We start from the raw sequence: 57,671 nt of genomic DNA on the forward strand, positions 1-57,671 counted from the left end.
CCCGCCACACCCCTCCCCCCGACCAGCACCACACCCCGGAACCAGAAGGAGCAACCCATGGCAGAACGCACCGCGACCATCGGCTCACGCGTCGGCCTCCACGCCCGCCCCGCCGCCATCTTCGCCGAAGCCGCCGGACAGGCAGGCCTCGAAGTCACCATCGCCAAGCCCGGCGAGCCCGCCGAGGAGGCCATGGACGCCTCCAGCATCCTCTCCCTCATGTCCCTCGGCGCCGAATACGGCCAACAGGTCATCCTCCGCGCCGACGGACCCGGCGCCGACCAGGCCCTCGACCACCTCGTCACCGTCCTCGAAACCGACCACGACGCCGAATAGGACACCGAATAGACAGCCGAAGAGCTGGGGCGCGCCGGATGTCCACAGACATCCGTCGCGCCCCAGCAGTATCTCAGCGGGCGCTGTCTCGGCCCGGGTTCTGGCATTCTCAGAAGGGAGAGGCCGTGTTTGGTCTGGGGCGCCGCAAGGATGGCCCGCTCGAGGGACTGACGGCGGTCATCGGCGGCGCGGCGGGCCGCGATGGGCACCTGAGCGGCACCGCCGCCGGACGGACGGTCGAGGTCTGGCTCGAGCGGCTCGACCCGACGCCGCGCACCGGGGCACAGTTTCAACCCGACGTACGCAGACGTCCTCCGGATCCGCCTGTCGGCGCGTGGCGCGACGCCGTGGCACGTCCGCTCGGAGGCGCGCCTCGGGCTTGGCGGCGGCCATGTCTATGAGTTCGTCCGCGAGGCGGCCCCTGAGGCGCTGCGCCGCTTCAGCCCGTTCCCCGACCTCGTGCCAGTCCAGGACCGGGGAGTCGAGACCCAACTGCGGGACGCCGGCCTGCTGGAGGCGATCACGCGCGTCGCACCGCCGTCGCGGCTGTGGCTGCCGAGGGTGCGGTTCATTCCAGACCCGCGCGCCGCGATGCGGGAACGCATGCGCGGCGTGCCGATACCCGCGGGAGTTCCCAGTGGGCCCAGCACCACAGCGGAGGTCGGGCTCGAGATCGACGTCGAGCGCGCCGGCGACGCGGACCCGACACCCGAGAGGTTCGCCGAGATGCTCGAGGCTGCGATCGGAGTGGCCGAGCTGAACGAAAGGGTCAGCCCAGGAGCCTAACGGCGCCGCATCCTCTCTGGCTGCGCGGCCGACAGACTGAGCGGACAGGGTCGCCCCAAGCCTTGAGCGCCGGAGGGACCTGCTCCGCCTCGGCCGCAATCAACGGCTCCCCGAACCTCGAGGAAACAGCCGTCCGCGGAACACGACCTGGACGGTTCACGTTCCACAGACATAGCCACTTGTGCATATATGCATTAGCCGAGCTACTATAGATCCACCGAGATCACCGAAAGGACCGCGTCGTGGACAACCTCAAGATCACCCCCGCACCCGACGGAGTGAAGATCCAGCTCATCGGCGAAGGCCCTGAGAAGGCCGCACTCCTCAAGACCTTCAATGACTGTGCCGCAGGCTCCTGTGGGTGCTCGCGCGACGAGTACGAGAAGGTGGCATCGATGGCCGTGGAGTCCGATGACGAGGGGATCACCGTCAACGTCCGCACCAAGGATGGGGAGACCATCGACCCGTCATGCATCACCGAGTGTCTCGACGAGGCCGGCGCCGCCGGTCAGAACTAGGCGAAGCGAGCCGCAAGGCGAACTTCAGAGCGGAAGAGTCGTCAGGGTCAGCTGGGCCCGATGGTGGCGGTAGTGCTTGGGCGCCCATTCGAGCACATCGCGCCGGCTCATCCACGGCTCGAAGTACGGATCCCAGGACCTCGGCATCGACATCCCGCGGGTCAGGGCCTCATCCTCGGCCCGGTCGTACCAGGAGAGAATCGCCCGCGTCGTGCGGTCCATCATGCCCCGCATCATGGCCGGGGTCAGAAGCTGGCCGGCGGCTGCACTCCCTGCCCAATTGATCCAGTTGTAGGGCCGCGAGCCGGCCCCCAAGAGCCGACTCCAGGATCGTGACACGCCCGGGGGCATCCGCGCGAACGTGCCGATCAACGGGATGGACGCGCGCGCGATCTTCTGACCGAGCACCAGATGGAACAGGAGTTGACGGTTGGTCCATCGCGTTCCCCGCGTGGGCGAGCCGAGCTCCGCCGGATCCAGGCCGTCGACGATGCGGGTGAAGTCATCCGCGATCCACAGCAGGCCGTCACGGACGGCATCGCGAGACGACCTCGATTCCATGTGGTGACCACTGCCAGACTCTTGGGCTCTCTTCTGAACTAAACCAAGAATCCGCCCGCGCCCTCCGAAGCGCAACCGACCGCTCGCCCCCATCCGATGCGGCTCCGCACGGCCGTCAAGGTCACAAATCGATAACCATCCGAGCCGCTGGACCCGCGCGGGAGAACGAGCTCCGCGCCCGCCCGCCCGGACAGGCGTCGCGCTCTTCCCGATCCGCATGACGGCGGCGATCGCTGGGGACCCGCCGTCGTGCGCCACGGGCGCGGAGCGCAGGGCCAGCGAGGACTCCGCGACGTGATCCGGAGCACACGCAAAAACGATATTCGTCTCTCATATCATTTCTTGCGGCAGTAAACTCGATTCCCATGTCACGAGACCACCGTCAGATGACCAAGCCACAGCGCTCACAACGCGTGGTATTCCGCAAACGCAGACTGAGGATCGACGACGTCAATGTCGTGGACCAGCCGATGCTCAAGAGAGCCATCGGAGGAACCGTCGTGGGCAACACGATGGAGTGGTTCGACGTCGGCGTGTTCGGTTATCTCATCACCACGATGGGGCCCGTCTTCCTGCCTGAGGCAGACCGCACTGTGCAGACCCTGTTCCTGCTCGGCACGTTCGCCGCGACGTTCATCGCCCGCCCAGCCGGCGGGGTGTTCTTCGGGTGGCTCGGGGACAAGATCGGCCGCCAGCGTGTCCTCGCGATGACGCTCATCATGATGGCCGCCTCGACCTTCGCGCTCGGCCTCCTCCCCAGTCACGCGGCGATCGGCATCTGGGCCGCGATCTTGCTCGTGGCGATCAAGCTCGTCCAGGGATTCTCGACCGGCGGCGAATACGCCGGTGCCACGACGTTCGTCAGCGAGCACGCCGCGGACAGGCGCCGCGGCTTCCTTGCGAGCTTCCTCGACATGGGCTCCTACCTCGGATTCGCGCTCGGCGCCGCGCTCGTCTCGGCGCTCCAGCTCACGCTCGGGTCCGCCGCGATGGAGGCCTACGGCTGGCGCATCCCGTTCCTCATCGCCGGCCCGCTCGGCGCGATCGCGATCTGGTTCCGCCTCCGCATCGAGGAGAGCCCCGCGTTCCAGGCCGCCCTCGAGGCGCAGGAGAGCGCCACACAGGAGCTCGCCCAGAACGACGACGCCGCAGCGAAGGGCCCGCTCGGGATCGTGCGTGCCTACTGGCGCCAGATCCTCGTCGCGATGGTCGTCGTGGCCGCTGCAAACACCGTGGGCTACGCCCTCACGTCCTACATGCCCACCTATCTGACCGAGTCGAAGGGCTATGACCCGATCAACGGCACCCTTCTGACCATCCCAGTGCTGGTGGCCATGAGCCTGTGCATCCCGCTCACGGGCAGGCTCTCGGACCGGATTGGCCGCCGCCCGGTGCTGTGGATCGGCGCCGTGAGCACGATCGTGCTGTCCGTCCCCGCGTTCGCGCTCATCGGCGTGGGCAACGTCTGGACGACGCTCGGGGGCCTCGCGCTCGTCGCCTTCCCCGTGACGTTCTACGTGGCCAACCTCGCCTCCGCGCTCCCGGCGCAGTTCCCGACGGCGAGCCGCTACGGCGCGATGGGGATCGCGTACAACTTCGCCGTGGCGATCTTCGGCGGCACGACGCCGTTCATCATCGACGCGCTCATCCAGTCCAGCCACAACGACATGATGCCCGCGTACTACCTCATGGCCACCTCGGCCGTGGGCGCCGCGGCCATCTGGTTCTTGCAGGAATCCGCGCAGCGCCCGCTGCCTGGCTCGCTCCCGAGCGTGGACACGGCTGCGGAGGCCCGTGCGGTCGTGGCGCAGCAGGAGGAGGATCCGCGCATCGACCTCGAGCACATGCCGCTCACCGAGGTTCCGGTGGCTGTGGCGGACGACGGCGTGGCGCTGCAGCTCCCGCTCGACCACCCGGCTGCGCTCGAGGCGGCCGAGATCGCGGGCGTGGATCTGGAGGCGACTGCACTGGAAGCGCAGGCCTCCGGCGAGGCGCCCGTGGCCTCGGGACCGATTTCGGGGCAGGTGCCGGTGGTCGCGATGCCTGTCTCGTCTGGCGCGAGCTGAGCCAGCGCGTTCCCCGTATCAGTCCCGCACGTCGATCCCCAGCCGTTCGGCCATGAGCTCCGCGAGCTCGACGGTCTGGACGCTGCTCAGCGTGGCGCCGCGGAGCCCGTCGACACCGGCGACCCGGTGGAGGCGTGCTCCGCGCAGGTCCACGTGCTCGAGAGTGGCACCGGTGGTGTCCAGGGCGTCGACCCGGGTTCCCTCGAACGCGACGCGGGTGGCGGTCGCGCCGCCGAGGTCGAGCTCGTCGATGACACAGTCCACGAACTTCACGTCCTGCAGCTTGGCCCCGCGCAGGTTCACGTACCCGAGCTTGCATCCGGTCACGAGGACGCCCGAGAGATCGCCGTCGTAGAGTTCCGCGGAACCGATGCGGGAGGCCTCGATTTCGACCCCGCGCCACCGGGACCTCGGGGCTGGCAGGCTCGGCGCGCTGAGCCGCACGAAGCGGCAGTCCACGAACGAGACCGAGCGGAGGCCGGCGTCGTGCGCCGTGACGTCCTGGAACAGGCACTCGGAGAACGTGGAGGCCTCGAGCTGCCGGCCGGCGAGATCCACGTCCTCGAACGCGAGGCCCTCGGTGCGGCGCCCCGGCTCGATGTCCCCGCCGAAGCCCTGAACCAGGTCGGCGAGATCGAGCGGGTCGAGGCGGGGGGCGCCCTGATCACGGGCGGTACGGGAGCTGCGGGCCATGAGACGAGAGTAGCGGCCCCGCCGGTGAACCCGGCGGGGTCGCTACCTGAATCCCCTGACTACGAGATCCTGCTGCGGTAGACGCGCATCGAGACGGCGTACGCAAGCACGAGGATCCCAACGCACCAGGCCAGGGCGACCCAGATGCTGGAACCCACCGGTTGGTCCGTGAACAGGTCGCGGATGGTGTTCACGATCGACGTGACCGGCTGGTTCTCGGCGAACCAGCGCACGGGGCCGGGCATCGTCGCGGTCGGCACGAACGCCGAGCTGATGAACGGGAGCAGGATCAGCGGATAGGAGAACGCGCCTGCGCCGTCTACGGTCTTCGCGGTGAGGCCCGGAATCACGGCGAGCCACGTCAGCGCGAGCGTGAACAGTGCCACGATGCCGGCCACGCCGAGCCAGGCCAGCACGCTCGCCCCTGAGCGGAAGCCCATCGCCAGTGCCACGAGCACGACCACCACGACGGCGACCATGTTGGCCACGAGCGACGTCAGCACGTGCGCCCACAGGACCGACGAGCGGGCGATCGGCATGGACTGGAACCGCTCGAAGATGCCGCCCTTCATGTCCAGGAACAGCCGGTACGCGGTGTACGAGATGCCGGAGGCGACGGTGATGAGCAGGATCCCCGGGAGCAGGTACTGGACGTACGAGTCCGAGCCGGAGTTGATCGCCCCGCCGAGAACGTAGACGAAGAGCAGCATGAAGGCGATCGGCATGAGCGCGGTGGTGATGATCGTGTCGGGGCTGCGCAGGATGTGGCGCAACGAGCGGCCCGTCAGCACGGCAGTGTCGCCGAAGAAGTGCGTGGTCATGGGAGTTCCTTAGTCGCGTCACTGGTCAGGGCGAGGAAAACGTCCTCGAGGGTCGGCTGCTTCTCGACGTACTCGACCTTGGCGGGCGGCAGCAGCCGCTTGAGCTCGTCGAGAGTGCCGTTGACCACGATCCGGCCCTCGTTCAGGATCGCGATCCGGTCCGCGAGGTGCTCCGCCTCGTCGAGGGTCTGGGTGGTGAGCAGCACAGTGGTGCCGTTGCGGGCAAGCTCCCTTACGGCCGCCCAGACTTCGAGGCGGGCCTGCGGGTCGAGGCCGGCGGTGGGCTCGTCCAGGAAGATGACCGGCGGCCGGCCGATCAGGCTCATGGCGATATCGAGGCGGCGGCGCATGCCGCCGGAGTAGGTCGCGACCTTGCGGGAGCCGGCATCCGTGAGCGAGAACCGTTCGAGGAGGCCGTCCGCGATGCCGCCCGGGTCCGGCTGGTGTCGCAATCGGGCCACGAGGATGAGGTTCTCGCGTCCCGTGAGGATCTCGTCGACGGCGGCGAACTGTCCCGTGAGGCTGATGGACTCGCGTACGTGTGCCGCATCGGAGGCGACATCGAAGCCGTTGACGGCGGCAGCACCGGCGTCGGCCTTGAGCAGCGTGGAGAGGATGTTCACGATCGTGGTCTTGCCGGCACCGTTCGGGCCGAGCAGGGCGAAGATGCTGCCCCGGTCCACGTCGAAGTCGACGCCGCGCAGCACTGAGAGCTTCTTGTACGACTTCTCGAGGGCCCGGATGCTGATGGCGGGCGCTGGGGTGGTGGTTGAAGGCATGACGGTACTCCTTCCTGAGTACGTGCCTGGAGGAATTGGCGGATGACGGCGCGCGGATGGCTTCTCGCTGAAGTCAGGCCCGCCGGATGGTCACCGACCCGTAGCTGGAGCGGGCGGTGAGCTCGAGCCGCTGGATGGCCTCGGGCGGGGTCTCCGAACGGGTGAGTTCATTGCGGATGCGGCCGTAGCTGGTGGAGACATCGAGGCGAGCGGCCGTTCCCTCGGCGATGCCGACGATGAGGTCGGAGTAGGTGGAGGTCAGTTTCAGGCTGCCCGAGACGGCCTCCCGGACCCTGACGCTCCCGTAGGGGCACGTAACCTGGGCGGTACCGGCAACGCGGCCGAGGGACACCTCGCCCGTCCCGCACTTGATCTGCACGGTGCCGGTCACGTCCTCGACCCGGACAGCTCCGGCCGACGCCGCGAGTGTGCCGTCCACACGCACGCGACCCGCCTCGACGTCCCCCGCCCAGCTCTTGAGGTCCACCGAGGCGCCATCCTCGACGCGGACGGTTCCGGCGCGCGTCTTGGCGACGACGCGCCCGAGCTGCCCGGAGGCGATGACGTCGCCGTAGGCCAGCACGGCCTCGAGGTCCGAGCCGGCGGGCAGGTCCACGGTGACCACGACGGATCCGAGCCTGCCGAGGACGCCGAGGCCGTGCTGCTTCGGCGCGCTGATCTGGAGCCGTCCGTCCGCGAAGCTGACGGTCGTCCCCGCTGCTGCCTCCTGGTCCGCCTTCCGGCCGGAGCGCATGGGTGAGACCTGCACCGTGGTAATAAGCGTCGCCGAACCCCGCACGACGACGTCCCCATAGGCGACGTCGACGACGGCGCGGATGGGCTCCGGCGTCTCGAACTCGTTCATCAGTAGACCCACCCTTCGAGACGCGAACCGTCGCGGCCTTCAGGCACGCCCGGATCGACCTTGAGAGGCCGCTGGGGTGCCGGGCGGAGCGCTGCCGTGAGCGTGCGCACGAGGAAGGTGTTGACCGACAGGCCCTCGCGCTCCGCGGCCGCCTCGATCTGCGCCTTGAGCGGCTCCGGCGGGCGGAAGCTGATGCGGGCGGTGCCGGTCTCGGCGGACGGCTCCTGACCGGCGTCGTCCTTCGAGATTTTCAGTGGCATCACTGTGACGTCATCGTTTCCGGAAACTTCGCCAACCGGCGACGACGGCCGGTTGACCACGAAGTCGATGTCCCGGCCGCGCAGCCGCATCTCCGCAGATCCGGGCGCGAGCTCAAGAGTGACCTCCTGCATAGCCTCCGAGAGCGCATCCTGAAGGATGAGCCGCGCAGACGCCTGAAGCGGTGCCGCAAGCCTCTCTGCGAGCTCGGCCATCTCATCCCCGCCGAGCGCGGCGGCGTCGGCGAGCTGCCTCGACAGGTTCAGAAGGTGTGGGTCAAGATTCATGACTCCATGATGACGTCATGATGGCGTCACAGTCAAGACCCCTTGGGGCGGCAGGCGGTGACTTACGCTTGCCGCATGACTCCCACGGAACTCCACGGCCTCAGGATCGCTGTCCTCGACGACTATCAGGGCGTGGCCCGCGAGCTCGCCGACTGGTCTGGCCTCGAATCGGGCGGCGCCGAGGTGACCATGTTCCGCGAGCATCTCGGGCACGACGACGACGCCGTGGTCGCCGCGCTGACACCCTTCGACGTGATCGTGGCGATGCGCGAGCGCACCCCGCTGACCGCAAACCGGCTCGAGCGCCTGCCCAACCTCAGGCTCATCGTCACGACCGGACGGCGCAACGCCTCGATCGACCTCAAGGCGACCGCCGCGCGGGGCATCCTCGTGAGCCACACGGAGTACCTGCCCTCCCCCGCGGCCGAGCACACGTGGGCGCTCATCCACGCGGCCGCGCGGCGTCTCGACGCTGAGCTCGGCGCGGGCGGGTCAGGCTGGACGCACGACGGCGGGTGGCAGACCACCGTGGGCCGCGGCCTCGATGGCCGGCGGCTGGGACTCCTCGGGCTGGGCAACCTCGGTGCTCGGGTGGCGAAGGTGGGGCTCGCCTTCGGCATGGACGTCGTGGCGTGGAGCCAGAACCTCACCGACGAGCGGGCAGCGGAGGTGGGCGTGCGCCGGGTCGAGAAGGACGAGCTCTTCGCCAGCTCCGACATCCTCTCGGTGCATCTTGTGCTGTCCAAGCGCTCACGCGGCCTCGTCGGCGCTGCGGAGCTGGCGCTCATGAAGCCGGACGCCGTACTCGTCAACACCTCCCGCGGGCCGATCATCGACGAGGCCGCGCTGCTCGATGCAGTGGCCGCCGGCCAGATCGGGTGCGCGGCACTGGACGTGTACGACGTCGAGCCCCTCCCCGCCGACCACCCGCTCCGGACCGCACCGCGCACCGTCCTCACCCCGCACATCGGCTACGTGACGCGCGAGCAGTATGAGATCTTCTACCGTGACGCAGTCGAGGACATCGAGGCGTGGGCGGCCGGCGCTCCCTTGCGGATCCTGGAGCTGGCAGTCCCGGTTGTTCGCACCGGCGACCTGAAGGAAGACGCCGCGAATCCCCCTCGGCTGAGCGGCCCGCCCACCACCGAAACCGCGACAGAGCCGAAAGTCTGACAGGAGCACGAGGCCAGCTTCGGCGGCGCGCGCCCAGGGAATAGGCGAGCGCGCTACTCGGGCTTCTCGAGGGAGAGCGCCACGATCCAGTCCGGCGTCGCGATGCCGCGCCGCTCGTCCACAGTGATGCGGGCCTTCGCCGCCGCAATCTGCACGCGGCGATCCTCGGGCGAGACTGAGGCGGGCCGGTTCGAGGGCTGTATGCCCGCGTCGGTACGTGCCGACTTCCGCCCGGTCGTGCGTTCCATGGCCATCGCTTCTGCGTGGCGCGCAGCGTCCGCGTCCTCGAGCGCGTCCTCGGTGCCGATCTCCAGGAAGTCCAGGTCCTCGGGGCTGGCGAGTGGGCTCTGTCCCAGCCGGTCGATAGCCTGCTGGCCCATCTCGCGGCGCCTGGGCTCCGCTGACATGGAGGCGTCCAGGGCCCACTGTGCCCGCCGCCACCATTCGGCGCGGTTGTCCGCCAGGCTCCGCTGTTTCAGCGCCCTCCAGGCGATCCAGCCCGCGATGATGGCGGCGAGCAGGGGAGCGTACGGCGCCAGCATCTGCCACCAGGCGGCGGGGTCGGAGTGGACGATGACGTCGATCGGGCTCGGGCTGGGAGACGGCGGCACGGTGCCAGCCTACTGAGCCGTTGCCTTGATCTCGGCGATCGCTCCGGGCGGGCCGCACGGCGAGCCGGAGCTCAAAGGTGGTGCGGGGCGCCGAGGTAGGGGAAGCGTGGCAGCAAGTCTGAGTGCGCCGGGATCCTGGCGGAGGCCAGCAGCGGCGCTCGGGTGAGGATCTCGACGGCGGTCGCAACGACGTCGTCGGTGGGCCGCCGGCCGTTCGGGAAGCCCGCGGACTCCGTGCAGTCATAGGAGAGAACGTCCGGCACCCAATCCTTCGCCAGGCCCATGGCCTCGGCCTCGGTGTAGCCCATGGCCCGGAAGTTCTGCGCATACCGGTCGAGGTAGTGCTCGCGCTGTTGGGCCGGCCCGACCGTCTGGAAGACCTCCGGCTCGGGCCGGAACACGTTGTTCCCCGGGCGTCCTGCTTGGTTCAGGACGTGCTGGCTGCTCAGCCCGACCGTCCTGGCCCAGACCGCGATCCGGCTCTCACCGGCGAGGGAGTCGTTCGGGATCTCGAGCGCAATCGAGAACACGTCCTTGTCGGCGAAGTAGTCCCGGCCCGTCCATTGCATACCGTTGGCGAAGCCGTCCCGGTCGGCGAAGAAGGGGTCGCTCCGCGGCCCGGCGAAGAGCCTGTGGCCCTGCTCCTCGGCAATATCCGCCAAGTGGCCGTCCGAGACAGCCACGCCGTGGAAGAACGAAGCCCCGATGCGCCCGGTGCCTCGCGCGTCGGGTCCGGTAGACCTGAGCACGGAGGCGCCCCAGCGGCCGTCTCCGGCGCGATTGAACAGGATGTGGAATGCGAGGTCTGCCTCGAGGTCGCCGTCGAGGTCGAACTTGAGCTCGTAGCTGACACGTGCGTCGACGGGGTCGGCGGCGGGCGTGAGCTCGGGGTGCACGTTCAGGATGACGGCCGTGCGGGCCCGGTCCTCGCTGGACTGGAACACGAACAGGTCGGTGATGTCGTGGCGGGGATCGCCCTCGGGGAGGTCGTTGTGGTGCACTGAGCAGCCCCTTTCCTCCCGGACAGTGAACCACCGGGCCCCAGGAGCCGCAATCCCCCCGCGCGACACCTTCTCTTGGGGCCGCCCGGTCGTGGGACTCCTCGGCCGGGCGGGTAGCGTCCTCCCATGGCGCTTGATGGAGCCAGCCGGGCATTCCTCGCCGCACTGGCGGAGGCCGCCGATCCGCCCGCACAGGTCGCGAGGATGAGCTAGGTGACTGTGAACGTCGTCTGGCTCACGGTGTGGGGTCGGTCGATCTGTTTGGGGATCTGCAGGTACGCGACGCACGTGCTGCCCGACGGCGGGTAGATGGGCGGCGTCCTGCCGGTGCCGTCCGCGCCGATGACGACCGTCAGCGTGGTTCCGTATACAACCACGCCGTTGACGCTGCACACGACCATGACCTGGTAGAAGTCCCGGTTGTTCGCGCCCGTGACCCGGAAGTACACGCCACCCGTCGACGTGATGGCGCTGCCGCCGGAGGCGGAGACCGCCGTGATGGTCGCCCCGCTCGTGGTGCTCGCGGCAGTGCTCGTGGTCGAGGCCGTGCCCGTTGTCGACGTCGAACTGGTCGCGCTGGTCGTGCTCGCCGACGTCGTGTTCGCGGCCGGGTAGAGTGCGGGAGCCCAGCTCGCCGAGCTCGCGGCGACCACCGGTGTTGCCGTCGTAGTGGTCGCGCCGGCCGGGGGCGCGATCGCGCTCGTGATGGTCACGGCCGCGAACCCGCGGGCGAGGTTGTAGCCGGCGACCGGGAGAATCTGGATCCAGAAGAACTCGGTGGGCTCGTAGACGCTGCTCCCGTTCACGGTGACCTTGATGGTCGCGCTCGTGGCACCGGCAGCCACGGTGACCGTCCCGGACTGGGCAGGGTAGTCCCCCGCCGCGATCGTGGCCACGGGTCCATCGAGCGTCGTCCAGCTCAGGGTGAGCAGGCTGGTCGGCGCGGCCGAGAGCGTGATGGTGAGGGTCGCCGTCGTGCTTCCGCTGGCGGGCGCGGTCACGGACACGTCCGCGATCGAGATCGTGGGCAGCGGAGCGGGCGCCCCGGCGAAGACCTGGTCGTCGGTCATGAAGCGGAACGAGTCGAATGAGGCCGTTCCGGTCGCGGCCAGCGTGCCGACCCGGCCGTCGGTCACGGCTGCGTTGAAGATGTAGCTGCCGAGGAAGCTTCCGTTGAGCGTCACGGAGGCGACGGTGCCCTTGAGGACGAGGTCGAGCGTGTAGTCCTTCCCCGCTACGAGCGTCGCGGCAAAGGCCTGCTGGACCTGCCAGCCGCGCCGTGGATCCACGTGGCCCACTATCACGCGCTGGCCCGCGACATCGAGCGCGGCGAACTTGAAGTCGTTAGGCGCATACTCGTCGAACACGATGCCGGCGGTGCCGCTCGTGTTCAGGACCCCGACGACCTCGACGTAGGAGGTCGGGTCGATGAGCTGGCTCTGCGGGGTGTACGACGTGATGGAGACGGCGGGCGCGGCGCCCGCGCTCACGGCCGTGCCGTACCGGCCGTAGGCAGTGTTCCAGATGCCCGTCTGGTCTGCGGTGAACCAGTCCGCGGCGCCGCTGTCGAAGAAGCTCGTGCGGTCGAGCGAGACCTGCGGCGGGAGGACTTGGAGGGCGATGTTGTCGATCATGCCCTGAGAATTGTTCGACCCGAAGCCGAGGAAGCCCTTGTTGAGGCCCACCTGCGTTCCGTCGGACAGGGTCCTGGGCGCGAACGTGTAGCTGAACGCCTTGGTCCCGTTGATCGTCACGGTCACCGCTGTGCCGTTCACGGCCACCAGGAGGTCGTAGAACGTGCCCGGCGTGAGGGAGCCGGTGACTGCGCCCTGCGAGTCGTACCACCAGCCGCCGGCGTCCCGGTGCCCGATGACCATCTTGTTGATCGAGTCGTCGATGCCGGCGAACTTGAAGTCCGTGGGGCTCCAGTAGTCGAAGATGACAAACGAGTTCGCCTTCCACCCGGCGGTCGGCTTCTGGACGGAGATCTGCGCCCGGACCTCGTAGTAGGTCGGCAAGTACGCGTCGTTGTACCACACCGCCGCAGCATCCTGGCCGAGCGAGGTTGCGGCCACTTGGAGTGCGCCGTTGGCCACCACGAACGAGCCCGAGTCGACGGCGAAGCCCTGCGTGGTGCCTCCGTTGAAGTCGGCCGAGCGGAGCACGTCACGCTTGCCGCCGGGCAGGTTGCCGGCCTGCGGGTCCGTGGGCCCGCCGGTCTGCTGCTGCCAGAGGCCGTGGTCGTGCTGCGTGATGAGGCCGAGCTCGCCGTCGGGCTCGCCGTTGCGTGCCGGATCGTCGCCCGTGTCGGTCGCCCGTGTCGGGTCCGCGCCCTGGGCGCGCGAGAGGGCGTAGAGGAACTCGGGCAGCTGCGGCTCGACCTGGCGGGACACGGTCGCGATGCCGAACGGCGCGAACGGGACGATGTACGAGTTGAACTCGCCGACCCAGTCGATGAGGCGGTCGCCGCCGGTGTTGCCGATCAGGATGTCGAGGCCGCCGCCGCCGAACGCACGGTCCTCGAAGCTCGAGTTCGGGCCGTCCGGGACGTCGTTGAGGCCGTAGCTCGTACCGCTCGTCAGGTCGTCGTCTGCCTGGAGGAGGTCGTTGCCGAGGCCGCCGTAGAGCGTGTCGTTGCCTGTGCCGCCCACGAGCCAGTCGTTGCCGAGGTCTCCGAAGAGGACGTCGTTGCCGTCCGAGGCCACGGTTCCGGTCTTGATGCAGTTGCCCTGGTTGTCGACGCCGAGGCACGCGGTGACGGGATCGCCGAGAGTCGGATCGTTGTTGAGGAAGAACTGCATGTCCTTCGGCGGCGGGCCGCCCTTCCACACGGATCCGTCCGGGTTGAACAGGATGATGCGGCGCGGATCGTACTCGTCGTAGAGGAGGAACTCGCCCAGCCGGCTGGCAACGTGGTGGTTGGAGTGCCACGCGTTCGTGTCCGCGCCGAAGTGGAGGACGTCGCCCGGGTTCCACGGGTGGTTGAAGTCGGTCCGGGTCACGCCCACGGGGTTGCCATTGGCGTCGAAGGCCTGGACGTAGCTCGTGGCGAGGGCCTCGGAGCCGCTCATCGCGTCGTCGCCGGCCCCGCCGTGCAGCTGGTCGTTGCCGAGGCCGCCGAAGATCACGTCGTCGGAGTTGTTCGGGTCGTAGTTGGGGTTTGTGGAGCCGGCCGAGCGCGGGGTGAGGTCGAACGGCGTCTCGTCCACGGCGGTCGCCAGCGCGCCCGCCCGGTTGATGATGGCCTGCTGGACCTGGCCCGGCGTGTAGATGTACTCGTCGAGCACGTTGCCGTTCGAGATGCGCGTATTCGGGTCCGTGGGCAGGAGGGTCAGGGCGCCGTAGAGGGGCTCGGAGTAACAGCCGGCGCTGTTCGGGGCGCAGCCGTTCGCGACCCATGCGGATCCATTCCAGGTGACGCCGGTGGCGCTGTTGCGGCTCGTGAAGATCCGCCCGTCGTCGCCGAGTACGGTGTCGTCCCCGGAGCCGCCAGAGATCCAGTCGTTGCCCCAGCCGCCGATGATCTGGTCGTTCTGCGCGTCGCCGAACGCGATGTCGCTGCCCGGGCCCGAGTAGATCGTGTCGTCGCCGGACTCGCCGTGGGTCTCGTTGACGCCGCCGATGTCGTAGATGCGGCACGCCGGGTTGTAGACGGGGTTGCCGTTGGCGTCGAGGGACGGGGCGCACGCGGCGAGGTACTGGGCGAACAGGTCGCTGTGGGCGCCGTTGGCCAAGACGGGGCTGCAGACGGGCTGGGTGGGCGAGGTGTTGCACGTCGCCGCAGAGAGCGACGCTGCGCTGAAGAACAGGTCCGGCCGGAAGTCGGGGCCGCCGGGGGTGTAGTCCAGCAGGCTGACCCCGCGGACCACCTGCTGCCCGTCGGCGTTGTACTTGCAGGAGACCGGCCGCCCGGTCGCATCAACGGTGCAGCGCGACGTGTCGTACGTGTCCCAGTTGTACGTCACATACCGCATCGTGTCGGGGTTGCTCAGCTGCACGTGGCAGTCTCCGGCCTTGCCGATGGCTGTCGCGGCCATGCAACCGGCCGTGTCCGTGCCGTTAATGCCCACGATCCGCACGATGTCCCCGTTCGCGCCCACGACGGTGTCCGCGTCGCGCGAGTGGATGTCGCGGGCGAGCGTGCCGTCCGCGAGCTGCCGGTTCGCGGTCGCGTTGAGCCCGCCGACCTCGCCGACCTCGTTGTTGAGGTCGATCTGCGTGCCGGCTCCGCCGAAGATGAGGTTCTTGCCGAGGTCGCCGACGACGGCGCTCGAGGCAGTGTAGATCGGGTTGCCGTAAGCGTCGGGCGTCACCGTGTAAGAGCCGCCGTCCGGCCGCTGGTACGGGTTCGTCAGGCTGTAGAAGTCGGAGTTGCCGCCGACGAGGTCGTCCTGGCCGAGACCGCCGAAGATCACATCGTTGCCCGCGTTGCCCTCGATGTAGTCGGAGCCGTCCGTGGCGCGCTCGACCGAGGGGTAGACCGTGAGCGGGCCGACGGGATCGCAGATGACCGTGCCGGGGGCACCGGTGCAGCCGGTCGGAGTGCGGAAGGCGGAGACGCGCTGGAGGATAGACGTCGGGCTTCCGGGAGCAATCCAGTCGATAGAGCCGTCGCCCTGGATCGTGTCGTCGCCCATCTGGCCGAGGATCACGTCGTTGGCGGCGCCGCCGGCCATGTAGTCGTTGCCCCAGCTGCCAAGCCACTTCTGGCCGTCGTCGGCGCCGAAGTCCTGCCAGAGGTTGGAGACCTTGTACTCGGCCCACCACGGGACGTCATTGGCGGTGCGGTAGTTCTGGGCGATGCCGTTGGTCAGGAGCGCGCCGGAGTTGTAGGCGTCCACATTTCCGCCGCAGGGGTTCACGCGGTCGGAGCGGCTGTACAGGAGCGTGCCGCACAGCGACTGGAAGCGCCCGTTGGTCCAGTCGCGGTAAGAGCGCTGGATCGAGACGTTGTCGCCGAAGAGCATGTCGTTCTGGCCGCCGCCGTCGATCGCGTCGTTGCCCGGGCCGCCGATGAGCATGTCGCGTCCCGAGCCGCCGTAGACCCAGTCGTCGTCGCCGTTCTGGAGGGCCTTCGAGTCGACGCTCAGGACGCCGATGCCACCGTCGAGCGGACTGCCGGCCACACCCAAACCTCCGGTAAGGAGGGTCGTCTGGATCTTCTGGAGCTTGCCAGGTACGGGCTTGGTCGTGTCGCGAGCGCCGGAGACGTCCTGGGTGATGACGCCGAGGTCGCCGAAGACGATGTTGTCGTCCTGGCCGATCGTGATGCCGTTCACGCCCGGGAGCGTGCCGGCCCCCGCGCCGTACAGGAGGTCGGGTGCGGCCTTGAGGAGGTCGCGGTCGGGGTACTGGGCGGCCGGGTAGCCCGCGGGGCCGTTGCCGACCGTCGCGACGGTGAGGACGCGCGTGATGAGGTCCACGTTGAAGCCAGAGTCGCCGTAGACCATGTTCTGGCCCCGCTCGCCGAAGACCGAGTCCGACCCGGAGCCGCCCGCGATCTGGTCGCCGGTCTGCGAGCCGATGAGCACGTCGTCGCCGGCCCCGCCGTACATCGTGACGCCGATCGAGAGGAGGTTCCCAGACCCGTCCGTGCCCGTGAGCGCGTGCGCGTCGATCACGTCGTTGCCGCTGAACTGGAAGGGGTTCGCCAGCGGGAAGATGAAGAACGGGGCGCTGTTTCCGACCCGGTTGAGCACGACGACGCTGTACACGCCCGTGATGGGGGTGGTCGAGGACGTGACGGGGAACGCGGGGCCGGCCGGGAAGTCAGCAAGTGTGAGGGCCAGGTTCAGGCTGATCACGGTCGCGGTGACGGCCCTGACGATGCCCACGTACTGGGAGACGGCCGTGACAGTAAGCGTCTGCCACGGCATCGGGGCGATGACCGGGCCGTTGAGGAGCATGGTCGTGCGGGTCGCGTCGAACCCGGTGACGGTCCAGACGCCCTGGACGCCGGAAACCGTGACCTGCATGCCGGTGCCGAAGTGCAGGTCCCACGTGCCGGAGGCGAGCGTGAGCCGGTCGGTGCCGCGCAGGATCGCGGCCGTCTGCGCGAACGGGCTCGCGAGGCTCAGCGCGAGCTCCTGGCCCACGGCGAAGCCGTCGTGGAGGAACGAGCCGCTGCCCGTGCCGCTGGCGGCAGGGTTGAGCGTGACCGTGCCCGTGTGGCCGTCCGGCGTGAGGGCGAGCGTGACGTTCGCGCCCTCGATGTGCGGCATCGGCTTCGGCCCGAAGTTGTGCAGCGTGAGGTGCGTCGGGTCGCCACCGTACCAGACGCCGTCCTGGGACGTGTCGCCGTAGAGGACGAGCGGCGAGGCCGGGCCGCCGCCGCCCGTGACGTTGATCGAGTCTCCGCCGATCCGGACCGCGCTCACGGTGCCGCTCCACGGCACCGACGTTGCGGAGGCCGTGAGGGCTCCGCCGTTGACCGTGATCGTGCCGGCCACGGGGTCGATCGCCGTGATGATGCGGTACCCGTCGACCCCGTCGATCCGCACGAGCATGCCGACCGTGAGTCCCGAGCCGGCCAGCGCACCGGCGGGCAGGCCCGCGAAGGCGACCGTGCCGCCGTCGGCCGTCGGGGTGATCGAACCGGTGACCGCACCGCCCGTAGCAGCCCAGAGGCCGCTCACGCGGCTCACGACGCCGGCCAGTGCACCCGGGGTGAGCGCCGCGCCGTCGACGATCATCACCGCGCCGTCGGACGGGTTGCCGTCCGCGTTGGGCGAGGCGCTGTTGGCGAACTGGACGATCGTGCGGACACCGACCCCCGGGATGAAGACCTGCTGGCCGGCGCGGAAGCCGAGGGCCTGCCACGCTTGGCCGTTGGAAAGGAGGATGCCGTTTCCTGGGACCACGCTCAGCATGCACAGGACCGTAGTGCCGACCGTGCCGCAGCCCGTCGCCGGGCTCCAGCCCGCCGGGAGCTGGGTGCGGGGTACGCCGAGGCCTGCCGAGAGGTCGTCGACCACCGAGACCGAGCCCGTGTACGGGCCGCCGGTGAGTGCGGCGCCGCCGGCCGTGGCCGGGGCGAGGAGCATGACGTCGCCGGGCAGGGTGCCCGGGTTGCCGCTGCTCGCGAAGCCGGTGACCGTGTAGAGGCGGCCGTCGGGGCCCTCAACGAGCTGGCCCGCGTGGAAGGCGAGGTCAGTCCAGGCCAGGCCGTCCTGGCGGATCAGTCCGCTGCCGCCCGCGCCCGAGTACACGGCGAACGTGCCCTTGACGATGAGCGGGCTGTTGCCGCCCCCGTGGACGGCCGTGATGCCGCCGTGGTGCGCGAGCTCGCCGCGCATTCCGGTGATCGGGTTGATGTCGCCGCCCTGGACGAGCGTGGACTGGATGTTGAACGTGTCGTTGCCGGCGCCGAGCATGATGTTGAGGATCTCGATGGTCGAGAGCGCGCCGTCGGTTGAGTACTGGCCGGTGTTCGGATCGAACGTGAGCGAGCCGTAGCTGATGCCGCCCGGGAAGACGAGGGGCTCGCCCCAGGGCAGGCGGTGCGTGACCGGGTCGGCGAGGTTGGAGAAGTCCAGGCCCGGGCCCATGTTGAGCCCGGTGACGGCCGTCGAGGTCAGGTTGCCGGTGAGGTTCTGGCGGCTGCCGTCGTCGTAGATGTTCAGGGTGTCGATCTGCTGCCACTCCGGCGCCTGGGCCGCGACGCGGAACGGCGGCATGTTGCCCTCGCCGGGCAGGAGGATCGCGGCCTTGAGCGAGCGGTCGGAGGCTGTGGTGCCGCCCTCGACCGAGAGGGGTCCGCGGATCTGGTCGAGCCGATGGGCCTGCTTCGGGAACGTCATGATGTTCCCGCGGCCGGCGGGGACCACCCAGTTGACGTCCGCTACCAGGTTGACGGCCTGCGGGATCCACCAGTTCGACGTCGTGAAGGTCACGGACGCGGCCCACTGGGTGAGCGTGGCGAGCGGGTCCACGGCTGCGGGCTTCGCGGTGGAGGTGAAGTACAGGACGTTGAGGGTGCCGCCGTTGGCCGAGGCGAAGCGCTGGATCTTGTAGAACGCCGGGTCTCCGGAGACCTTGACGACCATGCCCTCGGTGAAGCCGGAGTCGAGCCAGCTCGAGCCGTCGGTGCGCGTCAGGGCGCCCGCGACCGGATCGTAGGAGAGCGTGTGGCCTGTTGTGCCGGTGAAGACGCCCGCGTCGGCCAGCTGGCTGATGATGACGTTCTTGAACGGGTTGGCCCTGAGGGAGCGGTCCACAGGGAGTACCCGGTCGAGGGTCAGCGTCGACGTGGTGAGGTTGACGATCTGGTAGTCGGCGTCGTCGGCCGTTCCCGTGCCGGAGATGCGGATCTTCTGCCCGATCCGGAAGCCCTCGTCGAGGAAGCTGCCCAGGTCCGAGCCGTTGCCGCGGGTCACCGTGCTGGCGGAGACGTTGATGACGCCGATGAACGCCTGGGCCGCGCGCTGGCCGCCGTAGGCCGCATAGTTCGCACCGCCGAACGTCGTCACGTCGACCTGGCCGTCGGTGAGGGCGAAGACGGTCACGTTCGCGGTCGGGGCGGAGTTGAGGCGGAGCGTGTACGAGTCGCCGGGGCCGGGGACCGTGCAGGCGGTGTTGCCACAGGCCTGGACGAGGGTCGAGCCGTCGGACTGCTGCACGTACACGCCGGGAGCCTTGTCGCTGATGACCTGGACGTCGACGCGGGAGCTGATGCGGGACCGCGCGGCGAGGTAGGAGCCGTCCGTGGTGGAGGGGTCGACCGTCATGATGATCGCGGTGTTGTGGGGGTCCATCGGGGCGATGATCGTGCGCGCGTGGACGCTGACGACGACCGGCAGGTACCAGTTGGTGCTGTCGAACGTCGCGGTGTAGACATACGGGGTCGCGCCGCACGCGGTCGGGTCGGTGAACGCCGCACCGGACTGGAGGCCGAAGCGGCCGTCGGCGCTCGTGAGGCACACCATATTGTCACTGGGCACGATCCGGACCACCACGGTCTTGCCCAGCGCCGGGGCCATCGCGAGCTGGACGGTCATCTGGTCGGCGGCCTCGGTAACTACCGGTGAGACAGTGCCTGCCAGGACCGTCGTGTCGTTGTCGAGGTGGCCGGTCGTCGGGTCGGTCTGGCCGATGAGGATGTCGGCCTGGTCGTTGTCGTAGACCGTCGCCTCGACGTTGCGGACGATCGCGCCGTCGAAGTGCGGGTCCGCGCTGACCACCGTGTGGTTGACTGTGACGACGCGCGTGCCCTCGGCCCTCAGGTCGTCCACCGCGTAGAGGTAGACAGTTTGGTCCGTGTTCCAGTTGGTGCCGTCGAAGACGAGCACCAGAGAGCGGTTGGAGACGTTCTTCGACGCGCCGCCGAGCATGATCTGGCGGTAGAAGTCGGCCAGCGCACTGCCACTGAGGTTCGCCGCGACAAGGATCGTGTCGCCGACCGGGGTGCCGTCGGGCATGGTGCCGGTGGGGGCGCCGTCGGGCAGGCTGCCCGCGGTGAGCTGGGGGTGGGTGGTCGACGGCGGGTACGCGGCGGAGACGGTCACGTACACCTTGCACGTCGCGTCGGAGACGCCGTTGCACACCGGTGCCGCGGCGAGGTGGACCGTGTAGGAGTCGAGCGAGGGCAGCGGAGGCGCGGTGCCGCACGTGGACGAGGTCGGGGCAAGCGAGTAGCAGCCGCCCTCGTAGAGGGCCGTGAAGCCGCCGCTCTCGGTGATGACCACCTGGCCCTGGCCCGGCCGCGCCACGGTGACCGGCACGCCGTCGGCCACGATCCCGTTGTAGTTCGGGTCGGTCGAGACGACGCCGTGGTTCACTGTGCTGGAGGTGCCGTCGATGTTGAGGGCGAACACGTCCCCGGCAACGTCGCCGGCGACGTTGATCGTGTCGGAGCCCAGACCGCCGATCACGCGCGTGACCATGCCGGGGGCCGTGGACAGGACATCGATGGTGTCGTCTCCCTCGAGCCCGTCGATCTCGAGGACCTGGACGTTGGTGTACTTCACGCTCAGCCCGGCGCCGTAGATCGCCTTGGCCGTGACGACGAGGTGGTCCGCGAACTCGGTGCCCAGAATCACGACCTTGTTGAAGCCGGTGCCACCGTCGATCGAGACGGGCGCGTTCATGTTGTACATGACCTGGTTCTGGCCCGCGCCCGTGCGGATGTCGCTCTCGGCCGCCGTCGAGAAGCCGCTCGTGAGGCGCGGCATCGCGATCTGATCCTGCGCGTTGATCCACACGATGTCGCATGTGGCCCGCTGCACGTCGGTCAGCGTGACGCTCGGGTCGGTGCACGACAGTCCGCCCATCGAGGCGGGCAGGCCGTGGCCGGTACGGACCTCGGCGAGGGCGAACGCGCGGACCACGAACAGGTCGTTGCCGTCGTCGCCCTCGAGGCGCAGCGGCGCCTGGTTCGAGTAGACGGTGAACGTGTCGTCGCCCGCGTCGCCCACGGCGACGAGCGGGGCCGACGCGCCCGCGGAGACCCAGCCGCGCGTCGTCGCGACCGTGCCGAACACGTCCTGCGGGTTGAGGTCACCGCCGGAGGTGTCCCGCGTGATGCCGTCGGCGGAGACGCCGAGGTTGGACGAGAAGGCGTTGGCGTCCCGCTGGCGGCCGTAGATCTGGCCGATCTGGAACGAGTCGTTGCCAGCGCCGCCGTCGAGCGTGGTGGTGACGGTGACGTCGTCGGAGGCGAAGACGTCGTTGCCGCCGAGGCCGTTGACGATCAGGCGCCCGCGGATGCCCGTGTCGTAGTTGATGCGCTCGTAGGCCTGGGTGCGGATGGCGGCGCTACCGGTCGGGTCCGACGTCGTGACGTCGTTCGCGAGCAGGCTCACGGTCACGTTGGGCAGCGCGACGTTCGACGTCGGGACCTGCTCCGTGGTGGGCGAGACGCCGATCGGCAGGGTCTCGGCGAACGTGATCCACGTGCCCAGTGGATCGACGCTCGCGACCGTGTAGTCGCCAGCCCAGACGCCCGCAGTCGGGCCGCCCAGATGCACCCGCAGGCCCGCGAGGCCCTGCGCGAAGGTGCCCGCGGGGGCGCCCATGAGCGTACGTCCGGGGGCCGTGCCGGCCCCGCAGCCCGTCGCGGTGAAGCAAAGGCTCAGGTTGCCCGTGAACAGCGGCGTGCGGGCGCCGAGCTGGCCGTGCAGCAGGGCGACGAAGCCCGGGTCGTCCGCGCGCTCCCCCGGCGTGTTCGACGTCGGCGTCGAGGCGATGAAGCGCGAGCGGCGCAGGAGGAAGATGTCGTCGGTGGGGTACTGGTTGCCCTGGGCGTCATAGCCGGACAGCGGGCTGTCGTAGCCGTTGACGGTCAGGACGCTCGAGCCGTCCGTCGGGGCGCCCGTGTCCAGGACGTTGATGACGTAGTTGTGGCACGTCGAGCCCGCCGGGTCGCCCGCGAAGCACGGCTGGCTACCCGTCGTGTTGATGACGTAGCTGTTGTACCCGGACTGGCCGTCGAGCGTCAGCGTCATGCCGTCGGCGACGTCCATCGTCTGGAGCTGGTTGACGAACATGAAGTCTTCGCCGTCGCCGGACGGGGCGTAGGAGCCGAACGGCGTCGGAGTGTTCGATCCGTAGGCCCGAGTGATGTTGCGCAGGTACGTCTGGTCGAAGCTGATGATGTCCGAATCGGTGTTCCCGAAGATGCGCGTGAGGCTGCACGCGTGGCCGTCCTTGTCGATCTGGCTCACGCATGGGTTGGTCTGGGTGCCGCCGAACAGGGCGGTGCCGTTGGTGGTCTGGGTTGTGCCGCTCCACAGCTCGCCGTGCAGGTGCATGATGGTGCCCCAGCCGAGGTCCGCGCCGCCCATCGCGGAGCCGGGCCCGCTGTTGGAGAAGTCACCGTAGATGTCGATCCACTGCGCGGCCCGGATGCTCGCCACGAGTGCGGGGTTCGCGTCGGTCGCGACCGAGCCTCCGCCTGCGGCGTTGTAGCCGTCGGTCGTCACGTTGTCGCCGACCCGCAGGAGCACCCAGCCGGCGTCCGCCTGGATGAGGCCGCGCTGGATCTGGCCATTCGCCGTCGTGCGCGGCGCGTTCTCGACGAAGAGGAGGCTGCAGGACTGGCGTCCGCCCGTGGTCACGGCTGCGCATGGGAGCAGGTTGAGGTCCTCGCCCTGCGCCTTCGTCTCGGTGACCGTGAGGCGGACATTGCCTGCGAAGGTCCGGGCGAGGACGACGTTCATCGGCGCAGGCTTGCCGAGGTCGAGCGGATCGTACGAATCGGGTATCTCGGTGACGAAGATGCCCTGGTCGGCTTCGAACGCCACGGTCGACGACGGCGTTGTCGACGACGGGCTCCACGGGATCGTGAAGCGTCCCGAGGAGATGTCCAGATCGTTGCTGCCGTCGGCCGCGCCGATCGATCCGCCCACAGCCTTGATGTCGACCGTGTTGCCGATGACCTCGGCGGCCGTCTGCCCGGTGGGGCCGTTCGCGTCGATGACCGATCCCTTGACCGTGGCGAGCGAGACGTCGCCGCGCGTCCTGACGAGGTGGATGCGCAGGTCGTCGGTCGTGGCCGGGTTGCTGTCGCCGATCTCGGTGACGAAGACGCCGAGGGTGCTGGTCGAGGCCGTGTCGATCGCGGTGAGGACGCCCGTGTTGGTCCGCAGCGCGTCGACGTTGATCTCGAGGAAGTCGGTCGGCAGGCCGATGCCGCCCAGGACCCCGCCGGTTCCGGCGGTCATGGTGATGTTGACACCCGTGACGTCGATCGAAGTCTGGCTGTTCGCGTCGAGGATGCGCTGCGGCGAGGACAGGACCACGTCGCTCTGCGTGGAGTCGATGTGGCCGACGAGCATATCGCCGGCGAGCTCGGTCGCGGTGATCTTGCCGTTCGTGGTGAGGAAGATCTGGGCGACGTCCCCTGCGAGGTAGCCGCCGGACATGCTCGGATCATCCACCGGGGTGGGGGTCGGCGAACCGCCGGTCCACGCGACGTCGGTGTTGATCGTGAAGGTCACCGTCGTGGTCGGCGTCGCCGCTCCCACGAGGTGCGTCGCGTCATTGATCGCCGTTGTTGCGCAGTACTTGGGCTCTTGGGCCGCGTAGGCGGACAACGTCGAGACGTGGCAGATATCCAGGTCATCGCCGGAACGGGCCTCGGTGAAGACGTAGGCCGAGTCGAGCACCGTCGTCGTGGTACCGAAGGCGCGCAGGATCCGCTCCAGGTTCGGATCTGCGGTGTCCGGCTCGTAGTGGGTCTGGTACTGCCCACTGCCGGGGTTGGTCGACGTCGAGCCGTAGGGGCTGCCGTCCGCGCCGAGGGCAGGGTCGTAGCCCGTCGGGAAGACATAGTGGTAGTTGCTCGTCGCGGCGTGGTAAGCGTTGACGGTCACGAGGACGTTGGTCGCGAGGTCGTTGCCGTTCTTGCTGTCGTTGACGACGACGTCAAGGTCGTCACCTGCGGTGAGCCGGGTGACCGTGACAGTGAGCGCGGAGCCGATGACCTCGTCGGTGCGGCGGTTCGCGGTGAGGTCGAGCACAAGGTCGCCACCGGCGTCGGCGGTGATGGCGAAGTCGTGGTACGCACCGTCTACGCTCTGGTAGCGGACCATCTCGACGGCGATCGGGTTGCGCTCCGGGTCCGGCGTCCCTGGCACAGGGTGCTGGGCGGCCTGGTGGCCGATGTTCCCGTGCGGGGCGGACAGCGTGAGCACGTTCGTGCGGATGACCTTGATGTTGGGGTTCAGGGCCCCCAGCGGTCCGGCGAGGATGTCTCCGCTCGCGTTGTCCACCTCGGTGGTGCCGATGGGGTTCTCGATGAAGTTGTCGAGCCGGATGAACGGGTTCTGGCCGGTGCACGTGTACGCGCACGTGTTCTGGATGAGGACCAGCGTCGGCGGGAACGTGTACTTGATGTCGAAGTCGAAGCTGCCGCCGACGGTCGGTGGGCTCAGACCGGTCGTGGCAAACCCGGTCCCCGGCTTAATCGTCTGGACGCGGATGTCGATGACCGGGGAGTTGACCGTGTTCACCACGTTGATCCTGTTCACGATCATGTTCAGGTTCGACGCGTTGAGGAGCTTGACGTAGTTCCACGTCTGCTGGAACTGGAACTGGCCCAGGCCACCCCAGATCACGCCGGCGGGGGCATTGCCACCCGTGATGTTGACGGGGACGTTGGCGAGGAACCGCGCGTTCGCCCCATGGTCGTAGATGATGTCATCCACACTGAACCTCGGGCCAGTGAGCTGGCCGACCGTGTGGATGTTGTTGAACGGGTCATCGGTGAAGACGTGGCCCATGGTGTCGCGCACAGTGGCGTTGACGAGCTTGGTGACGTTGCCCGCGGCGTCCACCTCGACCCACGGGTTCGGCTCGCCGAGCATGATCACAGTGGATTCCCAGAAGATCCAGCGGTTGAAGTTCTGGCTGCCTCCGTCCGAGCTCGAACCGCCGAAGTCGAGGAAGCCGCCGCTGCGGTCGGTGTGGCGGAGGTAGTGGTCCACAAGCTGGTTGACGGTGACCGAAAGGTCGGAGGTCGTGATGGTCGAGCCGCTCATGCCGGCCACCTGTGCGGTCGTGCTGACGTCCGCGCTCGCGGTCGGTGACGTGCGCCCGCCGAAGCAATGGCACGTCGCAGACGCGTAGCTGTCGATGCTGATGCCGCGGTACTCCGCGTTGAGCGCCGTCGAGACGTTGCCGGTGAGGACCGCGCCGCTCGCGAGGACAGTCTGGGTGAGGCCGTATGCGTTCACGGCGGTTGTCGCCTCGGAGTTCGCGCCGAAGGCCGTGGCCCGGGTCCGGGACGTGCCGGTGAGCTGGAGCGCGTCGACGTAGGATCCGACGGCCACCGTGCGGCCCGCGACCGCGCCGGCGATCGCAGTGCGGGTCAGCGCCGTATTCGCCGATCCGGGCACCCAGCCAGCGTCCCCGCCGCCGACGCTCACGAGGAGGTTCGTCGTTCCGCTCACGCCGAGGCCTCCGACGTCGGCTGTGCCCTGGCCATACGCGTAGACCGCAGTGTGCGACTCGACAGCGGCAGCCGTCCCGGCATTCACCGTTCCCTTGACGTCCACGGTGGTGGAGTAGTCAGTCAGGATCGTCTCGCCGCTCGAGCCGCCGGCGAACAGGCCGCCCGAGCTCGACGAGGCGATCATCGTCGGCACCAGCACGGAGTACGCCGCGACGGTGACCGTCTGAGCCGCGGAAAGGACGGCCTTCGTGTCCACGAGGATCGCGTTGCCCATGTACAGGTGTGTGTCCGCGCTCGCCGAGTTGACCGAGATGAGGCCGCCGCTGTCGTTCGAGGAGACGGTCTTGCCCGAGACGATGCCGTGGGTCGTGACCGAAACGGTGCCACCGTCGAGCATCGCGCCGTTGCCCACGGTCGCGCTGAGGGTCGAGAGGACCTCGGCGAGGGAGACCGCCGTCGAGACGGAGATCGCTCCCCCGCCACCGCCCGTGGCCGAGGCGGAGACGATCTGGTCGCCACTCGTGGCACCGAACGGGATGTTCTCGCCGATGCCGTGCAGCTTCTGGGTCCCGCTGGCCGGCGCGATGTCCTCGATGAGCGTGTAGACGAGGTTGCCCGCACTCGTGACGCCCGCAGGGAGCGTCGGTACGGACAGGTTGATGCCGTCACGGGCGAACGTGTGGAGGCCGCCGGTCTGGCCCGAGACGATCGAGTACGTCTTCGCGGCACCGCCGAGGGTGTCGGAGAGCTTGAACGACGACGTGCATGCCCCGCCGCAGCCGACCACGTAGTACCCGTGACCGTCCTGAAGGCCGCCGATCGGCGCGTTGGGGGCACGCCACAGCTGCTGCACCACGGCCTTGCCGGCCGTCGACGTGTCCGGGGTGAGCGTGAGTGCGACCTGGGCCTGATTGGTCGAGGTGCCGCAGTCTCCGGCGAGGCCCGTCGCGTGGCAGAGCGAGTCGGCGAACTTGTACTCCTGGCCGTTGACCCGGATCAGGTAGTAGTAGCCGGCGGAGATGCCGATCGTGCTGCCCGAATGCGGGGCGTAGTAGACGCGTGTCCCGGTCGAGAAGCCCATGTCGAGGAAGTTCCCCGGGTTGCTCGGGTCCTCGGCCGCGAAGTAGACGTCATTGGCGTCGTTGCCCGTCGCGGTGACCCACTTCTTCGCGCCGCCGTCCCAGACCACGTTGACCTGGCCCGAGCTGAATGTCGCCGCGGTGTTCGGCTGGTAGTACGTGACGAAGTCGCCGTCATGGAAGCCGTTCGAGACCGTGATCGCACCCGTGCTGGCATTGATGCTCGTCGCGTTGACCGAGACGCTGGCTTGGGTGAACCCGATCGGCTGGAGCTTGATCCGGTAGGCGTCAAGCACGTGGACCCGGTACCGCGTGTTGTTCGTCAGGCCGCCCACGTCCGAGGTCACGCCCGAGGCACCGAGCGGAACGGCCGAGTACCAGACGATGTCGCCCTCGTGGAGGTGGTGCTCGCGGACGCCGAAGTCGATCACATCCGTGTCGGCCTGCACGTTCGCGCCTGTGAACACGGCGCCGAGCTGCAGGCTCTGCGCGCCAGTGACGATCACCGAGTACTGCTGCCCGTCGAGAAGGCCTGGGATCACGAGGTTGCCCTGGGCGTCGTACGTGACCACGTCGCCTGTGGTGGCGTTGTGGTTCGCCGTGAACGTGATCGTGTTCGCGGCATCGGAGACCCCCGTGGCTGCGTTGAACGTGCCGTCCGAGGCCGGCGGGAGCGGCGGGTTCGCGGACGCGTCGAGGCTGATCGCGCCGGTCGCCTTGATGCTGGCCCCACCCGTGACGGACGCTGTCGAGTTGGGGGACAGGGTCGCGGTCGCGCTGAACTTGGTCACGTTGATCGCGCCGCCGGTCGCGCTCGACGTGCTCGCGTCCGAATCGCTCAGGCCCACGGACTGGGCGCTGATGTCGCCGCTGACCCGGATGACCGACGTCGAGCCGCCCAGGATCACGCCGACGCTCGGTATGCCGTGGCTCGTGGACGTCGAGTTCGTCACCGACAGGAGGCCGCCGCCGCTCTCGTCCATGCCCGCGACCGCCGTGTCGTTGCCCTTGGCGAGAACCTTCAGCGACGACGCGCCCGGGGTGCTGTTCACGCCGTCGAACACGCGCACGTTGCCGAGCACGGAGGCGGTCGTGGTACCCGAGGCCTCGGCGTCCGGGTTCGAGTCGACAGACACGTTCAGGATCGCGCCGTTGGCGTTCTTGAGCTTGGACTTGGCGAAGTTTCCGCTCACCGCCCGGATGTCGATCACGCCGCCCGGCGCAGCGAGCGTGCCGCCCGAGGCGAGGGTCGCCGTCGTGCTCGAAGCGGCCTTCGCGTAGAGGTTGTTGCTCGAGATCGCGAGGCCGATCGCCACCGTGAGCGCGCTGCCCGACGCGTCGACGAGGTGGTCGGTGAGGAAGTTGCTGCCGTCGAAGTTGTGGTACGCGAGGAGGGAGAGGGTTCCGCCGCTCGTGATGCTGCCGGTGACTCCCGCGGCGACCGAGGACGAGTCGGTGGCCCTGACGGTCGAGATGCCCGCGGCGCCGAAGCCTCCGAACGCGACCGCACTGTAGTCCGCGATCGTGGAGTTCCGCTCCACGGACTGGACGGTCACGTCGCCCAAGGCGCTCACCGCGCCGCCGACGCCTGTGGAGACGCCCATGTCCGTCGTCGCCTGGTACGTTCCCGCGACGATGCCGGCGCCGAGGCCGCCCGCGGCAGCCCGACCGTGCACGATGGCCGAGGAGTCGACGGTCGAGCCGATCGTGACGGCCGTGACGCTGGAGGCTGTTCCGTTGAAGTCGGTCTTGACGTGGCCGCCCGCCTCCGCGGTCGGCTGGGCGAGGCCGATGCCGGCGACGATGCCGGCCGAGAGCGAGCGGGCCTCCGCCGTTGCGGCGTTGAAGGCGACACTGGTGACATTGACCCAGCCCGGCCCGGTCAGTTGGGTGCCGGACCCGACGGTCGTGGCGACCTCGGGTGTGCTGGTCGCCGTCGAGCTCGCGGCCGTCACGGCCGCGCCTACCGCGATGCCGGTCAGGCGGACCCTGGCGAAGGCCGGGTCGACGGTCGACGGCGTGGAGTCGCCGGCGAGCGTCACGGACGGCCGGATCGGTGCACCGGTCGAGTCGACGTTGAGCCGTGCGGTCACGGTCACGCCGGTACCGTGGAGCTCGCCGCCGCCGACCGTGTAGGCCGTCAGCGTCGGACGGAAGTCGGAGGTCGCCGACGTGGCGCCCGCGCTGAAGCCGCCGGCGATGCCGATGCCTCGGCCGTCGGCGATCGCGGTCGCGTTCGCGGAGGAGACGAACTCGACGGCACCCGCGCTCGCGATGACCCTGGCTGAGCCGCCAAGGAAGGCCTTGACTGTCGGGGCCGACGTGGTCGTCTCGGTGACGATCACGAGGTTGAAGCCGAGGCCCACGCTGACCATGTCGGTGACTGCCCGGGGAGCGGAGGTGAGGCTCGCGATGACCGACGCCGCGGTTCCGGTGCCGCTGACTGTCACGGTTGCGGGGTGGCTCGCGTCGGCGGCCGCGCCGTCCGGCCCGACGTAGGCTGCCACCGTGGTCGAGTCGGTCGCGTGGGTCGTGATGAAAGCACCCGAGGCCAGACCGACAGTGATGTTCGAGCCGGACGGCGGGGCGTTCGTGGCCGTCGGTGTGCTCGTGCCGCCCGCGTGGAGGATGAGGGTGCCGGCGGTGAGGGCCGCGCCGTCGTCGACGTGCGCGGCGATCGTGCCCGCTGTGGTTGCCTCGAGGTCGACAAAGGCGATCGAGACGGCCGCGATCGCGATGTCGATGTTCGTCACCGTCGCGGACCCGTTCCGTGTCGCCTCAAGGTCCGCCGCGCCCGTGCCGAGCGAGACGGTGCTGCCGCCGCCGATGTAGACCTCGGTCGTGCCGTCGACGTTCGCGACCGGCGTCGCTCCCGTTCCGCTGAGGAGGGCCAGGCCGAGCATCTTGGCTGTGCCCGTGGCCTTGGGGGTAGCGTTCGCGAGGGCTGTGAGTGAGCCGGCCACGACGGTGCTTCCCGCGGCGACGTAGGCCCGCGTGGAGCCGTGGATCTGGGCCTCGGGGGTGAAGACCTGGACCGACAGGCCCGCGCCGGAGGCCCCGCCGGACTCGGCCGTCGCGGTGTCGAAGGAGGTCGCGTTGAGCGTGACGGCACCTGCCCCGACGTTCACCGAGCCGATGCCCGCCTCGGTGGTCGCGTTGGCCCCGATCTCGGCCTTCGCCGAGGCGATCTGCGCCGCGATAGCACCCATCGTGATGGCCTTGGTGGTCGCCTCGGCCAGGTTCGTGCTCTTGGTCGTCGCGGTCAGCGCCGTGCCCGTGATCGAGGTGCCGCCGAGGCGGATGTTCGTTCCGCCGTCGACCTTGGCTGTCGGGACCGAGACGCCCAGGGCTGCAAAGCCGCCAGCCCCAAGGACCGTGCTTGCTTCGGCGTGGTTGTTCGAGGTCGCCGTGACCTCGACGAGGCCACCCGCATGGAGCTCGCCTCCGGACTGGCCGACGACCTCAACCTTGCCGGAGGAGCCGATCTCGGCGAAGGCCATGCTGCCGTTGCCGGCGAAGCCCAGGCTTCCGGTCACCACGAAGATGTCTGCGGTGGCCAGATTGGTGCCGTTGGCGTGGACGCCGATGGCCGCAGTACCGGGGGTGGATGCGGTCGAGGTGGTGGTGACGGAGCCGTTGACGCGCACGCGCGCGGCGGAGTTGTCGTGCGCGGCGGCCGCCATGACGCTCAGGGCCGCGATGCCGCCGAGGCTGCCGAGGGTCGCCGCCGCGGTGGCCTTGTTCCCAGCGTTGCGGGTGCCTGCCTCGATGAGGACGGCGCCGCTGCCGCTGAGGGAGGCACCCGCACCGATCGTCGCCTCGATCTTCGCGTCCGAGGTGATGTCCGCGGTCGCGACGCCGCCGGAGAGGCCGACGACGGAGACGCCGATCGTGGTGGAGGACGCTGTGGCCGTGTTGTCTGCGAACGCCTGGACGGTGACCGTGGTGGCGTTCGACGCCGATCCGTCGGCTTCCGCGGTGGTGTGTCCCGAGACGGTGGCGAACGCGAGGAGTGCCGTGACCTGGACGCCGCCTGCGCCGCCGCCGGGTGCCGTGGCTGTCGCGGAGTTGCTCGCGGTGGCCTTGACCAGGAACGGGGCCGGGGCGCTGAAGGTGATCGCTGACGTCGGGCCGACGAGGGCCTCGGTCGAGCGGGAGTTGACCACGCGGGCGACCGTCACGGAGACGGCGAGCACGCCGGTCGCGACATTGAGAGTCCTGGCCGCGGCCGTGTGGACACCGTCCGCCGTGACGCTCAGGCCGCCCGCACCGATCGTCCCGTGCGCGCCGCTGGATGCCGTCGCGGTGCCGCCGAGGGTGACGAACGCGAGGTCACCGGCGAAGCCGCCCGCCACACCGGCCTGGAATGCGATGGCCAGGAGATCGTTCGTCGCGTTGTCGCTCACCGAGACGTTGAGGTGGTCGACGGGCCCGAAGGCTCCGACGGCGATGTTGCCCACTGTCGCGCTGGCCCCGCCCGTGACGTTGACGACGGCGGCGGAGACGCCCACGGCCACGGCGCCGAGGCCGATGCCGATCGCGTAGCTGTTCGCCGTCCGCTTGGCGTCGGCCGCGACGTCGATGCCAGCGCCAGCCTGCGTGACGCCCTGGCCCGTGACGGTGCCGATGAGGGTCACCGCGCTCGTGCTCGAGTCGATGTGCGCGTTCTGGGTGCTCGAGTCATTGATGACCACGACCTGGGCGCCGATCGCCACCGCGCCGGCGGCGCCGACGAATCCGACGCCGGTGACCGTCTCGTCGTCCATCCGGGCCTTGACGCTCACGTTGCCGCCGGCGCCGGACCCCGCCTGGATGGTCGCCGTCCCGCCGATCCCAGCGTTGGTCGCGCTGTTGACGTTGAGTACGAGGATCGAAACGCCCAGGCCTCCGAGGCCGGCCGCTCCGGCGCCGGCGACGCCGAGCACATGCAGCCGGTCGATGGCCCACACATTGACGTGTCCGCCCGCGATCACGGTCGCGTCGATCGTCGCGGCAGTGCCTCCGGTCGGGGACGTGCTCAGCGCCGCGGTGCCGAGGTTCGTCGTAGGTGCTGCGGCGGCAATCTTGGCGTTCGCAGCCGAGAGCCGCGCGGACAGGCGTGCGTTCGTCGACGACTCCGTACCAGCGTTGAGGCGCCATGCAGAGTTGTGGGCGGGGTCGAGTCCGCCGGACGCGATGTCCGCGGTGGCGGAGTAGGTGCTGCCGTTGTAGCTGACGAGCTGACCGCTGTTGTAGTTCACGGCGCTGCTCCACGCGTTCGCGGAGCCCGCTGTCGTGCCGTCGAGCGTGTGGTTCTGGAAGCCGCCCGCGCCGCCGCCCTGGGCCGTGCTGCCCGCTGATGTGACGCTGTTGCCGGCGTCGCCGCTCGTCGCATTGGACGGGCCACGCCAGTGGGCTGTGTCGATCGTCGGGTTGCTGCCGCCCGCAGAGATGTCGTCGGTGGCCGTGTACTGGTTGGTGCCGAAGGTGACCACGTCGCCCTTCGCGTAGGACTTCGTGCCGTCCCATGGTCCGCGGTTGTTGCCGCCGTTGCTGTCCTGGTAGGCCGTGACCGGGGTTGTGCCGATGCTCCAGACGGACACCGACGCAGCGACGCCGACCGCGCCGATGCTCAGGCTCACAGCGAACGTGCTGACCTCCTTGGTCGAGAGCGCGTAGACCTCCACGCTTCCCATGGCCTTGACGGTCGACGGACCGTCGATGTGGGCCAGGACCGAGCTGTTGGCTGTGCCGATGTCGACACCGCCGGACACTCCGACGAATCCGCCGGCAGCGCCGCCGGCGATGGTGAGCGACTTGAAGTCGTCCGTCGCCGTGACGCTCACACCCTGCGAAGCCGACGCGCCCGGAGCGGTGTTGATCTGGCTGTACCCACCGACGGAGGCAACAGTCGAGGTCGTCAGGAGGGTGACCTGGACTCCGCCGGCCACGCCGACGAACCCGCCGCCGATCGCCGGGACGAGACCGAAGACGTTCTCACTCGAGCCCGCGTGGACGATGACGCCGGAGAAGGACTGCGATCCGCCGAGCGTGCCGTTCGGAACGCCGGGCACCGGGGTGCCCTGGGCCAACGCGTCGACCACGCTGCCCGCTCCGAGGTAGGCCCGCACCTGCTTGTCGAGGGTCGCGACGCCCACAGCCGCGCCAATGCCTACGTATCCACCTGCGAGGGCGACGGTGATGAGGAGGAGCTTTGTCGAGTCGTTCGCGGCGACGACCACATTGTTGCCCGCGGCGAGGGCCGCCCCGTTGCCCGTGCAGGCGAACGGGTCCGGCCCCCCGGGGGTTCCGGTGCATGCGAAGGTGTGGACGGTCAGCACCGTGACCGCAACGGTGCCTGCCACGCCGACCGTGCCGCCGCCCGCGCCGACGGCGAACGAGAGCACCGTGTCCTTACCGTCTGCAGTGACGGCAATCGTGTTCCGTGCGTTGACCGCAGTGCCGGTGCCGATGTATGCGAAGGTGTCGAGTCTGACGACGCGGACCGCGACCGGGATCGAGACGCCCGCCGTGCCGCCGATCGCCACCGTGGCGGCGATGCCGAGCTGGTAGAACTGGTTGGCTGCGGAGACCTGGACGGACTGGCCCGCGTCAGCGCCGGCGACGTTGGAGGCGCAGGTGGCACCGCAGTTGACCTGCGCGTTCGCGCCGATGTGTGCGGACGTGTGCACGGTGACGACTGCGACCGACCCGGCGAGCGTGACAGCTGCAGTGCCGGCGAATCCGAGGCCGATGCCGAAGGCTCCGATGCTGTCGGAGTTGGTGGCGGTCACCGCGACGCCGCGGAAGCCCGGCGTCGTGCCCTGCGAGATGTCGCGCGGGCCCATCGCGGTCGCGTCGCCAGCGGGGGCGTCGCCCTGCCTCACCAGGCTGTGGGACCTGCCGGTCCAGCCTGCACCGAGGGTGATAACCGTCCCGCCCTTGTCTGAGGGCTTGTCGAGGAGCTGGAACCAGCCGCTTCCGAGGTCCTTGTAGTAGTAGGTTCCGCCGTCGACCAGCCCGCCGATCGGGGTGCCGCCGCCCGAGCTGTAGACGACCGCATCATTGTTGCTGATCGTGCCGAGGGCATAGGGCAGCCTGATGCGGTTGCCGACCAGGTCCACAGCGTTGTCCGGGTTGAACCGCGGCGTCTTGTCCTGGGTGACGTTCGCCTCGGAGGTCTTGAACAGGCGGTGGCTCTCGCCCGTCCCACCCGTGAGCGCGATCGGCGACCCGCTCAGGTCTGCGGCAGCGAACAGTTCGAAGTGGTTCGGGTCGGTCACCTTGACGTAGTACTGGCCGCCTTGGACGAGCTGCGCGAACGGGGTGCCGTACCCGGCGTCGTACTGGACCTGGTCGCCGTCCGCGAACCCGTGGCTGTCGACATGGATGACCGCACCGACCACATCGGCCTGGGAGAATCGCGGATCGTGCGGCGTGACGGTGTAGGAGCCGCTCGCGACATCGAGCCCTGTCGCGCCTGCGCCGCTGACCTTCGCGTAGTTGCCGATCCACGCGTGCGTCTCCTTGAACACCACAGGCACGGCGACGGCCGCACCGACCGCGGCGGTGCCGGCCGCGGAGATGTTGCCCGCGATCACGTTGAGGCTGAGCGACTCGTTCGCACTCACACGCGCCGTGCCGCCCATCGTGGCGGTGACCCCGTCGACCGAGGATGCCCCGTCTTCGAGGTACGCCTTTGTGGTCACCGTGACGGCAGGCACGGCCGCATTGACATTGACGGCCGCCGTACCTGCGAAGCCGCCGCCCACGGAGATGGACGTGAGCTTCTCGCTCGAGACCGCGTCGACACTCAGGTTGCCCGAGCCGGCGATCGTCGTTCCATGGCCGATCCAGGCCTCGGTGTCCTTGGTGAGCACCTCTACGTCGACGCCCACGCCGACGCCGGCTGTGCCGCCCACGGTCAGCACTCCTGCCAGGCTCAGGATCGTGGTCGTGTCCTTCGCATACACGGCAGTCGACGTGCCCAGTGTGACGGTCGAGGTGGCATCGATGTGAGCCTTGGTCGTGTCGCTCGTGACGTTGACGACGACGGAGCCCGCCACGCCGGCCGAGTTGCCGCCCGCGCCGCCCACGGCGAGGTAGAGGTAGTCCGCGTCCTGGGTCGCCGAGACGAGCAGGCCCGCGGCGCCCGCGTGGACCGTGGTGCTGGCACCGATGGATGCCTCGACGGTCGAGTCGCGCACCACGACCACCGCAGAGGCGCCGACGCCGGCGGAGCCACCGCCGATCGCGATGTTGCCGGCAGCGAGGTTCACGGTCCCGGTCTTCGACGCCGTGACGGCGACGCCGCCCTGACCGGTCACGGAAGCGCTGGACCCGATGGCCGCGGCCACCTTGGGGTTCGAGCCGCCCTGGTTGAGCACGACGACGACGACCGCGCCGGAGACTGCGGCGGAACTGGCGGATGCGCCCCCGGCCACGGACACCTCGGTCATCGACTCGACCGACTCGGCGTCCACGGTGACAGACCCGCCCGCGGTGACGAGCGCGCCGTCGCCGACCTTCGCGAGGACGTTGATGTTGAACACGTCCACGATGACGGTCAGCCCCACGGCCGCCGAGCTCTTCGACAGCGAGAGTGCGCCGGCGAAGTCGATGAGCGTCAGGCCGCTCGTGGCCTTGACCGTGAGCGTCTGACCGGAACCGCCGAGGCCGATCGTCTGGTTGACCTTCGTTCCGGCTCCGAGGTAGGCCTGCGTGTCGATCGAGAAAATCTGGATGATGAAGGAACCAGACACGGCCGCGCCGCCGCTGCTGGCGCCGCCGCCGGCCGCGACGTTCGTGACAGACGGGAGGGTGATCTTGCCCTTGAGCGGCGTCTCGGGCTCCTGGCCGGCGAGGCTCGCCGACGCGGCCACCGAGATGGCACCGGAGGCGTCGAGGGACGTCGTCGTCCCGGGCGTCGAATCGACGAACGCCTTGGTCGTGACCTCGAAGTAGTTCACAGCGATCGCACCGCCGATCGCGGTGCCGTTGCCCTTCGAGAACCCGCCCGAGAGGGCGATGTTCTGGTAGATGATCGCGTCCGCCGCGGAGACGGTGATGCCGCCCGCCGGTGCGGAGAGCGCGGCACCCACGCCGACCGACGCCGTCGTGGTCAGCAGGAGGATCTGGACGGCGGCCGACGCCGCGACGCCTGCGGTGTTGTTGCCGGCACCGGCGGACATGCCCCAGATGACGAACGTGTTGTGCTTCGCTCCCGGCGTCCCCGCGCCAGGCGTTCCTGCGACGACGGTCACGCCGGTCTGACCGGTGACGTGGGCGCCGGCTCCGATCGACGCCGTCGTGGTGAGGATCTGGACGTTGAGGCCGATCGCGGCGCCGACGCCCGTGTCCTTCTGCAGGTCGATCGCACTGCCTGTTCCGCGCGCGGTGGCCTCGGCCAGCATGAGGCCCTGGACGCTCACGGCCCCCATGGTCGCGATGACGGTGACGTTCGGGGCGATGCTGCCCGTGGTCGTCGCCATAACCCAGTTGACGCCGATCGCCGCCGCGACTCCGGTGCCGCCGCCCGAGCTGCCGGAGTTCGAGCCGGACTGGCTGTTCGCTCCCGTGGCGCCGTTGGAACCGCTCGTGCCGCCCGAGGACGAGGGCATGCCCGCCGTTGAGGACTTGGTCGACTGCGTGTTGGGGTTACTGCCATTGGCCTGCTCGTTGGCTTTCGAGTCGCCGCTCTGGCTCTCGGAATCGCTCGAGCCCTTCGCGCTCGCAACAGACTTCGCCTCGCTGGTCATCTCCGAGGAGGCGAGCACGTCCACGGAGGCCGCGGTGACATTCCTGGCGATGGTCGCCGTCGTGCTCCAGCTGACCACCGCGTTGACGGACACGTCGATGCCCACGGCGGTGCTCTTGCCGGCGGCCTCGGCGTTGCCCTCGGTCATGATCCGGTTCACGTGGGTCGCGTGGACGACGACGGCGCCGCTGCCGCCGGCCGAGGCCGTGTAGCCGGGCCCGCTGGACGCCGGGGTGCCGAGGCGGGCCTCGACCGTGTCGCCGACGCTCACGACAAGGGCGACGACGGGGGTCACCGCGGTGCCGCCCGAGGTGCCTCCCTCGGCGGTCGTGGGCAGTTCGCGGAAGCCCATCGCGTCGATCGTGAGGGACGTTCCGCCGGTCAGGGTCGCGCCGTCCTGCGCGCCGGCCCGGACCGTGTTGTCGGGCAGGGCCGTGAGGGCCACGGACGCGCCGACGCCCGTCGCGGAGCCGACCTCGGCCTTGGATGTGGCCTTGGCGAGGTCGTAGGAGTTCGCCAGCGCCGTGATCGAATCGTCCGCGGTGGTCAGCGTCGCGGAGGCGCCCGTCTGCAGCAGTGCGGCGGTGTGCTCGGTGACGATGTTGATCGCGAGGGCGCCGGCCACGCCGACCGATGTCGCCTTGCCGACGCCCGCGTATGCAGTGGCGGTGACCTCGTGCTCCCAGAGGCGGAAGACCTGGCCATCCGTCGGGGCCGCGGGGAGGTGGTCGCCGTCGGTCACGGTGATCGTCGTGACGGTCCACGTGTGGGTGGCTGTGCGCTTGTAGATGCCGGGGGCGTTCGCGCCGTCCTGAGCCGTGAGCTGGAAGAGCGTGTCCTTCTCGATCTTGTCGGCCGGCAGCGAGTCGAAGTCGTCGTAGGCGTCCTTCGTCACGAACACCCACGCGCTGCCGTTCCACTGCCACACGCTGCCCGTCGGGTGGCCGTCCTTGGGCGCCGCCAGCACGAAGAGCTGGCTCGCGGCCGGGCTCGCCGGGAACGTGGCCCCGGAGGCGATCGAGGACCCGGCGTCGGTCTGGAGGACCCACTTGGCGTTGGCGCCGTCGTACTTGTAGATGCCCGCGTTGTTCGAGCTCGTCGAGGCCTTCGCCGCGGCGAGGTCGCCGTCCGACGGGCCGGGGAGCTGCTTGCCGGAGTCGATGGTCTTCCACGCGCCGTCGGCGGCGTTCCAGACCCGCAGGACGTCGCCCGAGCCTCCGCTGGACATACCGGCCGAGAGGACCAGGCCCGTACCCGTGATCGTCGCTGTGCCGGTGAGGGCGGTGTTGGTGATGTCCACCTTGTTGACCGAGACACCGGCGCCGATGCCGACGCTCGCGTCCGCCGTCGTGTCGCCGCGGGCGCTCGCGCGGGCGTCGGTGTCCGCGGTGGCCTTGAGCGTCACCACTGCGCCGGAGGAGATCGCGACGCCGTTGGCGAACCAGGCACTGGAGGAGGTCGTGACCACGTTGATGGCCACTGCGGCCGCTACGGAGACCGAGGCTCCGCCGTTGTCGTTGCTCGCGGCCTTCGGAGTCGACGACGTCCCGGTGGTCTTGCCGCCGCTGTTGTCGGACTGCGTCTGCTTGGCTGCGCCGAGCTTCGAGTCGGCCTTGCCGTTGACGTCCGTGCCGGAGGAGTCCTTGCCGCTCGCGGAGGAGGTCGTCTGGCCCTCGGCGCCCTCGGCGGCCGCTTCGGCGCTCGTCGTGGTGACGGAGGTCCCGAAGGCCTGGAAGGAGACCGCGCCGCCGGTCGCAGTGACGCTGCGCGCGGTGCCCGAGTCGACGCCGTCGTCAACGATGGCGAGTGCGAGGGAGATGCCGAACCCGGCGGAGGAGCCGACGGTCGTGTCGCCCTTGGCGATGGTCGTGGTGGTGGCATTCTGTGTCGCGGTGGCAGCGACGGCGCCGCTGGCGGTGAGAGTGCTCGCACTGGCGCCCAGGGAAGCGCTCGTGCGCAGCGTCGCGATGGTCACGGCGATCGCGGGGGTGACGGTCACGCTGCCGCCCTTGCCGCCCGCATCGACCTCGTTGTCGATCACGCTGGTGGTCGTAGCGGTGATCGTGACGCTTCCGGCGCCGGTGAGCGGGGGCCCGCGGGTCGGGTCGGCGACCTGGTCGATGCCCGCGTACACGGTGTCGTTGACGAGGTTGATGCCCACGGACGCTCCGATGCCGACCGTGCCGGAGCCGGACTGCTTCGCCGAGGCCTTCGTGGTGCTGTTCGAGCTCGATCCGGCGGTCATGCCCGCCGCGCCGCCGGCGAGGGCGACATTGCCGGCCGGCCCTGCGGGGAGCGTGGTGGTCGGGTCTGCGTGGACAGTGGCGAGGGTCGTGAGGTTGACGACGTTGAGCGCGAGCGCGCCGGCAAGTCCGAGCGTTCCGCTCGTGTTCGCGGCGCCAGCCGTGGCGCTGGCCGTGAACGTGTGCTGAGTGTCGGCGGTCGGACCAGACCCGAGGGTCCGCGTCGTCGCGCTGAGGGTGAGGCCAGCGGCCGAGAGCTGGGAGCCGACGCCGATGCTCGCCTCGTTGCGGACCTTCACCAGGTTGATCGCGACCGCGGCCCCGATGCCCACGCTCGAGCTGTTGCTGGCCGAGCCGTCGGCGGTGGCGGAGGCGTCGGTGTTGTTCGTGGTCGTAAAGCTCGCGGTGCCCCCGTTGTTCACGGTGAGGGAAACGCCCGGGGCGAGCAGCGCCGTCGTCGTGGACGTCACGAGGTTGATCGCGACGGCGGCAGCGACCGTCACGTTGGAACCGCCAGAGTCCTGCTTGGTGCTCGGGGTCGCGGACGACGACGTCGTCTTCCCCCCGCTGTTGGCGGACTGGAGGCCCTTGGCCGTGCCGAGCGAGGTGTCGGCCTTGCCGTTGACGTCCTTGCCCGAGGAATCCGTCGACCCGGACGACGTCGACGACTGCCCCTCGACACCGACCGCGCTGGCTGTCGCGGAGGAGGACACCTGGGACGTCCCGTCCGCGGCGAACGAGACGCTGCCACCGGCCGTGGTGTTCCGATAGAGGGAGGAGTCCACGGTGTGGTCGGCGATCGCCAGAGCGAGGGAGAGTCCCAGGACCACGGTGCCGCCGGTGGCCGCGCCCTTGGCGCTGCCGGTGACGGTCGCGGTCTGGTCCGCGTGCGCGGTGATCCCGCCGGCGAGGTTCAGTGCCGGGCCGGAGAGGATGCTCGCCGTCGTGGAGACCTCGCTGATGGTCAGGGCGAGGGCACCGGCCAGAGACAGCGACGACCCGGACGGCGCGGCGGCGCCGCCCTCCGCGGTAGTTGTCGCCTTGTCACTGTTCACCGCGGTGATCACGACGGCGCGGCCACCCGTGAGCGTTGAGCCCGCCGCGAGGCCCGCGGCCACCGCGTCGTTGATGAGGTTCAGGGCCACCGAGGCCCCGAGGCCGGCCGTCGTGCCGCCCGTGGTCTTCGCCGTGGCCTTGGCGGTGTTCTCCGTCGACGAACCAGCGGTGAAGGACGAATCCCCGGCTGCCGGAAGGACCGCGGTGCCCGTCAGCTGCGCGCCCACCGTCACGTTGACGAGGTTCAGCGCGAACGAGCCCGCCAGGCCGAGGCTTCCGCCCGCCGTCGCGCCCGAGGTCGCCTCGGCGTCGAACGTGTTGACGCTGTCGGTGCCGCCGCCCGAGATCGGCACGGACCGCTCGGTCGCCGAGAGGACGAGAGAGCCCGCGTTCACCGTCGCACCGGCGGGCACGGCGGCGAGGACCGTGGCGTTGGCCAGGTTGATCGCTACGGCCGCGCCGATCCCGATGCCGGTCGAGGTCGCCGAGCCGTCCGCCACGGCCTTCGCGTCCGTGTTCGCGTCCGCGGTGAAGGACGCCTTACCGGTCGTGGTCAGGGTCAGGCCTGCGCTGAGCTGCGACGTTACCGTGTGCGTCGAGAGCGTCACCGCAACCGCCGCCGCAACCGACACCGAACCGGACCCGCCGCCGGAGCCGCCCTTGTCCGTCGTCGCCTTCGGCGTGGACGAGCTCGAGGTCGTCTTCCCGCCGCTGTTGGCGGACTGGAGGCCCTTGCCCGTGCCGAGCGAGGTATCGGCCTTGCCGTTGACGTCCTTGCCTGTGGAATCCGTACCGGTCGAGCTCTGGCCCTCGGCGCCCGCAGCGCTGGCCGTCGAGGAATCGGAGACCTGCGAGGTGCCCTCGGCCCAGAACGTGACGTCCCCGCCCGCCGTCGTCGGACGGCTCAGCGAGGAGTCCACGGTGTGGTCGGCGATCGTCAGGGCCAGGGAAAGGCCGACCGTGAGCGAGCTCCCGCCGGTGGCCGCGCCCTTCGCGCTGCCGGTGACGGTGGCGGTCTGGTCGGCGTGCGCGGTGATCCCGCCAGCGAGGTTCAGTGCCTGGCCGGAGAGGATGCTCGCCGTCGTGGAGACCTCGCTGATAGTCAGGGCGAGGGACGCCGCGAGGGACGCCGTGGTCTGCCCGGTCGCCGCGGCGCCGCCCTCAGCGGCCGTGGTCGCCTTGTCGCTGTTCACCGCGGAGATCACGACGGCGCGGCCGCCCGTGAGGGTCGAGCCCGCCGCGAGACCCGCGGTCACCGTGTCGTTGATGAGGTTCAGGGACACGGACGCCCCGAGGCCCAGCGTCCCGCCCGAGATGTTGGTCGCGGCGGTCGCCTTGGCGGTGTTCTCCGTTGCGGATCCGGCCGTGAAGCCAGCGTCGCCAGTGGTAGGCAGAACAGCAGTGCCGGACAGCTGCGCGCTGACCGTGACGTTGGCCAGGTTCAGCGCGAGCGAGCCCGCCAGGCCGATGCTCGAGCCCGCCGTCGCGCCCGAGGTCGCCTCGGCGTCGAACGTGTTGACGCTGTCGGTACCGCCGCCGGAGACCGGCACGGACCGCTCGGTCGCCGAGAGGACGAGAGAGCCCGCGTTCACCGTCGCACCGGCGGGCACGGCGGCGAGGACCGTGGCGTTGGCCAGGTTGATCGCGACCGCCGCGCCGATCCCGATGCCGGACGAGGATGTAGCCGAGCCGTCCGCGACGGCCTTCGCGTCCGTGTTCGCGTCCGCGGTAAACGAGGCTTTCCCGGTTGTGGTCAGGGTCAGGCCTGCGCCGATCTGGGACGTCACCGTGTGCGTCGAGAGCGTCACCGCGATCGCCGCAGCGACCGAGATCGTCCCGGACCCGCCGCCGGAGCCGCCCTTGTCCGTGGTCGCCTTGGGCGATGTGGGTGCGGCGGTGGTCTTGGTGCTGTTCGCGTTCTGCAGCCCGGCAGCGGTGCCCGAGGCCGTGTCGGCCTTTCCGTTGACGTCCTTGCCCGAGGAGTCCGTCCCGGTCGAGCCCTGCCCCTGCGCACCGGCAGCAGTGGCCGTCGAGGAATCCGAGACCTGCGAGGTGCCCTCAGCCCAGAACGTGACGTCCCCGCCCGCGCTCAGCCCCCGGTTCAGGGACGAGTCCACGGCGTGGTTCGCGATCGTCAAGGCAAGCGAGAGCCCGAGTGCGAGGGTCTTGCCGCCCTGTGCCGCGCCGTTCGCTGTGGCTGTGACCGTTGCGGTCTGCGTGGCGTGGAGGGCGGCTCCGGCGCTGAGGGTCGTCGCGGCACCCGAGCCGACGGACGCCGTCGTCGAGACGCTGCTGATCGTGAGGGCCAGCGAAGCCGCCAGAGCGAGGGTGCCCGAGCCGGTCGCGGCAGCTCCACCGGCGGACGACGTCGTGGCCTTGTCGCTGCCGTTCGCCGTTCCGTTGAGCTGGTGCGCCCCGGTAATGGCCGCACCGGCGGCAATGCCAGCCATCGTGTCGTCGTTGATGAGGTTCAGTGAGATCGAGGCGCCGATGCCCGAGGCCCCGCCGCTGCTGTCCGTCTTCGCCGCGGCCGAAGCGGTGTTCTCCGTGGCCTGGCCGGCTGTGAGGGTCACGTCGCCAGTAGCGCCGGTAACGGCGCCGTTGACCGTGAGGGCGGCGGTCCCGAGGACCTGGGCCTGCGTCACGACATTGACCAGATTGAGAGCGAACGAGCCGGCGAGGCCGATGTCGCTGCCGGCGGTCGCGCCCGAGGTCGCCTTGGCGGAGAGCGTGTTGACGCTGTCCGTGGCGCCGCCGGAGACCGGCACAACGCGCTCGGTCGCGGACAGGGCGAGTGAGCCCGCGTTGACTGTAGCCCCTGCCGGGACGAGCGCCTGGGTGGTGACCGTGACCTTGTTGATCGCGACGGCGGCAGCGATGCCGACCGACGACGGCGACATCGCATCGCCCTTGGCCTCGGTGACCGAGTCGGCGTTCGTGTCGGCGGCGAACGCGGCGGCGCCCGTCGTGGTGAGCGTCATGCCCGTGGCGAGCTGCGCCGTCGTGCTTACCCCCACCACGCTGATGGCTATCGCGGCGGCGACGCTGATGCTCCCCGAGCCGCCCGAGGTCTTGTCGACGGTCGTCTTCGGGGTCGCGCTCGTCGAGGTGGCCCTGCCGCCGTTCGCGGTCTGCTTGGTCTTCGCGTCGCCGAGGGCCGCGTCCGCCTTGCCGTTGACGTCCTTGCCCGACGTGTCGGAGCTCTCGCCCTGGGCGCCGGCCGCGCTTGCCGTGCCGGTCGTGGTGGTCACCTCCGTGTGGTGGGCCGTGAACGCCGCGGACGCTGCGGAGAGCGTGCGGTCGAGCGGGGCCGAGGACGAGGAATCGACGACGGCGAGGGCGAGCGCGATGCCCAGCGCGAGGGTCCCGCCTGACGCGGCGGTCGCGGCGCCCTTGGCGGTGGTGGTGACCGTGGTGGTCTGGTCGGCGGTGGCAGAGACGGTGCCGGCGAGGGCAGTCGTGCCGAGGCTGGGGTCCGCTCCGCCGATTCCGGCGGTGGTCGATACGTTCGCGAGCGAGATCGCTATGGCGGGGGCGAGCGAGATGTTCGCTCCTCCTGCTCCACCTTCGATCGCAGTCGTCAGCGTATCGCTGTTGGTCGCCTGGATGGTGAAGTCCTTGACTCCGGCCAGTGGGGGTCCGCGGGTGCCGAGCGAGAGCCGGTCGACGCCCGCGAAAACCTGGTCCGTAACGAGGTTCAGGCCGATGGATGCGCCCATGCCGAAGGTTCCGCCGCTGCCGCCCGTGGACTGGGAGGCCGTCGCAGACGCGCCGTTCGCGGACGAGGAGCCGGCGGTCGCCGCCGCGTTGCCCGCACCTCCGAGGCTGATTCCGCCGAGGGGATCGGTCGGCGTCGCAGTCGCCGCGTGTATGGCGGCGGTGGTGGACAGGTTGGCGATGTTCAGGGCGAACGAGCCCGCGACGCCCACGTTGCTTCCCGCTCCGCTCGCGCCTGACTTCGCCGTGGCGCCCGTGCTGTGGGCCAGCGGCGTGGTCGGGGCCGAGGCATCGGCATGGTTCACAGCAGTGAGGTTGAGGCCGGTGGCCGTGACGGATGCGCCGGCCCCCGTGGATGCCTCATTGACGATCGTCGCCTTGTTGATCGCGATGGCCGCGCCGATCGTCGGGCCTGTCCCGCCCGACGCCGAGCCGTCGGCCGTGGCCTGGGCGGTCGTAGTGTTGGCGGACGCGAAGCTCACCTTGCCGGGAGTCGAGAGGGTTGTGGCCGGGGCGAGCTCGGAGGTCGAGGAGGACGTCACGAGGTTGAAGGCGATCGCCGCAGCGACGGTGACACTGTTGCCGCTCGAGTCGGTGGCCGCAGGAGTCGTTGAGGAGGAGGTGCCGCCGGCAGACTTGCCGCCCGCGAACGCGAGCTGCGAGTCGGCCTTCTGGTTCGCGGTCTTGCCGGAGGAGTCGGTGCTCGTCGGGCTGCTCGTCGCGCCGCCCTGGGCGCCAGCCGCGGAAGCTGTCGACGTCGTGGACGTCGTCGACGTGCCGTCGGCGCTCATCGCGACGTCCCCGCCGGCGGTCGTGGCTCGGCCGATCGAGGAGTCGACACTGTGCTGAGCCGCGGTGAGCGCGAAGCTGATGCCAGCGGCAAGGGTGGCCCCGGCGCCCGCCGTCGTGCTGCCGGTCGCAGTGGTGATGGCCGACGCCGCCTGCGTCGCCGACCCGGTCAGCGCGCCGGCGAGGGTGATCGCCGGGCCTGTCAGGAGCGAGGCGATCGTCTGAACGTTGGAGATCGTGATAGCGACGACGCCCATGAGCGAGGCATTCGATCCGCCCGCCGCGCCGCCGGTCGCCGACGTGGTCGTCGCATCGCTGCCGGTCGCGGTCAGGGCCAGTGCACCGGCGCCAGCGAGCACTGCGTTCTGCATCAGGCGGGCCGCGACGATCGAGTCGATGATGCCCAGGGCGATCGAGGCCCCGATGCCTGTGGCGCCGCCGTTCTGCGCAGCGTTGGCGTTGGCGGAGTTGACGTGCTTCCCGGTGGCCTTGAGGGCCACGGTCGGAGATCCGGTCAGCGCGTTGCCCGCGCCGCGGACCTCGGCGAGGGTCTTGCCATTGACGAGCGTGAGGGCGAACGAGCCGGCCGCTCCGACGCCGCCCGAATTGTTCGTGGCACCCGAGGTCGCGCTAGAGGTGAAGCCCGAGCCGCCCGTGCGGGTCTCATCCGACTCGATCGTCACGGACGTCGCCTGGATCGTCGCGCCCGAGATGTATGCCTCTGTCGTCACATTCGCGACGTCAACGCCGACGCCGACACCCACGCCGAGCGCGCCGCTCGCCGTCGTGCTCCCATCGCCCGTGGCGCTCGAGGTGGCCTGCGAGGTGGTGAAGAGCTTGAGCGCCCCGGTCACGACCTGGGCCGCCTGGACGACCGCCTGCGTGAGAGCCGTGAACACGCTCACCGCGAGGGCTCCCGCGAGGCCGATGGAGCCGTCGGCGGTGTTGGCCTGGCCGTTCGCCCTGGAGGAGTCGTTGACGGGCTTGTCGTTCGCGGTCGAGCCGCCGGGGCTCGCCTTGGCCGACGCCGCGTTGGCACCGTCCGCGTTCGAGGTGAGGGTGATGTTCGCGGCCTTGGTAGGCGCCGTGCTCGTCGAGTCGATGATCGCCTGCGTCGTCTGGTTGAGGTTCACGACCGCGATGCCGGCGCCGGACGTCGCAGCGCTCGCGTCGCCGGTGCCGGTCAGGCCCGCGTGGTTCGTTGCTGTGAGGGAGAGGTCGCCGGTGACCTCGAGGTGCGCTGTGTTCGTGACCTTGCTGACCGCCGTCGTGCTCACCGTGATGATCGCGACTGCGGCGTCCTTGGCCGCGGCGCCGCTCGAGTCGGCCGAGCCCTCGCTCTTCCCAGCGGAGCCCGGCGTAGCGGCGACGTCGACCTTCGACGTCGAGCCCACCGTGGTCTTGCCGCTCGCCTTGACCACGGCCGAGCCGCCGATCGTGACCTCGGCGTCCGAGGAGACGATGGCCGCGTCGCCGTAGTTCTTGACCAGGGTCACGGGGCCGACGGTCGAGGCCGCCGAGAGGACCACGTCGCCAGTCGCGGCGATCTGGGTCGTGCCGAGGAGCGAGACGAGGGCCTTCGAGGAGACGTTGACCGCGTAGGCCGTCGCGCTGGTGGCGTCGGGGCTGACGCTGGCTGCCGCCTGGGCGGTGAACCCGCCGGAGGTGACCTGGCTGTCCTGGAGGGTGACCTCGACGTCTCCGCAGTGCGTCGCGAGGGTCACGCAGCTGCGCGGATCGCTCAGCGGGTTGCGCGGGCCGCCCGTGATGGTGTCGGCCGCGTCGAGGAGGACGGTTCCGGCGGTCAGGACGGTCCCAGAGGCGAGCGTGATCTTCTCGGCGTGGATCGTCAGGGCCGCCGTGCCGAGCGAAATCGGGCCGCTCAGGACGATCGAGTCCCAGCCCGCCCCGCCGTCGATGGTCAACGACCCGGTCGGCGCCGTGAACGTCGTGAGCTCGAATGTGCTGTTGGTGCTCGCGAGCGTCAGGGTCGATCCGGCCTGGGTCAAAGTGGCCTGGTCGTCGCCGCCGCTGAGGGTGAAGACCACGTCCGCCGCCGTCCCGCCGGCGATGATCGGCTCGATGTCCGTGTAGTTGATCGTCGTCGCGTCAAGGTAGAGCGTTCCGGTCGAGGAGTTCACGGCCACTGAGCGCGAGCTCGTCACCGTGCCCGCCGTGGCCAGGGTGTCGAACCCCGGACCGCCGTCGAAGCTGACCGTGATGTGCGGGTTGACGGTGCCGCGGTCCACCAGGAGCGTGTCGTTCCCGGCGGTGCCCATGACCGAGATGCCCGAGATCGTCGACAGCTGCCGGGCCTGGCCCTCGAACGTGACCGTTCCATCCGCGTGGAACGCGAGCGTCGACGACGTCGAGGTCATCTGCAGCGCCCACGGCGACGGCGATACCGGCGAGACCGAAGTGGTCGTCGCCGGCGCGGTGGCCGAGGTGGGGGTCGACGCCGTGGACGAGGTCGACGACGGGCCCGTCGGTGCCGTGGTCGCGGCCGGAGCCGTGGTCGTCGTCGTCGCGGCCGGGGCCGTCGTCGTCGTCGCGGCCGGGGCCGTCGTCGTCGTCGCGGCCGGGGCCGTCGTCGTCGTCGCAGTCGACGGCGCCGCCGTAGTCGTCGGTGCCGCGGTGGTCGCCGTCGGATCAGTCGTCGCGGCCGGAGCTGTGGCAGTGGTCGCGGCCGGAGCCGTGGCGGTCGGGTCGGTCGTCGTGGTCAACGGCGTCGAGGTCGTCGCAGCCGGAGCGGCCGCCGCCGCGGCTGGAGCCGTGGACGTCGTCGCGGTCGATGCCGGTGCCGTAGCGGTCGTCGTGGTCGACGGCGTCGAGGTCGTCGTCGTAGCCGGAGCGGGCGCCGGCGCAGCCGCCGGAGCCGGGAAGGCCTCGGTCGTCACCGTCCGCCGCTCTCCGGGGTTGAGCACCCGGCTCATGAGATCCGAACCGCCCTCGAGGTCGACCAGGCCGAGCACGTGGCCGAGCTCGTGGGCGATCACCGTCTGGAGGTCCATCCGGTTCGTGGCGACCGTTCCGACGCTCCAGCCCCAGCCGGCCGCCGTCGGGCTCACCGTGATGGCGGTTCCGTTCGTGACGGCGAGAGCCGTCCCGCCGAGCGGGGCGACTGCAAAGGTCGCGGCGCTCACGTCGTGCCCGGGCCACAGGCCCGCGGCAGCGCCGTAGACGGCCTGGATGTCCGCGAGCGTGATCGCTGTCGTGACGGGAACCGCGGGCAGTGACGCCGCGTCTTGATGGTTTGCCACCTGCGCTGGGCTCACGGCCCAGGGGCCACCCTGGGCCCTCGCGAGGGTCGATGCGCCGGCGGGTGTCGCGACGGCAAGTGCCATGGCAAAAGCGGCCAGCGCGGCAGTGAGCCGCTTCGGCCCCTTCCACAGCACGGACCATCTCATCAGACGTCACCGATCGCCGGGACGATGCTCAGGCATCGTCAGACACAGAACACAGAACACATGAAGGTGGTGTACGTGTGTCGGCGACCAGTGGTGAGACGTCCACTGGCACTTCGACGACGACCGCAGCTGACGTAGTCAACCCGCGGTCCGCGGAGATCTCCGCCTTCTTGCGCCCCGTGAAAGTGCGCCCCCTGCCGGCGGTGGAGGTTCATTTCTGAACTTCCGGGTTGAAGTTAGATCGGTCTTCTACGCGACGTCAACCCCCCAGCGAATCTTTCGGATTCTCGTTTTCTTCGACCCAGAATCCGAAAGTCCCTGTCGAAAGATGCCCAACCTGGGCTCATATATTCCTAGAATTGAATATACAAATCCCCGCCATTACGGGTGAAAATGGCCATATATGCACCTTGGCGACTATCTTGAACCGAGAATTGATTGCATCCACAAAGGCGATGCGTTCACGCTGCGGCGTCGGGATGGGTCGGCAGGAGGAGGCGGTCGGAGTCCGCGTCGAACTCGAAGAGCTCTCCGTACCGCCCCCAGTCGATCGCGGTATCGAGCTGCGCCTCGGCCTCATCGTCGCCGTAAAGTGCCTTGAGCTCGGCGAGCATGTCGTCGGCGCGCAGGGCACCGGACTCGCTGTGCCGCAGCTCCCGGACGATCCGCCGGACAAGCGGCGCAGTCTCAACCGCGAGCGTCGCGAACTGCTCCTTGGCCCGGAGGAGATCGGCCGCGGCGTACCGCCGGCCCTGTTCGGTGATCCGGAGCTCGGCGCCCTGCGGCCGCGCAAGCTTGAGCAGGTTGGAAGCGTCGACAATCGGCAGCAGGTCGTCAATCTCGTAGCGCAGCTCGTCGGCGATCTCCGCGAGACCCTCGACCCCGCCGCGGTGGGCGAGAAGCTCGATGAGGCCGCGCAGCTCGCCCGTGCTCGCCGCCGGAAGCGGTATCTCGAGGTTGCCGCTTCCGGTGTCGGCCGCCTCACCGCGTACGACGCCGCCCGGAACAGTCGCCGCCGTCGGCTCGCCGCCGCCGTCGTGCGCACCCACCTCCTGGGCACCCGAAGCGACTGCCAGCCCGCGCCGTGGCTCCGCCTTCTGGCCGGTGAGAATCCCGTAGACCTCATCGACGAGTGCCTCGAACTCGGGGCTGCGGCGGTCGCGCGGCTGGGGAAGGTCCACCGCGAGCTCGGCCTTGATGCGGCCGGGGTTGGAATCGAGCACCAGCACACGGTCCGCGAGCTGGATGGCTTCCTCGATATTATGGGTGACGATGAGCGCGGTGCGCGTGGGCATTGTCCCGTCGCTCCACATCCGCACGAGCTCGGAGCGGAGATTCTCGCTCGTGAGCACGTCAAGGGCGGAGAACGGCTCGTCCATGAGCAGGACGTCGGGTTCCACGACCAGCGCCCGCGCGAACCCGACGCGCTGTCGCATTCCTCCCGAGAGTTCCTTGGGATAGGCGGTCTCGAAGCCGTCGAGCCCGATCGCGTCGATCGCGGCGAGGGCCCGCTCGCGGCGCTGGGCAGGCCTGGCGCCCTTGGCCTCGAGCCCGAGCTCAACGTTCTCGAGGACGGTGAGCCAGGGCAGGAGCGCGAAGGACTGGAACACGAGGGCGGTGCCGGGATTCGCGCCGTTGACGCGCTCGCCCCGGTACGAGACGGTTCCGGATGACGGCGCGATGAGACCGGCGATGCACCGCAGCAGTGTGCTCTTGCCCGAGCCCGAGCGGCCCAGGAGCGCGACGATCTCGCCCTCGCGCAGCGTCAGGGTGACGCCTGAGAGGACGGTCTTCTCCCCGCCGTCAGTCGCAAAGTGCTTGCTCACGTCGGAGACCGAGATGAGGTCCGTGGTGCTGTTGATCGTGCCAGCGGCAGTGGTGCTGTTGGCTGAGAGGTTCATGGTGGTGCCTCCTCGAGGGAAAGAAGAAGTCAGTAATCAGAGGGAGAAGCGGGACTCGGCAAGCGCGTACAGGCGTCGCCAGAACAGTCGGTTGATGCCCACCACGAAGGCGGACATCACGATCACGCCGATGAGCACGCGGGCCATGTCGCCCGACGAGGTCGCCTGGGCGATGTAGGCACCGAGCCCGGTGGCCGTGAGGGTGTCATGGTTGTAGGAGACGACCTCGGAGACGATCGAGGCGTTCCACGCACCGCCGGCCGCGGTGACGCCACCAGTGACGAAGGCGGGGAAGATCGCGGGGAGGATGAGTCGGCGCCAGCGCTGGACGCGTGTAACCCCGAAGCTGTCCATCGCCTGCCGAAGATCCGTAGGGATCGCGCTCGCTCCCGCGATGACGTTGAACAGGATGTACCACTGCGAGCCGAGGGCCATGAGCGCGATCCCACCGATATCGAGCGGGATGTCCGCGGCCACGAAGAATGCGATCGCGAACGGGAACAGGAAGTTCGCCGGGAAGCTCGCGAGCATCTGGACCACGGGCTGCGCGAGCCGGCTGATTCTGGGGTTCATACCGATCCACACGCCCACAGGAACCCACACGATCGTCCCGAGGACGATGATCGCGAGCACCCGCAGGAGGGTGATGAGCCCGAGCCCGAACGCCTGTCCGAACTCGCCGAAGCCCACTGTCGAGGCGATGAAGTCGTAGGCCCAGTAGGCGCCATACGCCATCGCTGCCGCGACGAGGACCGTGACCGCGACGTCTCCCGCACGACGCCGCGCGGCGGGCACCACGAGCGGGTAGTCGGCTACGCCGAACGGCCGCATCGCCGAGTCGAGTGTCCTGCCGATGGGCTCGAGCGCCCGGCCCAGTCCGCGCGGGATCGACGAGTGCGCGAGCACCGAGAGGACGAGGCTGCGCGGACGCTCCGCGGCGGCCGTGTCCTCCTGGCGGAACTTCTCCGCCCATGCCACGAGCGGGCGCCAGAAGAGGAAGTTCACGCCGAGCACCATGACGGCCATCGTGAGGATGGCCCAGCCCACGTTCGCGAGCTCTCCCTCCTCGACCGCCGCGGCCACGTAGGCGCCCACTCCGGGGAGGGCAAAGGAGGATCCGTTGACCGAGATCGCCTCGGAGGCGGCGAGGAAGAACCAGCCGCCGCCGAAGCTCATCATCCCGTTCCAGACGAGCGGGATCAGGCCGGAGGGCACGTCGAGCCGCCAGAAGCGCTGCCACTTGGTGAGGCGCATGAGGCGCGCGGCCTCGTCGAGTTCCTTGGGCTGGCTCACGAGGGACGCATGGAAGGCGAACGCCATGTTCCAGGCCTGGGACGTGAAGATCGCGAAGACGCTCGCGGCCTCGAGACCAAGCTGGGAGCCCGGGAAGAGGGATAAGAATCCAGTGACCGTCACGGACAGGAAGCCGAGGATCGGCACGGACTGGAGGATATCGAGGGCGGGCAGGATGATTTTCTCGGCCCGCGGGAGGCGCGCGGCCGCCGTCGCGACCACGAAGGTGAACACCACGGATGCGAGGAGCGCCGCGAACATGCGGGCCAGCGAGCGCAGCGCGTAGTAGGGAAGGTTGGAAGGTTCGGTCGAGACGGAGGACGGCGCATTGCCCAGGTCGAGCGGGGCCGTCGCCCCGAGTGAAACGCGGATTACGAGATAGAAGACGACGGCAATGGTCGCCGCCACAAGGAGGTCGGCCCAGCGGAACCGGGCACGCTGGAGCGTGCCGGCGCCGGGCAGCAGGCGGAGGAGGGTCATGGTGGCTCCCGTCAGGGCGGGCGCAACCGCACCACAGAGGAGCGAGGCTCGGCGTCCGACGCCGCGTGGTTGCGGGCGCGGCGCAGCGAGTCAGCTGGTGTGGCGGGGCTGCGGAAAAGGGCGGGCGGGCTCTAAAAGGGCGGGCTCGTAAAAGAGTGCGGGCTCGTGCCGGTCAGAAGGAACCGGCGGGACTATGACCGTCGCTCATGACGGAACACCTCCCCGGTTTGATGGCTGCATGCCTCGGGAGGCCGCCAAGCGACCTGACGCCCCTCCTCGTAAGACCTTTGGCACTTCGCGGCGTCACCCTGGACTCTTGGTCCGGGAGCCAATCGGGGAGGCCCCTTAATCCGGGGCGACCTGTCCTGACCCGTGGCGTCTCTCGACGTTGGGGGTCGCTGGCTTGTGTCCGCGAAGGAGCCTCAGCTAACGAACGGCACCTTGCAGGGGACAGAGTAGCATCCCCGTCTGGGTCGTCCATTCAGGAAACGGTCAGGGCAGACTCATCAGGCAGACCCGTCAGCGCCTCGGCCGCCGCGCGGGGCCGCCCAGAAACCGGTCCGGGAGCACCTTGGAGGCAAGCACCACGGCCTTGTAGACCGCAGATGGGACCGACACGGACCGCCCGGCAAGGTTCTCCCGCAGCCCGTCCCGCACCACGCGATCGGCCGCGAGCCACGTCCATCCGGGGTATCGGCGAGTCTCCATGCCCATGCGCTCGTGGAACTCAGTGCGGGTGAATCCGGGGCAGAGGGCGGTGACCTTCACGCCCGAGCGCCGGTAGTGCACGTTGGCCCAGCGGCTGAACGACACGAGCCAGGCCTTTGCAGCCGAGTAAGTGCCCCGCGGGAGGAAGGCGGCCACGGAGGCGACGTTGATGATGCGGCCCTCGCCCCGGGCGAGCATGCCCGGCAGCACGGCATGGCACAGGCTCAACGCGGCCTCGACATGAAGCCGCAGGTGGCTCACCTCGTCGGGGAGCGGGGTGTTGTGGAAGTCGTGCAGGAGGCCATGCCCGGCGTTGTTGACAAGGATGCCGACTGGCCGGCTCGGGTCCTTCGCACGAGTGACGGCCGTTCCGAGCCCGAGCGCGTCTGTGAGATCGGCGGCGAGCACCTCGACATCCACGCCGTGCCTGTACGTCAGCTCCCGTGCCATTGCGTCGAGCCTGTCCTTGTGCCGGGCCACGATCACGAGGTCGTGGCCCTCGGCCGCGAGCTGCCGTGCGAACTCCGCGCCGAGTCCGCTGCTCGCACCGGTGATGAGCGCCGTCGTCATGCGCCTCAGCCTACCGAAGCCGGAGGTCCCCTGCCCCGGCACCCCCGCGCGCGCTCGGACCTGTCACTCCCGCGGTGCCGTCGCCACGATCGCGAGGGCGCCGAGCTCGTCGTCCTCCTCAGCGCGAGGGCGAAGGCCGACGCCGGTCAGGAGCGCGAGTGCGTCGGTCACCTGGCGCTCGCCCAACTCGATGAGGAGGGCGCCGCCGGGCGCGAGCCATTCGTGCGCACCGGCGGCGATGCGGCGGTGCACGTCGAGGCCGTCGGCGCCGCCGTCCAGGGCGAGGGCGGGCTCGTGCTCGCGGGCTTCGGGCGGCATGAGCGGCAGCGCCCCGGTGGGAACGTACGGAGCGTTGGCCACGAGCACGTTCACCCGTCCGCGCAGTCCCTCCGGCAGGGCCGAGTAGAGGTCACCAGTACGAACACGTCCTCCCCATGCGGCAAGATTCCGCCTCGCACAGGCCGTCGCGGCCTCGGCGAAGTCTGCTGCGTGGACCTCGAACTCGTCGGCACCCCATCCGCGCGCCTCGAGCGCCGAGGCTATGCCTGCCCCGAGTGCGCCCGACCCGCAGCACAGGTCGACGACCACGGCGGGCGCCCCGCCGGCGTCGTGCGCGAGGCCAGCGAGGTGCTCGACGGCCAGGCGCACGAGCAGCTCAGACCTGCGTCGGGGCACAAACACCCCGGGGCCGACGGCGATCCGCAGGCCCGCGAACTCGGCCCACCCGAGCAGGTGCTCGAGCGGCTCACCCGCGACCCTGAGGGCCACGAGCCGCTCAAGCTCGGCAGCGTCGGCCGCGGCACCGCCCGCAGCGGTGCGGCCCGACACGGCTTCGACCAGGAGGGCGGCCTCCTCCTCGGCGAACACGCAGCCCGCCGCCCGCAGCCGCGCCGCTATCCCCGCAAGGAGTGGTTCAGCGGGCTCTGGCCATGCACTGGTCACGGCGATAGTCTGCCAGCACCTGAGGGGTCACCGGCACCCAATGAGGCAAGCAAGGGCCCCTGGACCGAGGAGGAACCATGGCGAGCAACACGTACAGCATCTCCGAGATCGTCGGAACGAGCCCCGACAGCATCGACGCGGCCATCAAGAACGGCGTCGCCGCCGCGTCGCAGACCCTGCGGAACCTCGACTGGTTCGAGGTCCAGTCGGTGCGAGGCCACCTCGAGGGCGGCGACGTCAAGGACTGGCAGGTCACCCTCAAGATCGGGTTCCGTCTCGAGCGCTGACGGCGCGCCCGGCCGGGTTCGCTTCTATTGGGTCCTGGCGACGAGGGCCTCGGTGAACACCTTCGGGATGTCCGCCGGGTCCTTCGCCACGTAGCTCGAGCCCCCGGTCGCGGCAGCGATCTGCTGGAGCACGGCCGCGTCTGCGTCGGCCGTGATGCCAATCGTCACGAAGATGACGGGCTTGGCCGGGTCCTTCTCCCGGTTGAGCGTCGCGAGGAGCTCATCGAGCGAGATCGAGTTGGGCTTCTCGTTCGCGCCGTCCGTGAACAGGATGACCGAGTTCACGGCCCGCGGGTCGTAGCCCGCCTTGACGGTGCGGAAGGCTGCCAGTGCGGTGTCGTAGAGACCCGTTCCTCCGCCCACGAGGCTCCCGAGCGACTGGATGTCGGCCCCGAGACGCTGGCGCTGCGACTTGCCGTCCGTGATGGCATCCATGCGCCGGATCGGGTCGAGCTCCTTGTAGTCCTGGCCCTGGCCGCCGAGGTTGATCGAGAACGCCCACATTCCCAGCTGGGCCGTGTCCGGAAACATGCCCGCGCCCGTCGCCGCAGCCTGCTGGGTGAGCTGCATGCGGGTCTTGCCGCCCGCGTCGAGGTTCATGGACCCGGAGACGTCCATGACGACGAGCGAGCGGAACGGAACGACCTGCAGCGCCCAAGTCTTCAGCGCGCGGCTGATCCCGTCCGCGGAGGGGGCAAGCACGGTCACGGCGCCCACGGAGAGCTGGGCGGCCGCGCCGTCGGTCTGGCCCGCGCCCGGAGCGCGCAGGCCGGCGTCGGCGAGCGCACGGCGGCCCTGATCGTCGCCGAGGGCTGCGGCGAGCGCCTTGGCTGCCTTCGCCGCACCCGGTCGACGCGCGGAATCGGTGCCCGTGACGGCGATCGGATAGTCGACGACGGCAGCCTTGCCGCCGGGGACGGTCGCCGCGAGCTTGGTGTTCTGGTGGGAGGATGCATACGCGAGCCACGAGCTCTCCGCGACGATGACCGAATCCGACGAGCGCTCGGCCGTATCGAGGAGCGCAGAATCGCTCTGGGTTGCATGGGATTTCTGGGCCGAGCCTTGGGCGAGCTTGCCGAGCGACGCCGCAAGCGCGGCAGGGTTCGAGCCACCGGACTCGCCCTCGGCAACGGCGCCGGCGAGCGCGGCCGAGGCACTCGCGCTCGTGAGCGGATCGCCGAACTGGATGCTGGCGGTGCCGAACGCGGCGCCCCACCCGGACGGTGCAGCAGTGCCCTTCGCCGCGACGACAACCGCCGGCGAGGCCGCCACCGAGGGCACCGCGATCTCTGGCTTCGGGGTGGAGTTGACAGCGCTCACCCGTGCGCTCGAATCGGCCAGCCAGAGGTCCGGCGCAGCCTTGCCGGCCGCAACCTTGGCGGCGATGTCGGTCTGCTCCGCGACATCGATCTTGAACGTCACGCACGCGGCGGGGTCCACACGCGCCGCAGCGGCGTTCACTGCCGGGAGCGTGGTCGAGTCGGCGAGCACGCTGTACGTCTCGGTTGACGCGCACGACGGCGCGGCGGCCGTCACGATCCTCGGAACCAGCGCCCACGCCGCGAGGCCAATAAGGACGAGCACGCCCACCGCGATAGACACGACGATGGCGAATCGGCTCCGCCGGCGACGCGCGCGCCAGCTGCTCTTCGATTCGGCCCGGCTCGCAACCCTGCGTCCTGCCATGGCTCTCCTCCCAGCACAGGTGGCATCCGCGATTCAGCACGCGTCTCCCCCGCGGGGCGGCCCCGTGGACTACGTGTGATCCCGCCCAGTATAGGTGGAGCGGACCGAGAGCCCGTGTCCCGGATCACAGCGCGAGGCGTGACTACCGCTCGAGCGGCTCCGCGGCGTCGTGCGTCACGAGGGCGTAGCGCCACGCCAGCACGGCCGCCATTCCCGCGGTCCAGCGGGCGCGCAGCAAGGCGACGTCGGCCGCAGGAGCCCCGGCCTGTTCGAGGAGTTCGGAGGCGTGCGCATCAATGAGGTCGCCCAGAAGGTACTTCGCGGCCGCGCGGCTGACCCGAGGGGCGCCCTGCGCGTACAGCGGGCCGCGCTCGAGTCGCCGCAGCGCCGGCCGGAGTCCGATCCAGAGCACCGCCCCGAGCGCGAGCACTGCGGACAACGGCACACCCGACCCCCACACGGCGAGCGCGATCAGGAGCGGAGCCGCCCCGAGTGCCGCCGACGCGAGCAGGACGAAGCTGCGCGCCGGGGCCTGGTCCGATCTGGTGCGGCCGAGGTCCGATGCCCGGCCAATTGAGTGCAGGACGGCGATCCTCGCCTCACGCATTGCCGGTCCATACTCTTCGCGAAGGGCAAGCACAGCCTTGCCCCGCCGGGGCCCGCCCGGAGCACGCGCCGAAAGATCCAGGACGGCCAAGGCGTGAGGGTCAATCCCCCGGGCCTCTGCGATGGACGTGCCCACCGAGCGCTGGCCGGGACGTGCCTGCGTTGTCACCGTCATCGGCCCCCTCTCGTTGGCTGGAATGTCTTCGGACTGAGCATCCTGAACCAACGTGACTCAAATTGTATCATCCTGTCAAATAAATGAGACGATAACACTTGTATTGCTAGGAAGTTTCTGTGAGCGTCACACTGCCCGCTTATCCCGCACTTCACTGGAGCCCTTACGTGCTGGTAGCGTCAGCGGGACGCGGCATGCCGCCACTGCTGGGGAGTGGTGCGGAAGTCGTTGTCGCGCCAAGACGCCCGGGCCGTATCCCCGATGGGGGCCCGGGCGTCTTCGGCCCGAGTGTGTGGTGGGCCCCGTGGGTTTCGAACCCACGACCCGCGGATTAAAAGTCCGCTGCTCTACCAACTGAGCTAGAGGCCCGGTGCCCCGGCGCCGCCGGGACGGAACCACTCTAGCGCAGGGTGCCCACACGACGTCGTGCGCGGAATCCCGCGGGTACAACACAAGCCCACCGCCAGCGGCGGCCCCGCGCGAAGAGGAGTACCGTACTGGGCATGAACGAGGCAGTCGCATGAGCGAGAACCCAGCATCCAGCGGTTCGGGCCCGATCAGGCCCCACAAGCCGAAGCCTTTCGCGCCCATCGACTTCGAGCCCTTTGCGGGCGGCACCGACCCCGCCCGGGTCTCCGAGGCAGCCCACCTCGCGGCTCAGGCACTCGTGCGCCGGGGGCGCGAGAGCGACGACCCAGAAGTGACCCAGCGGCTCGTCCGGCTCGCCGACGAGCAGGGACTCGAGGCTATCGCCGAGATGTGGGCCGAAAGCCCCGCCCGCTCCCTGCCAGGTGCGCTGTGGCGCCTCTACGCCCTCCGCGCCGCCACGAAGCAGGACCCCGAGCGCATCTCCGTCTACTTCAAGGCCGGCAAGGACACTGCACAGGTCTCGCACGTGGTCGCGGGCGTCGCGGAGCCGCCCGGAGCCGATGAGCTCGCCGCGATGGCGGACGCGATCCTCTCCGGTGCGTTCGACGGCGAGTTCGACGTCGCGCTCGAACGCTCGGCGGCGTTCTGCCGCGTCGTCGCGCTCGGTCAAGCCACGGTGGCGGACAGCGCCGAATGGTCCAATTCGCAGCACGCGACCAAGCTCACGAAGAGCGCCAACCAGCTCGTGAAGACGGCCGAGGACCTCGAGGCGAGCGCCAAGGCCTGGCGCCGAGGGCAGCTGGACTGAGTCTCTCGGGAGCGCACTGCCGCCGATCTGTCAAGATTGACTCGGGCGCCGGGAGCGTAGAACACTGTAGGTGGCGTCGGACCGGTGAACCCCCGGGCTCCAACTTTGAGCCGCTTTGAGCGGCCTTCCGCCGAGAGGCGGTCCCGGTTCGGCGCCTTAGCTTTCCCGTTCACC

The 57,671-nt window shown here is 69.7% G+C and carries 23 protein-coding genes, 1 tRNA gene and 1 riboswitch; of the genes, 8 read left to right on the forward strand and 16 right to left on the reverse strand.

Features of this window, described 5'->3' with window-relative positions; translation table 11 throughout:
* Nucleotides 1–57: 57 nt before the first annotated feature.
* The 3 genes from RBS60_RS18615 (at nucleotide 58) to RBS60_RS18625 (ending at nucleotide 1,640) form a co-directional block, all read left to right on the forward strand.
* Nucleotides 58–336: an HPr family phosphocarrier protein gene (locus RBS60_RS18615; RefSeq protein ID WP_307958822.1), complete on the forward strand. Its 279-nt coding sequence runs from the start codon at nucleotides 58–60 to the stop codon at nucleotides 334–336.
* 459 nt (nucleotides 337–795) lie between these two features.
* Complete coding sequence (locus tag RBS60_RS18620) at nucleotides 796–1,122, forward strand: hypothetical protein (protein ID WP_307959040.1); 327 nt, start codon at nucleotides 796–798, stop codon at nucleotides 1,120–1,122.
* A 242-nt stretch (nucleotides 1,123–1,364) separates the two neighbouring features.
* Complete coding sequence (locus RBS60_RS18625) at nucleotides 1,365–1,640, forward strand: hypothetical protein (RefSeq protein WP_307959041.1); 276 nt, start codon at nucleotides 1,365–1,367, stop codon at nucleotides 1,638–1,640.
* A gap of 24 nt (nucleotides 1,641–1,664) precedes the next feature.
* On the opposite strand, the gene RBS60_RS18630 is transcribed toward RBS60_RS18625, so the two are convergent.
* Nucleotides 1,665–2,201 (reverse strand): DinB family protein, encoded by a 537-nt coding sequence (locus RBS60_RS18630; RefSeq protein WP_307959042.1) that lies wholly within the window; start codon nucleotides 2,199–2,201, stop codon nucleotides 1,665–1,667.
* A 386-nt stretch (nucleotides 2,202–2,587) separates the two neighbouring features.
* Between RBS60_RS18630 and RBS60_RS18635 the strand changes: the two genes are divergently transcribed.
* Nucleotides 2,588–4,267, forward strand: coding sequence for an MFS transporter (locus RBS60_RS18635; protein WP_307959043.1), 1,680 nt, complete (start codon nucleotides 2,588–2,590; stop codon nucleotides 4,265–4,267).
* Nucleotides 4,268–4,285: 18 nt separating this feature from the next.
* On the opposite strand, the gene RBS60_RS18640 is transcribed toward RBS60_RS18635, so the two are convergent.
* The 5 genes from RBS60_RS18640 to RBS60_RS18660 all read right to left on the reverse strand — a co-directional run bounded on the left by RBS60_RS18640 (nucleotide 4,286) and on the right by RBS60_RS18660 (nucleotide 7,970).
* Nucleotides 4,286–4,960 (reverse strand): pentapeptide repeat-containing protein, encoded by a 675-nt coding sequence (locus RBS60_RS18640; RefSeq protein ID WP_307959044.1) that lies wholly within the window; start codon nucleotides 4,958–4,960, stop codon nucleotides 4,286–4,288.
* A 59-nt stretch (nucleotides 4,961–5,019) separates the two neighbouring features.
* Nucleotides 5,020–5,781, reverse strand: coding sequence for an ABC transporter permease (locus tag RBS60_RS18645; RefSeq protein ID WP_307959045.1), 762 nt, complete (start codon nucleotides 5,779–5,781; stop codon nucleotides 5,020–5,022).
* Nucleotides 5,778–6,560: an ATP-binding cassette domain-containing protein gene (locus RBS60_RS18650; RefSeq protein ID WP_307959046.1), complete on the reverse strand. Its 783-nt coding sequence runs from the start codon at nucleotides 6,558–6,560 to the stop codon at nucleotides 5,778–5,780. The genes RBS60_RS18645 and RBS60_RS18650 overlap by 4 nt, the downstream gene beginning before the upstream one ends.
* A 73-nt stretch (nucleotides 6,561–6,633) precedes the next feature.
* Nucleotides 6,634–7,425: a DUF4097 family beta strand repeat-containing protein gene (locus RBS60_RS18655; protein WP_307959047.1), complete on the reverse strand. Its 792-nt coding sequence runs from the start codon at nucleotides 7,423–7,425 to the stop codon at nucleotides 6,634–6,636.
* Nucleotides 7,425–7,970 (reverse strand): histidine kinase, encoded by a 546-nt coding sequence (locus RBS60_RS18660; protein ID WP_307959048.1) that lies wholly within the window; start codon nucleotides 7,968–7,970, stop codon nucleotides 7,425–7,427. The genes RBS60_RS18655 and RBS60_RS18660 overlap by 1 nt, the downstream gene beginning before the upstream one ends.
* 75 nt (nucleotides 7,971–8,045) lie before the next feature.
* On the opposite strand from RBS60_RS18660, the gene RBS60_RS18665 reads away from it, so the two are divergent.
* The gene (locus tag RBS60_RS18665) at nucleotides 8,046–9,143 is read left to right on the forward strand and encodes a D-2-hydroxyacid dehydrogenase family protein (protein ID WP_307959049.1); all 1,098 of its coding nucleotides are present in this window, start codon (nucleotides 8,046–8,048) and stop codon (nucleotides 9,141–9,143) included.
* Nucleotides 9,144–9,196: 53 nt separating this feature from the next.
* Here the strand turns inward: RBS60_RS18665 and RBS60_RS18670 are convergent, their stop codons facing one another.
* The 3 genes from RBS60_RS18670 to RBS60_RS18680 all read right to left on the reverse strand — a co-directional run bounded on the left by RBS60_RS18670 (nucleotide 9,197) and on the right by RBS60_RS18680 (nucleotide 46,643).
* The gene (locus tag RBS60_RS18670; protein WP_307959050.1) at nucleotides 9,197–9,754 is read right to left on the reverse strand and encodes a hypothetical protein; all 558 of its coding nucleotides are present in this window, start codon (nucleotides 9,752–9,754) and stop codon (nucleotides 9,197–9,199) included.
* Between the two features lie 71 nt (nucleotides 9,755–9,825).
* Nucleotides 9,826–10,755 carry a DUF4331 family protein gene (locus RBS60_RS18675; protein ID WP_307959051.1) on the reverse strand — a complete coding sequence of 310 codons (930 nt, stop codon included), beginning with the start codon at nucleotides 10,753–10,755 and terminating at the stop codon, nucleotides 9,826–9,828.
* Between the two features lie 209 nt (nucleotides 10,756–10,964).
* Nucleotides 10,965–46,643, reverse strand: a complete 35,679-nt coding sequence (locus RBS60_RS18680) for a hypothetical protein (protein WP_307959052.1) — start codon at nucleotides 46,641–46,643, stop codon at nucleotides 10,965–10,967.
* On the opposite strand from RBS60_RS18680, the gene RBS60_RS18685 reads away from it, so the two are divergent.
* Nucleotides 46,594–47,445 (forward strand): hypothetical protein, encoded by an 852-nt coding sequence (locus tag RBS60_RS18685; RefSeq protein WP_307959053.1) that lies wholly within the window; start codon nucleotides 46,594–46,596, stop codon nucleotides 47,443–47,445. The two genes, RBS60_RS18680 and RBS60_RS18685, sit on opposite strands and share 50 nt — an antisense overlap.
* Nucleotides 47,446–48,133: 688 nt before the next feature.
* Here the strand turns inward: RBS60_RS18685 and RBS60_RS18690 are convergent.
* From RBS60_RS18690 to RBS60_RS18705, 4 genes are all read right to left on the reverse strand, one after another.
* Nucleotides 48,134–49,573 (reverse strand): nitrate/sulfonate/bicarbonate ABC transporter ATP-binding protein, encoded by a 1,440-nt coding sequence (locus RBS60_RS18690; RefSeq protein ID WP_307959054.1) that lies wholly within the window; start codon nucleotides 49,571–49,573, stop codon nucleotides 48,134–48,136.
* A gap of 36 nt (nucleotides 49,574–49,609) precedes the next feature.
* Nucleotides 49,610–51,346 (reverse strand): ABC transporter permease subunit, encoded by a 1,737-nt coding sequence (locus RBS60_RS18695; RefSeq protein ID WP_307959055.1) that lies wholly within the window; start codon nucleotides 51,344–51,346, stop codon nucleotides 49,610–49,612.
* Between the two features lie 265 nt (nucleotides 51,347–51,611).
* Nucleotides 51,612–51,787: riboswitch (M-box (ykoK) riboswitch) on the reverse strand.
* A gap of 78 nt (nucleotides 51,788–51,865) precedes the next feature.
* A complete protein-coding gene (locus RBS60_RS18700; protein ID WP_307959056.1) occupies nucleotides 51,866–52,624 on the reverse strand; it encodes an SDR family oxidoreductase in 759 nt (252 codons plus the stop codon).
* 63 nt (nucleotides 52,625–52,687) lie between these two features.
* Nucleotides 52,688–53,566, reverse strand: a complete 879-nt coding sequence (locus tag RBS60_RS18705; protein ID WP_307959057.1) for a putative protein N(5)-glutamine methyltransferase — start codon at nucleotides 53,564–53,566, stop codon at nucleotides 52,688–52,690.
* A 77-nt stretch (nucleotides 53,567–53,643) separates the two neighbouring features.
* On the opposite strand from RBS60_RS18705, the gene RBS60_RS18710 reads away from it, so the two are divergent.
* A complete protein-coding gene (locus RBS60_RS18710; RefSeq protein WP_307959058.1) occupies nucleotides 53,644–53,853 on the forward strand; it encodes a dodecin in 210 nt (69 codons plus the stop codon).
* Nucleotides 53,854–53,877: 24 nt separating this feature from the next.
* Here the strand turns inward: RBS60_RS18710 and RBS60_RS18715 are convergent, their stop codons facing one another.
* The 3 genes from RBS60_RS18715 to RBS60_RS18725 all read right to left on the reverse strand — a co-directional run bounded on the left by RBS60_RS18715 (nucleotide 53,878) and on the right by RBS60_RS18725 (nucleotide 56,689).
* Nucleotides 53,878–55,539: a substrate-binding domain-containing protein gene (locus RBS60_RS18715; protein ID WP_307959059.1), complete on the reverse strand. Its 1,662-nt coding sequence runs from the start codon at nucleotides 55,537–55,539 to the stop codon at nucleotides 53,878–53,880.
* A 142-nt stretch (nucleotides 55,540–55,681) separates the two neighbouring features.
* On the reverse strand, nucleotides 55,682–56,146 hold the full coding sequence (locus RBS60_RS18720; protein ID WP_307959060.1) for a hypothetical protein: 465 nt from the start codon (nucleotides 56,144–56,146) through the stop codon (nucleotides 55,682–55,684).
* 467 nt (nucleotides 56,147–56,613) lie between these two features.
* Nucleotides 56,614–56,689 (reverse strand) — tRNA-Lys (locus tag RBS60_RS18725).
* A gap of 151 nt (nucleotides 56,690–56,840) precedes the next feature.
* On the opposite strand from RBS60_RS18725, the gene RBS60_RS18730 reads away from it, so the two are divergent.
* Entirely contained in the window at nucleotides 56,841–57,497 is a 657-nt protein-coding gene (locus RBS60_RS18730; protein WP_307959061.1) for a hypothetical protein, read from the forward strand.
* Nucleotides 57,498–57,671 lie beyond the last annotated feature (174 nt).

Origin of the sequence: Sinomonas sp. ASV486 (assembly GCF_030908215.1) — a bacterium.
Taxonomy (GTDB): Bacteria; Actinomycetota; Actinomycetes; order Actinomycetales; family Micrococcaceae; genus Sinomonas; species Sinomonas puerhi.

Coding starts and splice junctions, on each gene's coding strand:
- RBS60_RS18650 (WP_307959046.1), bottom strand. CDS start 6,560: ATGCCTTCAACCACCACCCCAGCGCCCGCCATCAGCATCCGGGCCCTC.
- RBS60_RS18715 (WP_307959059.1), bottom strand. CDS start 55,539: ATGGCAGGACGCAGGGTTGCGAGCCGGGCCGAATCGAAGAGCAGCTGG.
- RBS60_RS18720 (WP_307959060.1), bottom strand. CDS start 56,146: ATGCGTGAGGCGAGGATCGCCGTCCTGCACTCAATTGGCCGGGCATCG.
- RBS60_RS18665 (WP_307959049.1), top strand. CDS start 8,046: ATGACTCCCACGGAACTCCACGGCCTCAGGATCGCTGTCCTCGACGAC.
- RBS60_RS18710 (WP_307959058.1), top strand. CDS start 53,644: ATGGCGAGCAACACGTACAGCATCTCCGAGATCGTCGGAACGAGCCCC.
- RBS60_RS18660 (WP_307959048.1), bottom strand. CDS start 7,970: ATGAATCTTGACCCACACCTTCTGAACCTGTCGAGGCAGCTCGCCGAC.
- RBS60_RS18640 (WP_307959044.1), bottom strand. CDS start 4,960: ATGGCCCGCAGCTCCCGTACCGCCCGTGATCAGGGCGCCCCCCGCCTC.
- RBS60_RS18730 (WP_307959061.1), top strand. CDS start 56,841: ATGAGCGAGAACCCAGCATCCAGCGGTTCGGGCCCGATCAGGCCCCAC.
- RBS60_RS18695 (WP_307959055.1), bottom strand. CDS start 51,346: ATGACCCTCCTCCGCCTGCTGCCCGGCGCCGGCACGCTCCAGCGTGCC.
- RBS60_RS18680 (WP_307959052.1), bottom strand. CDS start 46,643: ATGACCTCGACGTCGTCGACGCTCGCGTTCCACGCGGATGGAACGGTC.
- RBS60_RS18615 (WP_307958822.1), top strand. CDS start 58: ATGGCAGAACGCACCGCGACCATCGGCTCACGCGTCGGCCTCCACGCC.
- RBS60_RS18630 (WP_307959042.1), bottom strand. CDS start 2,201: ATGGAATCGAGGTCGTCTCGCGATGCCGTCCGTGACGGCCTGCTGTGG.
- RBS60_RS18655 (WP_307959047.1), bottom strand. CDS start 7,425: ATGAACGAGTTCGAGACGCCGGAGCCCATCCGCGCCGTCGTCGACGTC.
- RBS60_RS18700 (WP_307959056.1), bottom strand. CDS start 52,624: ATGACGACGGCGCTCATCACCGGTGCGAGCAGCGGACTCGGCGCGGAG.
- RBS60_RS18635 (WP_307959043.1), top strand. CDS start 2,588: ATGACCAAGCCACAGCGCTCACAACGCGTGGTATTCCGCAAACGCAGA.
- RBS60_RS18645 (WP_307959045.1), bottom strand. CDS start 5,781: ATGACCACGCACTTCTTCGGCGACACTGCCGTGCTGACGGGCCGCTCG.
- RBS60_RS18690 (WP_307959054.1), bottom strand. CDS start 49,573: ATGAACCTCTCAGCCAACAGCACCACTGCCGCTGGCACGATCAACAGC.